Source organism: Galactobacter caseinivorans (assembly GCF_003640665.1).
In the GTDB taxonomy this organism is placed as follows: domain Bacteria; phylum Actinomycetota; class Actinomycetes; order Actinomycetales; family Micrococcaceae; genus Galactobacter; species Galactobacter caseinivorans.
The window spans coordinates 57,672-114,010 of sequence record NZ_QQXL01000007.1; the positions used below are offsets into that span (position 1 = coordinate 57,672).

The 56,339-nt window shown below is 66.7% G+C and carries 54 protein-coding genes, 4 tRNA genes, 1 other RNA gene and 1 pseudogene (1 of these 60 only partly in view); 32 read left to right on the plus strand and 28 right to left on the minus strand.

The window, feature by feature from the left end:
* Positions 1-90 precede the first annotated feature (90 nt).
* The 12 genes from rplS to DWQ67_RS11510 all read left to right on the plus strand — a co-directional run bounded on the left by rplS (position 91) and on the right by DWQ67_RS11510 (position 10,762).
* Positions 91-465, plus strand: coding sequence for a 50S ribosomal protein L19 (rplS, locus tag DWQ67_RS11455; protein WP_121485848.1), 375 nt, complete (start codon positions 91-93; stop codon positions 463-465).
* A gap of 125 nt (positions 466-590) precedes the next feature.
* Entirely contained in the window at positions 591-1,163 is a 573-nt protein-coding gene (lepB, locus tag DWQ67_RS11460) for a signal peptidase I (protein ID WP_158595447.1), read from the plus strand.
* Positions 1,160-1,930 carry a signal peptidase I gene (gene lepB / locus DWQ67_RS11465; RefSeq protein ID WP_121485758.1) on the plus strand — a complete coding sequence of 257 codons (771 nt, stop codon included), beginning with the start codon at positions 1,160-1,162 and terminating at the stop codon, positions 1,928-1,930. Before lepB (DWQ67_RS11460) ends, lepB (DWQ67_RS11465) begins: the two co-directional genes overlap by 4 nt.
* On the plus strand, positions 1,927-2,619 hold the full coding sequence (locus tag DWQ67_RS11470; protein WP_121485759.1) for a ribonuclease HII: 693 nt from the start codon (positions 1,927-1,929) through the stop codon (positions 2,617-2,619). The genes lepB (DWQ67_RS11465) and DWQ67_RS11470 overlap by 4 nt, the downstream gene beginning before the upstream one ends.
* Before the next feature lie 78 nt (positions 2,620-2,697).
* Positions 2,698-3,015 carry a DUF2469 domain-containing protein gene (locus tag DWQ67_RS11475; RefSeq protein WP_121485760.1) on the plus strand — a complete coding sequence of 106 codons (318 nt, stop codon included), beginning with the start codon at positions 2,698-2,700 and terminating at the stop codon, positions 3,013-3,015.
* 100 nt (positions 3,016-3,115) lie between these two features.
* A complete protein-coding gene (locus DWQ67_RS11480; RefSeq protein ID WP_199712695.1) occupies positions 3,116-3,886 on the plus strand; it encodes an ABC transporter ATP-binding protein in 771 nt (256 codons plus the stop codon).
* Entirely contained in the window at positions 3,883-5,838 is a 1,956-nt protein-coding gene (locus tag DWQ67_RS11485; protein WP_121485762.1) for an ABC transporter permease, read from the plus strand. Before DWQ67_RS11480 ends, DWQ67_RS11485 begins: the two co-directional genes overlap by 4 nt.
* A 60-nt stretch (positions 5,839-5,898) precedes the next feature.
* Positions 5,899-6,351 (plus strand): YraN family protein, encoded by a 453-nt coding sequence (locus DWQ67_RS11490; protein ID WP_233556069.1) that lies wholly within the window; start codon positions 5,899-5,901, stop codon positions 6,349-6,351.
* Positions 6,348-7,901, plus strand: a complete 1,554-nt coding sequence (locus DWQ67_RS11495; protein ID WP_121485764.1) for a YifB family Mg chelatase-like AAA ATPase — start codon at positions 6,348-6,350, stop codon at positions 7,899-7,901. Before DWQ67_RS11490 ends, DWQ67_RS11495 begins: the two co-directional genes overlap by 4 nt.
* On the plus strand, positions 7,898-9,163 hold the full coding sequence (gene dprA, locus DWQ67_RS11500; RefSeq protein WP_121485765.1) for a DNA-processing protein DprA: 1,266 nt from the start codon (positions 7,898-7,900) through the stop codon (positions 9,161-9,163). Before DWQ67_RS11495 ends, dprA begins: the two co-directional genes overlap by 4 nt.
* Positions 9,164-9,172: 9 nt before the next feature.
* Positions 9,173-10,105: a tyrosine recombinase XerC gene (locus DWQ67_RS11505; RefSeq protein ID WP_121485766.1), complete on the plus strand. Its 933-nt coding sequence runs from the start codon at positions 9,173-9,175 to the stop codon at positions 10,103-10,105.
* A 153-nt stretch (positions 10,106-10,258) separates the two neighbouring features.
* Complete coding sequence (locus DWQ67_RS11510; RefSeq protein WP_121485767.1) at positions 10,259-10,762, plus strand: DUF3145 domain-containing protein; 504 nt, start codon at positions 10,259-10,261, stop codon at positions 10,760-10,762.
* A 90-nt stretch (positions 10,763-10,852) separates the two neighbouring features.
* Here the strand turns inward: DWQ67_RS11510 and fabF are convergent, their stop codons facing one another.
* The 6 genes from fabF to aceE form a co-directional block, all read right to left on the minus strand.
* A complete protein-coding gene (gene fabF, locus DWQ67_RS11515; protein WP_121485768.1) occupies positions 10,853-12,091 on the minus strand; it encodes a beta-ketoacyl-ACP synthase II in 1,239 nt (412 codons plus the stop codon).
* Positions 12,092-12,227: 136 nt separating this feature from the next.
* Positions 12,228-12,476, minus strand: coding sequence for an acyl carrier protein (locus DWQ67_RS11520; protein ID WP_121485769.1), 249 nt, complete (start codon positions 12,474-12,476; stop codon positions 12,228-12,230).
* A 115-nt stretch (positions 12,477-12,591) separates the two neighbouring features.
* On the minus strand, positions 12,592-13,644 hold the full coding sequence (locus DWQ67_RS11525) for a beta-ketoacyl-ACP synthase III (RefSeq protein ID WP_121485770.1): 1,053 nt from the start codon (positions 13,642-13,644) through the stop codon (positions 12,592-12,594).
* A gap of 19 nt (positions 13,645-13,663) precedes the next feature.
* Positions 13,664-14,581, minus strand: a complete 918-nt coding sequence (locus DWQ67_RS11530; RefSeq protein WP_121485771.1) for an ACP S-malonyltransferase — start codon at positions 14,579-14,581, stop codon at positions 13,664-13,666.
* A gap of 130 nt (positions 14,582-14,711) precedes the next feature.
* Positions 14,712-15,935, minus strand: a complete 1,224-nt coding sequence (locus DWQ67_RS11535) for a PucR family transcriptional regulator (protein ID WP_407645814.1) — start codon at positions 15,933-15,935, stop codon at positions 14,712-14,714.
* Positions 15,936-16,062: 127 nt separating this feature from the next.
* Positions 16,063-18,882, minus strand: a complete 2,820-nt coding sequence (gene aceE / locus DWQ67_RS11540) for a pyruvate dehydrogenase (acetyl-transferring), homodimeric type (RefSeq protein WP_121485772.1) — start codon at positions 18,880-18,882, stop codon at positions 16,063-16,065.
* A 173-nt stretch (positions 18,883-19,055) separates the two neighbouring features.
* Here aceE and DWQ67_RS11545 point away from each other — a divergent pair, with 173 nt between their 5' ends.
* Both DWQ67_RS11545 and DWQ67_RS11550 read left to right on the plus strand, forming a co-directional pair.
* Complete coding sequence (locus DWQ67_RS11545) at positions 19,056-19,481, plus strand: DUF3052 domain-containing protein (protein WP_121485773.1); 426 nt, start codon at positions 19,056-19,058, stop codon at positions 19,479-19,481.
* Positions 19,482-19,486: 5 nt separating this feature from the next.
* Positions 19,487-19,942, plus strand: a complete 456-nt coding sequence (locus DWQ67_RS11550; RefSeq protein ID WP_233556077.1) for a redoxin domain-containing protein — start codon at positions 19,487-19,489, stop codon at positions 19,940-19,942.
* A 430-nt stretch (positions 19,943-20,372) separates the two neighbouring features.
* On the opposite strand, the gene DWQ67_RS11555 is transcribed toward DWQ67_RS11550, so the two are convergent.
* From DWQ67_RS11555 to DWQ67_RS14360, 4 genes and pseudogenes are all read right to left on the minus strand, one after another.
* Positions 20,373-21,104 (minus strand): hypothetical protein, encoded by a 732-nt coding sequence (locus DWQ67_RS11555; protein WP_121485775.1) that lies wholly within the window; start codon positions 21,102-21,104, stop codon positions 20,373-20,375.
* Positions 21,105-21,319: 215 nt separating this feature from the next.
* Positions 21,320-22,612, minus strand: a complete 1,293-nt coding sequence (locus DWQ67_RS11560; protein ID WP_121485776.1) for an ApeA N-terminal domain 1-containing protein — start codon at positions 22,610-22,612, stop codon at positions 21,320-21,322.
* 266 nt (positions 22,613-22,878) lie between these two features.
* On the minus strand, positions 22,879-23,343 hold the full coding sequence (locus DWQ67_RS14355) for a type 2 periplasmic-binding domain-containing protein (RefSeq protein WP_407645819.1): 465 nt from the start codon (positions 23,341-23,343) through the stop codon (positions 22,879-22,881).
* 133 nt (positions 23,344-23,476) lie between these two features.
* Positions 23,477-23,677 (minus strand): annotated as a pseudogene (locus DWQ67_RS14360) (LysR family transcriptional regulator); the annotation flags it as partial.
* Positions 23,678-23,800: 123 nt separating this feature from the next.
* Between DWQ67_RS14360 and DWQ67_RS11570 the strand changes: the two are divergent.
* Positions 23,801-24,430 (plus strand): SDR family NAD(P)-dependent oxidoreductase, encoded by a 630-nt coding sequence (locus tag DWQ67_RS11570; RefSeq protein ID WP_267899656.1) that lies wholly within the window; start codon positions 23,801-23,803, stop codon positions 24,428-24,430.
* 424 nt (positions 24,431-24,854) lie between these two features.
* Positions 24,855-25,241, plus strand: a complete 387-nt coding sequence (locus DWQ67_RS11575; protein ID WP_121485777.1) for a hypothetical protein — start codon at positions 24,855-24,857, stop codon at positions 25,239-25,241.
* Between the two features lie 61 nt (positions 25,242-25,302).
* Here the strand turns inward: DWQ67_RS11575 and DWQ67_RS11580 are convergent.
* The 4 genes from DWQ67_RS11580 to msrA form a co-directional block, all read right to left on the minus strand.
* A tRNA-Val gene (locus DWQ67_RS11580) sits at positions 25,303-25,375 on the minus strand.
* A gap of 82 nt (positions 25,376-25,457) precedes the next feature.
* Complete coding sequence (gene epsC / locus DWQ67_RS11585; RefSeq protein WP_121485778.1) at positions 25,458-26,045, minus strand: serine O-acetyltransferase EpsC; 588 nt, start codon at positions 26,043-26,045, stop codon at positions 25,458-25,460.
* 32 nt (positions 26,046-26,077) lie between these two features.
* A complete protein-coding gene (cysK, locus tag DWQ67_RS11590) occupies positions 26,078-27,010 on the minus strand; it encodes a cysteine synthase A (RefSeq protein WP_121485779.1) in 933 nt (310 codons plus the stop codon).
* 90 nt (positions 27,011-27,100) lie between these two features.
* Positions 27,101-27,760: a peptide-methionine (S)-S-oxide reductase MsrA gene (gene msrA, locus DWQ67_RS11595; RefSeq protein WP_233556071.1), complete on the minus strand. Its 660-nt coding sequence runs from the start codon at positions 27,758-27,760 to the stop codon at positions 27,101-27,103.
* On the opposite strand from msrA, the gene DWQ67_RS11600 reads away from it, so the two are divergent.
* The 3 genes from DWQ67_RS11600 to DWQ67_RS11610 are packed head-to-tail and all read left to right on the plus strand — an operon-like array spanning position 27,759 to position 29,783.
* A complete protein-coding gene (locus tag DWQ67_RS11600; RefSeq protein WP_121485780.1) occupies positions 27,759-28,613 on the plus strand; it encodes a Nif3-like dinuclear metal center hexameric protein in 855 nt (284 codons plus the stop codon). The genes msrA and DWQ67_RS11600 overlap by 2 nt on opposite strands.
* 43 nt (positions 28,614-28,656) lie before the next feature.
* Positions 28,657-29,394, plus strand: coding sequence for a zinc ribbon domain-containing protein (locus DWQ67_RS11605; RefSeq protein ID WP_121485781.1), 738 nt, complete (start codon positions 28,657-28,659; stop codon positions 29,392-29,394).
* Positions 29,385-29,783, plus strand: coding sequence for a VOC family protein (locus tag DWQ67_RS11610; protein ID WP_121485782.1), 399 nt, complete (start codon positions 29,385-29,387; stop codon positions 29,781-29,783). The genes DWQ67_RS11605 and DWQ67_RS11610 overlap by 10 nt, the downstream gene beginning before the upstream one ends.
* Here the strand turns inward: DWQ67_RS11610 and DWQ67_RS11615 are convergent.
* Positions 29,753-30,550 (minus strand): YaaA family protein, encoded by a 798-nt coding sequence (locus tag DWQ67_RS11615; protein WP_121485783.1) that lies wholly within the window; start codon positions 30,548-30,550, stop codon positions 29,753-29,755. The genes DWQ67_RS11610 and DWQ67_RS11615 overlap by 31 nt on opposite strands.
* A gap of 117 nt (positions 30,551-30,667) precedes the next feature.
* Here DWQ67_RS11615 and DWQ67_RS11620 point away from each other — a divergent pair, with 117 nt between their 5' ends.
* From DWQ67_RS11620 to DWQ67_RS11630, 3 genes are all read left to right on the plus strand, one after another.
* Positions 30,668-31,516: an SGNH/GDSL hydrolase family protein gene (locus DWQ67_RS11620; RefSeq protein ID WP_121485784.1), complete on the plus strand. Its 849-nt coding sequence runs from the start codon at positions 30,668-30,670 to the stop codon at positions 31,514-31,516.
* An 8-nt stretch (positions 31,517-31,524) separates the two neighbouring features.
* Positions 31,525-31,894, plus strand: an RNA gene (gene rnpB / locus DWQ67_RS11625) — RNase P RNA component class A.
* A 241-nt stretch (positions 31,895-32,135) separates the two neighbouring features.
* The gene (locus DWQ67_RS11630; protein WP_121485785.1) at positions 32,136-33,578 is read left to right on the plus strand and encodes a glyceraldehyde-3-phosphate dehydrogenase; all 1,443 of its coding nucleotides are present in this window, start codon (positions 32,136-32,138) and stop codon (positions 33,576-33,578) included.
* Positions 33,579-33,669: 91 nt separating this feature from the next.
* Here the strand turns inward: DWQ67_RS11630 and def are convergent, their stop codons facing one another.
* On the minus strand, positions 33,670-34,245 hold the full coding sequence (gene def / locus DWQ67_RS11635) for a peptide deformylase (RefSeq protein WP_121485786.1): 576 nt from the start codon (positions 34,243-34,245) through the stop codon (positions 33,670-33,672).
* Between the two features lie 209 nt (positions 34,246-34,454).
* On the opposite strand from def, the gene DWQ67_RS11640 reads away from it, so the two are divergent.
* Positions 34,455-34,910: a DUF1801 domain-containing protein gene (locus DWQ67_RS11640; protein ID WP_121485787.1), complete on the plus strand. Its 456-nt coding sequence runs from the start codon at positions 34,455-34,457 to the stop codon at positions 34,908-34,910.
* Between the two features lie 52 nt (positions 34,911-34,962).
* On the opposite strand, the gene DWQ67_RS11645 is transcribed toward DWQ67_RS11640, so the two are convergent.
* Together DWQ67_RS11645 and orn are read right to left on the minus strand one after the other, a co-directional pair.
* Positions 34,963-35,038 (minus strand) — tRNA-His (locus DWQ67_RS11645).
* Positions 35,039-35,159: 121 nt separating this feature from the next.
* Positions 35,160-35,765, minus strand: coding sequence for an oligoribonuclease (gene orn / locus DWQ67_RS11650; protein WP_121485788.1), 606 nt, complete (start codon positions 35,763-35,765; stop codon positions 35,160-35,162).
* Between the two features lie 165 nt (positions 35,766-35,930).
* On the opposite strand from orn, the gene mptB (DWQ67_RS11655) reads away from it, so the two are divergent.
* The 3 genes from mptB (DWQ67_RS11655) to DWQ67_RS11665 all read left to right on the plus strand — a co-directional run bounded on the left by mptB (DWQ67_RS11655) (position 35,931) and on the right by DWQ67_RS11665 (position 40,294).
* Positions 35,931-37,460 (plus strand): polyprenol phosphomannose-dependent alpha 1,6 mannosyltransferase MptB, encoded by a 1,530-nt coding sequence (gene mptB, locus DWQ67_RS11655; RefSeq protein ID WP_121485789.1) that lies wholly within the window; start codon positions 35,931-35,933, stop codon positions 37,458-37,460.
* A complete protein-coding gene (gene mptB, locus DWQ67_RS11660) occupies positions 37,457-39,094 on the plus strand; it encodes a polyprenol phosphomannose-dependent alpha 1,6 mannosyltransferase MptB (RefSeq protein WP_121485790.1) in 1,638 nt (545 codons plus the stop codon). The genes mptB (DWQ67_RS11655) and mptB (DWQ67_RS11660) overlap by 4 nt, the downstream gene beginning before the upstream one ends.
* A gap of 93 nt (positions 39,095-39,187) precedes the next feature.
* Complete coding sequence (locus DWQ67_RS11665; RefSeq protein ID WP_121485791.1) at positions 39,188-40,294, plus strand: GTP pyrophosphokinase; 1,107 nt, start codon at positions 39,188-39,190, stop codon at positions 40,292-40,294.
* Positions 40,295-40,398: 104 nt separating this feature from the next.
* Here the strand turns inward: DWQ67_RS11665 and DWQ67_RS11670 are convergent, their stop codons facing one another.
* Complete coding sequence (locus DWQ67_RS11670) at positions 40,399-41,010, minus strand: acyltransferase (RefSeq protein WP_147433689.1); 612 nt, start codon at positions 41,008-41,010, stop codon at positions 40,399-40,401.
* A 183-nt stretch (positions 41,011-41,193) separates the two neighbouring features.
* On the opposite strand from DWQ67_RS11670, the gene DWQ67_RS11675 reads away from it, so the two are divergent.
* A complete protein-coding gene (locus tag DWQ67_RS11675; protein ID WP_325049631.1) occupies positions 41,194-41,604 on the plus strand; it encodes a dihydrodipicolinate synthase family protein in 411 nt (136 codons plus the stop codon).
* 60 nt (positions 41,605-41,664) lie between these two features.
* On the opposite strand, the gene DWQ67_RS11680 is transcribed toward DWQ67_RS11675, so the two are convergent.
* The 3 genes from DWQ67_RS11680 to DWQ67_RS11690 all read right to left on the minus strand — a co-directional run bounded on the left by DWQ67_RS11680 (position 41,665) and on the right by DWQ67_RS11690 (position 45,977).
* Positions 41,665-43,464: an HSP90 family protein gene (locus tag DWQ67_RS11680; protein WP_121485794.1), complete on the minus strand. Its 1,800-nt coding sequence runs from the start codon at positions 43,462-43,464 to the stop codon at positions 41,665-41,667.
* The gene (locus tag DWQ67_RS11685; RefSeq protein WP_121485795.1) at positions 43,461-45,692 is read right to left on the minus strand and encodes a hypothetical protein; all 2,232 of its coding nucleotides are present in this window, start codon (positions 45,690-45,692) and stop codon (positions 43,461-43,463) included. Before DWQ67_RS11685 ends, DWQ67_RS11680 begins: the two co-directional genes overlap by 4 nt.
* Positions 45,693-45,903: 211 nt before the next feature.
* Positions 45,904-45,977 (minus strand) — tRNA-Arg (locus tag DWQ67_RS11690).
* Between the two features lie 237 nt (positions 45,978-46,214).
* On the opposite strand from DWQ67_RS11690, the gene DWQ67_RS11695 reads away from it, so the two are divergent.
* Both DWQ67_RS11695 and ettA read left to right on the plus strand, forming a co-directional pair.
* Positions 46,215-46,808: a single-stranded DNA-binding protein gene (locus tag DWQ67_RS11695; RefSeq protein WP_158595449.1), complete on the plus strand. Its 594-nt coding sequence runs from the start codon at positions 46,215-46,217 to the stop codon at positions 46,806-46,808.
* A gap of 182 nt (positions 46,809-46,990) precedes the next feature.
* Positions 46,991-48,673 (plus strand): energy-dependent translational throttle protein EttA, encoded by a 1,683-nt coding sequence (gene ettA / locus DWQ67_RS11700; RefSeq protein WP_121485797.1) that lies wholly within the window; start codon positions 46,991-46,993, stop codon positions 48,671-48,673.
* A gap of 69 nt (positions 48,674-48,742) precedes the next feature.
* Here ettA and DWQ67_RS11705 read toward each other — a convergent pair whose 3' ends face one another.
* Positions 48,743-49,612: an acyl-CoA thioesterase gene (locus DWQ67_RS11705; RefSeq protein ID WP_121485798.1), complete on the minus strand. Its 870-nt coding sequence runs from the start codon at positions 49,610-49,612 to the stop codon at positions 48,743-48,745.
* Between the two features lie 100 nt (positions 49,613-49,712).
* On the opposite strand from DWQ67_RS11705, the gene DWQ67_RS11710 reads away from it, so the two are divergent.
* The gene (locus tag DWQ67_RS11710; protein WP_147433690.1) at positions 49,713-50,429 is read left to right on the plus strand and encodes a hypothetical protein; all 717 of its coding nucleotides are present in this window, start codon (positions 49,713-49,715) and stop codon (positions 50,427-50,429) included.
* Here DWQ67_RS11710 and DWQ67_RS11715 read toward each other — a convergent pair.
* The 3 genes from DWQ67_RS11715 to pepN form a co-directional block, all read right to left on the minus strand.
* Complete coding sequence (locus DWQ67_RS11715; RefSeq protein ID WP_325049633.1) at positions 50,426-50,806, minus strand: globin; 381 nt, start codon at positions 50,804-50,806, stop codon at positions 50,426-50,428. The two genes, DWQ67_RS11710 and DWQ67_RS11715, sit on opposite strands and share 4 nt — an antisense overlap.
* A 169-nt stretch (positions 50,807-50,975) precedes the next feature.
* The gene (locus DWQ67_RS11720) at positions 50,976-51,479 is read right to left on the minus strand and encodes an OsmC family protein (RefSeq protein WP_121485801.1); all 504 of its coding nucleotides are present in this window, start codon (positions 51,477-51,479) and stop codon (positions 50,976-50,978) included.
* Positions 51,476-54,028 (minus strand): aminopeptidase N, encoded by a 2,553-nt coding sequence (pepN, locus tag DWQ67_RS11725; protein ID WP_121485802.1) that lies wholly within the window; start codon positions 54,026-54,028, stop codon positions 51,476-51,478. The genes DWQ67_RS11720 and pepN overlap by 4 nt, the downstream gene beginning before the upstream one ends.
* Positions 54,029-54,173: 145 nt before the next feature.
* Between pepN and DWQ67_RS11730 the strand changes: the two genes are divergently transcribed.
* Together DWQ67_RS11730 and DWQ67_RS11735 are read left to right on the plus strand one after the other, a co-directional pair.
* A complete protein-coding gene (locus tag DWQ67_RS11730; RefSeq protein ID WP_121485803.1) occupies positions 54,174-54,647 on the plus strand; it encodes a ribose-5-phosphate isomerase in 474 nt (157 codons plus the stop codon).
* Positions 54,648-54,767: 120 nt separating this feature from the next.
* Positions 54,768-54,838, plus strand: a tRNA-Gly gene (locus DWQ67_RS11735).
* Between the two features lie 80 nt (positions 54,839-54,918).
* Here the strand turns inward: DWQ67_RS11735 and DWQ67_RS11740 are convergent.
* Both DWQ67_RS11740 and DWQ67_RS11745 read right to left on the minus strand, forming a co-directional pair.
* Positions 54,919-55,617: a hypothetical protein gene (locus tag DWQ67_RS11740; protein ID WP_121485804.1), complete on the minus strand. Its 699-nt coding sequence runs from the start codon at positions 55,615-55,617 to the stop codon at positions 54,919-54,921.
* A protein-coding gene (locus tag DWQ67_RS11745) for an SH3 domain-containing protein (RefSeq protein ID WP_121485805.1) crosses the window boundary here: on the minus strand, positions 55,617-56,339 show its end. 1,029 nt of this gene lie beyond the right edge of the window; 723 of the gene's 1,752 nt are visible here — the last part of the coding sequence; the start codon falls outside the window, past its right edge — the gene reads right to left on this strand; it ends in the stop codon at positions 55,617-55,619. Before DWQ67_RS11745 ends, DWQ67_RS11740 begins: the two co-directional genes overlap by 1 nt.

Genomic DNA, 56,339 nt, shown 5'->3' on the forward strand with positions numbered 1-56,339 from the left:
CGACCGTGGCTCCGGGAAGAGTGAGGGGCTTGGCCCCGAGCAAGAAATTGATCTGTTGGACTTGCGGCCCGGATCATGTTGGAGAGCAAGATGCATATTCTCGACTCCGTCGACGCAGCCAGCCTGCGTAACGACATCCCCGACTTCCGCGCGGGCGACTCCGTCAAGGTTCACGTCAACATCATCGAAGGCAAGAACTCCCGTGTTCAGGTCTTCCAGGGCTTCGTTGTGCGTCGCCAGGGTGGCGGCGTGCGCGAGACCTTCACCGTTCGCAAGGTCTCCTTCGGCGTCGGCGTGGAGCGTACCTTCCCGGTGCACTCCCCGGTGCTGGACAAGATCGAGCTGGTTTCCCGCGGTGCAGTCCGTCGCGCCAAGCTCTACTACATGCGTGATCGCCACGGCAAGGCCGCCAAGATCCGCGAGAAGCGCGACTTCGCGGCGACCGCCAAGAAGAAGAAGGCCTGACCCACAACGTGACGGACCTCTTGGGCCGCTCTGCGGCCGGGGAGGTCGTCCCGGAAGGTGACAAGCCTTCGAGGCGCCGGTTCCGCATGACGCGGGGCCGGCGCCTCGTTCTTCTTCTCCTCGCGGTGCTTCTGCTCGCGACCGTCTTGATCCGCGCCTGCTGGCTGGATCTCTTTTACATCTCCTCCGGTTCCATGGAGCCCACCGTTGTTCCAGGCGAACGGATCCTGGTTGACCGCACCGTGAGCCCGGCGCAGCTTCAGCGAGGAGACGTGATCGTCTTTGACGGGCGCGGATCCTTTGCGCCGTATGAGCCGGCCTCGGTGCTGGATGACGTACTGCGGACCTTGCATGTGCGCGGCGGCGAGAGCACCTACGTGAAGCGCGTCCTGGCGCTACCGGGGGAGACGATCGCCTGCTGTTCGCCGGCGGGGAAGGTCACCGTCAACGACCAGGAAGTGTCAGAGCCGTATCTCTTCCCCGGAGACGTCCCCAGTCTGACGCGCTTTGAGGCCACCGTCCCCCGGGGCAAGCTGTGGCTCATGGGCGATCACCGATCGGCGTCCTCAGATTCGCGATCCCTGATCGGTGCCCCCGGCGGGGGTATGGTGTCAGAGGATCGAGTTCTAGGACGAGTCAACGCCGTGGTGTGGCCGCTTGGTTCCATCCGCTCCATCCCATCGACAGGAGAGCAGTGAGCTTTAACGCCGCCCCACCCCCCGAGTTCGCCGCCGAGCAAAGCCGGCCGCGCCGCCGAGGGGGCCTGCTCAAGGAGCTGGTGATTGTCGCGATCGCGGCACTCGTGCTCTCCGTGGTGGTGAAGACCTTCTTCTTCAAGGCCTTTGTCATCCCTTCTCCCTCCATGGAAAACACCCTTCAGATCAGGGACCGCGTCTTTGTGAACCTGCTGGTTCCTGGCCCGTTCGCTCTGGATCGCGGCGACGTGGTGGTCTTCCAGGACGAGCAGTCCTGGCTGCAGGACGCGCCGGCCAGCGCCCCGCCAGGCCCCGTCGCTGACGCCCTCACCTTCCTGGGCCTGCGCCCGGATGACTCCACGCAGCACCTGGTGAAGCGCATCATCGGCATGCCCGGCGACACGGTGGAATGCGACGGCAACGGCGCCAAGATCAAGGTCAACGGCGTGGAAATCACGGAGACCTACCTGTACCCGAACAACGAGCCAAGCGTGGATGCGTTTAAGGCCGTGGTGCCCGAGGGCAAGATTTGGGTGATGGGTGATCACCGCGCTGCCAGCGCCGATTCCCGTGCGCATTTTGAGAAGCAGGGCGGCTTTGTGGACCTGGACGCCGTGGAGGGCCGCGCTGACGTGATCGCGTGGCCGCTCAACCGCATCGGTGGGGTAGAGACGCCGGAGGGCGCCTTTGACTCCGTGCCGGACCGGCCGGCAGCGCCGTATGACCCCCTGGAGCAGGAGCCTGCCGACCCCGGAGCCGTCGCGGAATGACGTTGGCCACCCCCACGCTTGACCTTGAACGCTCCCTGGTGATGCCGGGCGAGCTCCTCATGTGCGTGGACGAGGTGGGCAGGGGCGCGCTGGCCGGGCCGGTCAGCGTGGGCATGGTCGCCGTTGATCCGTTTGCCGAAGGTGTGCCAGAGGGCATTCACGACTCAAAGGATCTGAGCCCCGCGGCCCGCGAACGGTTGGATCCGCAGGTCCGCGCCTGGGTGGCCGCTGGTGCGGTGGGCCATGCCAGCCCCGCAGAGATTGACGCCTTCGGCATCGTTGCGGCCCTGCGCCTGGCCGGGCGGCGCGCCTGGACCAGTTGCGTCAAGGAACTCAATGCTTCCTCGCGGACGGTGCCGCTCACGGTGCTGCTGGACGGAAACCTGGACTGGCTCTCCCCGGTGGAACCGGACCTCTTTGCCGGGCCACAACCGGGCGACGACGAGGGGCTGGCTCAGATGGTCGCGCGCGTGCGGACGCAGGTCAAGGGAGACCGCGACTGCATCGGTGTGGGCGCGGCCTCCATCCTGGCTAAGGTGGAGCGCGACCGGATCATGCTGGTCCTGGCACAAGACTTTCCCCACTTTGGGTGGGATCGCAATAAGGGTTATGGGTCCGCGGGCCACCGCGCGGCCATCGTTGAGCACGGGCCAGGTGACCACCACCGGCGCTCGTGGAAGTTGCTGTGATGAGCGTTGCTTGCGCGGCAGGGCGGACGGCGCAGCCTGCGTCGATTCGACGTAGGGTGAAGGACATGCGGAGGATTCATGGGTGCTGAGGATCTCGAGAACTACGAGACCGAGATGGAGCTGCAGCTCTACCGCGAGTACAAGGACGTCGTGAACCTGTTCTCCTATGTGGTGGAGACGGAGCGGCGCTTTTACCTGGCCAATCACGTTGACCTGCAGGCACGCAGCTCAGACGGAGAGGTCTACTTTGACCTCACCATGCAGGACGCCTGGGTGTGGGACGTGTACCGCACGCAACGCTTCGTCAAAACCGTCCGCGTGATCACGTTCAAGGACGTGAACGTGGAGGAACTGGCCAAATCCGATCTGCTCAAGGATTCGCCGCTGGGGGACTAACGCTTGGGGGACTTCACCCCCTGACGGCCCGTCACATCCCGTGCTCATGGGCCACAGCCCAACAAACGTTTCTTGAGTGCGAAGCATGAGGTGACTTGCGGTGAGTGGACGTAGTTCAACGATGACGGACGGGGCCGCCGGCCCCACTCCTCTGGCGGCGGAGGGTCTCTCCTACGCTTATCCCACGCGTGCCGGTGACGTCCCCGTGTTGCGTGACGTGAGCGTCAACGTCGCCGCTGGTGAGTGGGTCGCGGTGATGGGTCCATCCGGATCCGGGAAGTCCACGTTGTTGCTGTGCGCCGCGGGGCTGCTGCGGGCACAGACCGGGAGCGTGACGCTGGATGGTACGGACGTACTGACCGCGTCGGAGAAGGATCTGACCGCCCTGCGCCGGGACCGAGTCGGGTTCATCTTCCAGGAGTTCAACCTGGTACCGGCACTGAGTTCTGAACAGAACGTGGGCCTGCCCGCGCGCTTTGGCGGCGAGCGGCGGCCCAAGCAGGAGGTGGCCGCCGTCCTGGAACGCGTGGGGCTGGGGCAGAAGCTGGGCTCGCGACCCGAGCAGCTTTCCGGGGGCCAACGTCAGCGCGTGGCGATCGCCCGGGCCCTGGTGTCCTCACCCGCCGTGGTTTTTGCGGACGAGCCGACCGGCTCCCTTGACGCCCGCTCCGGGGAACAGGTGCTCGGGCTGGTGCAGGACTTGGTGGATCAGGGCACCGCGGTGTTGATGGTCACGCATGATCCCCGGGTGGCGGCGCGGGCCCATCGGGTGGTGTGGCTGCTGGATGGCCAGCTGGTGGATGAGATGGCCGGCGGCAGCGCGGAGAGCATCGCGGCCCGCCTTGCCTCCTTGGAAGACGCCGTTTCATGAGCCGCGGGCTGGCCTTGGACATGCTGCGCGAGCACCGATGGTCCTACGTGGGGCTAGCCGTGGTGCTCTTTGCCTCCTCCGTCTTGGTGGGCAGCTCACTCACCCTCGTCCAGTCCGCGCAGGCGGGCCGGGTGGACCTGACTGGGCTGAGCGCAAATCAGAGCGCGGAGCTGCTTGGTCTGGCTGGCAGCGGGCGTTTCATCAGTGGGTTGATGGCGGGGCTTGGCGTCTTTGTTGCGGTGCTCCTGGTCTCCCAAACCATGAGTTTTGTGGTGGAGGGCCGTCGCCGCGAGCTGGCGCTGCTGCGATTGACAGGCGCCTCGCCACGGCAGGTCACGGGCATGGTTCTGCGTGAAAGCGTGATCCTTGGCCTGGTGTGCTCTGCGGTGGGGGCGCTCGCGTCGCTGCCGTTGGCCGGCCCCTACGCGGAGCTGCTGACCAAGCAGGATAACTGGCCGCCGGGGGTCCCCGTCGGCGTTCACCTCAGCGCACTCGTGTGGTGTGTGGTCCTCATGACCCTGGTGAGCGTGGTGGGTGCGTTCACCGCCGCCCGGCGCATCGGGCGCACCCCACCCATCGAGGCCGTCCAGAGCGTGAGCGCCGTGCCGCGTCTGATGCCCCCGATCCGGTGGGTGGTGGCCGGTCTTGGTGCCATCGCCGTCGTCGTCTTTCTGCTTCTGCCCCCGCAGAGCGTCAACTTTCAGCTCTCGACGGCAGCGGTGGGTGGCGGGGCGGTCCTGCTGGTCTCCGCCTTGGCACCCCTTGTGGTCCCGAGCATTGCGCGCCTGCTCGGCGGTGCCCTGACCGTGGTGGCTCCCGGCGCAGCGCTCGTGGCGCGGGAGCGCACGGTTCATGACGCCCGCCGTTCCGCGGCGCTGGCGACCCCCATCATCCTGCTCCTTGGGCTCGGTGCCGTCTTCGGGACCATCGCCCAGACCGGCCGCGCGGAGAGCGCACAGGGGCTGCGCGAAATCACCCATGCTCACGCGGTGGCAGAGCGTGGCTCGGAGCAGGCGCAGCCCTCCCAGGCGCCTGAGCACGATGGCATGAGCGGGACCAAGGAGCTGGCAGAGATCGGCGCCATCACGCGGATTCAGCGTGCGGGAGACTGGTCCTGGAATGAGCCTGCCATGGCGCCAGAGAGCTGGCTGAGCATCATGGGCATTGATCCGGCGACCTTCACTCACTTTGTCCCCGCCCAGGTGAAGCAGGGCAGTTTGGCGGACGTTCGGGGCAGGAACGTCGCGGCCATCTCCGGCACCGCAAACATCGGTGACTCGCTGCACTTGACGACTCCAAGGGGCACCGACCTGACCGTGAAGGTGGTCGCCACGGTGGAGTCCACGAGTTTTATCTACGGGAGCTTGCTCTTGGATCAGCGCGAGCTCAACCGCGACCCAGGCGCCACCATGGACACGTGGCTGGCGGAGCCCGCGGCCGGGGTCACGGATGAGCAACTCGTCGCCGCGCTGCGCCAGGCGGCGCCGGCGGTCCAGGTCATGACGGGCGAAGAATGGATTGAGCACTCCGTGAGCCAGAGCGTGGCCAAGCAACAGGCCGCCATCTTCACGATCATCGGCGGGGCCGCGCTTCTCGCCGTCTTCAGCCTGGCCCAGTCCACCTTGGCCTCCGTTCGTGAGCGTCGCCGCGAGCTTGAACTGCTGACGAGGATCGGTGCCAGGCGCCGCTCCGCTATGGCATCCATCGTCATCGAATCCGCGATCACGGCGGCGACGGCTGCGATCCTGGCGATCGCGGTCACGGTGCTGGTCTATGCCCGGATGAATACCGCACTCTTGGGGATGGGTTCAGCGATCTCCCCGATTGTCCCCGTCGGGATCCTGGCAGCGGTCCTGCTCATCTGTGTGCTCACCAGCACGGGGTCCTCCGCGGTGGGCGCCGCCTTGGCGCTGCCGGGTCCCAGGCTGAAGGCGGGGGCACGCACGGCATAGTTTGGCCGTCGCCACACGCCGCCGTCCCTCACCGATGCCGCTTCGGAGGGGGACGGCGGCGTGTTGTCCACAGCTGGCCGTAATCCCAGCGCGGTGATGTTCCTCCCGCGTCACCCTGGTGTGTGGGAGGTGGTGGCGATGGACGCCAAGGAGTTGGGCAGGGCTGGGGAGGATTTTGCCGCGGCGTGGTTTCAGGAGCGCGAGGGGGTGATCCTGGAGCGCAATTGGCGCACCCGCCAGGGTGAGCTGGACCTTTTAGTGCTCGACGCCGATGGGTCACTGGTGGCGGTAGAGGTCAAGACGCGCTCTGGGGACGGTTTTGGCCACCCGGCCGAGTCGGTGAGCCGGGACAAACTGATGCGGCTGCACCGCCTGCTGCGCGCTTACGCGGACGGCGAGGGCGGGTGCGAGTGGAGCTTTACCCCACGGCGCGTGGACGTCTTGGCCTTGGTGTGGCCGTCCGGGGCCGGCGGGCCCATCAGCGTGGAGCACTACCGCGGGGTGTCGGCATGAGCTTGGGAAACACCTCCTGCGTGGCCCTGGTGGGACTGAACGGGCATCGAGTGGACGTGCAGGCGGATCTAGGGGGTGGGCTGCCAGGGATGACTCTGCTCGGCCTTCCGGATGCCTCGCTGCAAGAGGCCAGGGACCGGGTGCGCTCCGCCGCACGGAACGCCGGCGTGCCGTTGAGCCCGCGCCGTCTCATCATCAATCTGGTGCCGGCGGCGCTGCCCAAGCGGGGCCCGTCCTTTGACCTGGCCATCCTGATCGCCGCTCTCGCGGCGGATTCAGTGCTGCGGGTGCCGCCCGGAGTGGTGTTCCTGGGGGAGCTCTCGCTGGATGGATCGCTGCGGCCGCTGGCCGGGATCCTGCCGAGCGTTCTCGCCGCTCAACGCCAGGGCTTCAGGCGTTGCGTTGTGCCTGCCGCCAACCTCGAGGAGGCCGGGTTGGTCCCGGGAGTAGAGGTGCGCGGTTACGAGCACGTGAGTGACCTGCTGCTGGAGCTGGGGGTGCCGCGGGAGAAGCTGAGGTGGCCACCGGTGCAGCCGCGTCGTGAGCCGGACAACGCCACGGGGGTGGACGCGGCGCGGGGCGACGGTGACCGGCTGGATGGCAAGGACCTGAGTGAGGTGGTGGGCCAACCGGTGGGACGTTACGCGCTGGAGGTGGCGGCCGCGGGCGGGCACCATGTGCTCCTCACGGGGCCGCCAGGGGCGGGCAAGACCATGCTGGCCGAGCGCCTGCCCGGGCTGCTTCCGCTGCTGGGAGACGAGGACTCCGTGGAGGCCACCTGCGTGCGTTCGCTGGGAGGCATTCCCGTGACGGGACTGGTGCGCCGGGCGCCCTTTGAGTCTCCCCATCACACGGTGAGCACCGCCGCACTCGTGGGCGGTGGAAGCGGTGTTCCGCGACCAGGGGCGGCATCGCTGGCCCATGCCGGCGTGCTGTTCCTCGATGAGGCCCCCGAGTTTGCCTCCCGCACCCTGGACGCGCTGCGTGAGCCGCTGGAGTCCGGCATGCTCACGCTGCACCGGGCTGCAGGTACCGCCCGATACCCCGCCCGCTTTCAGCTGGTCATGGCCGCAAACCCCTGCCCGTGCGGGAAGAGGAGCAGGGAGTGCGAATGCCCGGCGATAGTGCGCCGGCGCTACTGGGCCCGGCTCTCCGGTCCGCTGATGGACCGAGTGGACCTGCGCATCAACGTTCCGGAGGTGGAGGTAGCCGCCATGGTGCGCATGCAGGGCGGCGAGTCCTCCGCCCAGGTGCGGGAACGGGTGCAGGCTGCCCGTGCCCGCCAGGCCAGGCGCTGGGCCAAGCATGGTGTGGCCCTGAACGCCAGGATCCCCGGCGCGGTGCTGCGATCCGCGGAACTGGGACTCAAAGGAGCGGCACGGAGTCACCTGGAGACGGTGGCCAAGGAGTTGGCGCTTACCGGTCGGGGGGTGGACAGGGTGCTACGCATCGCGTGGACCCTGGCGGATCTGGGCGGCAAGGAACGTCCGGACGCCACCCATGTGCAGGGCGCCGCAGACTTGCGTGGGACACCGGCGGCTGCGGCATGAGCGCCCAGGAAGCCGGGCGGGAGCCAGTGGGCGGTGGCTCCGAGGAGCGCGTGGCCAGGGCCGGGTTGAGTCGCTGCGTTGAGCCGGGGGATCAGGCAGCACGGTGGGCCCTGGAGGCGCTCGGCGCCCCGCGGCTGTGGGAGCTGCTGAAGGGTTCGGCACCCACGGAACAGGAGCACAGTAATTTTGCCTCCGTGGCAGAACGGGAAATGGGGGTGGAACCGGATGGCCAGCTCTCGGAACGGCAGCAGACGGGCCGTGCGCTGTTGGCGGGGCTGCAACGCTGGCTTCCCCGTGCGGTAGACGCCTGGCCGGAGCAGGACATGGCCAACGCCTACCAGGTCAACGGCGGCTTCCTGATTCCCGAGGATCCCCACTGGCCCCGAGCCTTGAACGTCCTGGGTGATGCCGAGCCGCTGGGGCTGTGGTGGAGGGGACCGGGGTTGCCCGCCTGGGGAGCGGAGCCAAGCCTGTCCATCGTGGGCACCCGGGATCCCTCGCCCTACGGTGTGCACATCACCCGCCAATTCACGGGTCAGCTTGCTTCCCGTGGCCTGTGCATCGTGTCCGGAGGCGCCATCGGTGTGGACGTCCTGGCGCACGCCGCAGCGCTTGAGGCCCGGGATGATGGTTCCACGGACTGCGCCACCTTGGCCACGGTCTGCGTGCTGGCCGGGGGAGTGGACCGCCTCTACCCGTCCTCCAACGGCCGCCTGCTCAAGCACCTGGCCACCAAGCAGCTCATCCTCAGCGAGTACCCGCCCGGATCTCAACCCACCAGGTGGCGCTTCCTGGCCAGGAATCGGCTCATCGCAGCCCTCTCCTCCGGGACGCTGGTGATTGAGGGCCGGTGGCGCTCTGGATCGCTCTCCACGGCCCACCATGCTGCCGAACTGGGGCGGTGGGTCGGGGCCGTTCCTGGGCCCATCACGGCCAGCACCAGCGAGGGCCCACACCGGTTGATCCGTGAGGGCTCCGCGGAATTGGTCACCCGCGGCGAGGACGTGCTCGCCGCACTCGGATGGAACGTGCAAGGCACCCTGGACCTGGGGGAGCCGGAGTCGGAGCGCCGCCCAACGGACGGCCTCGACGAGATAGAGGCGCGGCTGTGGGAGAGCCTGCCGCTGAGCCGGGCCGTTGAGGTGAATAAGCTCTTGGGTGTGGCCGGGGTCGGTGCCATGGAGGGGCTCTCCGCCTTGCAACGCCTGCGCCGCAAGGGCATGGCGGAGCAACGGGAGGACGGGTCGTGGCGGCGCGGCTAGGCTGGAGGAATGCACACCGGGCAGCCGCAAACCGTGGAACACGTAGTGGAGGCGTTTGTGCGCCACCTGCGCCACGAGCGCGGCCGCAGCGAGAACACGGTGCGGGCCTATCGCCGGGACGTGGAGTCCCTACTTGGCTCCTTAGGCGCGGACTCGGAGACCACCACACAAGACGCCATGGGTGCCCTGGACCTCGCTGCCTTGCGAGGCTGGCTGGCTGGGGCCTCCGCCGCCGGAGCCGCCCCGACCACTCTGTCCCGCCACGCGGCCGCTGCCCGCACCTTCTGCGCATGGGCGCGCCGCGAAGAGCTGCTTTCGGTGGACCCCTCGGCCCGGTTGCGAGCACCCAAGCGGGAGAAGCATCTTCCGCCGGTCCTACGGCCCAGCCAGATGACTCGGCTCCTGACCCAGGATGCAGAGGCGGGGCAGGAGACTCCGGTGGAACTGCGGGACCACGCCGCCATGGAGCTGCTGTACGCCACCGGGATTCGCATCGGGGAACTGGTGGGCCTGGACATGGACGACGTGGACCAGGGGGCCCGCACCCTGCGCGTGCTCGGCAAGGGCAACAAGCAGCGGGTGGTGCCCTTTGGGGGGCCGGCGGCGCAGGCACTGGAAGGCTGGTTGCGGCGCGGACGCCCGGCCCTGCTCACCGAGCGCAGTGGGCCCGCGCTCCTCTTGGGGGCCAGGGGCGGCCGCTGGGACCAGCGCCAGGCCCGCGCCACCGTGGACGCCGCACTGGGCGCCCTGGGAGACACATCGGCCAGCGGCCCCCACGCGTTGCGCCATACCGCAGCAACGCACTTGCTTGATGGCGGTGCGGATCTGCGCAGCGTCCAGGAGCTCCTAGGCCATAGTTCCCTGGCCACCACGCAGCTCTATACCCACGTGTCCGTGGAACGTTTACGCGAGGGCTACCGGCGCGCTCATCCACGCGCCTAAAGGTGACGGGCGGTGGAACTCTGTGCGGAAATCCCGTGAATGCGTTTGTCAATCCTTCAAGCACCGTGCACAATGTCAGGAGGACATGACAATCTGACAGTTTGATCAAGCCGGCCGTTGGGGAAGACGTACCGACTAGATCTGGAGGAGCGCATGTCGATTCCGATGACGCGCGGAGCCTTGTACATACACTCGGCTCCCTCCGCGCTGTGCCCTCACATCGAGTGGGCTCTGAGCTCCGTGATCGAGCGGCACACCGACTTCACGTGGACGGCGCAGCCCGCCGCACCAGGAATGATGCGCGCCGAATTGGCCTGGGCCGGGGAACAGGGCACAGGTGCTCTGCTCACCTCCACCCTGCGCGGCTGGGCACACCTGCGCTACGAGGTCACCGAGGAGGCCTCCCGCGGCGTTGATGCCTCGCGTTGGTCCCACACCCCTGAACTGGGCATCTTCCACGGCACCACGGACGTGGCCGGCAACATCCTGGTCTCAGAGGATCGCATCCGCTACGCCTACGAGCAGGGCCAGGGCAACCCCGCAGCGCTGTACCACGAGCTCTCCATTGCCCTGGGCGAGGCCTGGGATGAGGAGCTGGAGCCGTTCCGTGCCGCAGCGGACGGTGCGCCGGTGCGCTGGCTGCACCACGTCGGCTAACACGTCGGCTTACACGCCCCAGCACAGAGAAGGAGCCGGTCCCTTGGGGGGCCGGCTCCTTCTCTGTTCACCGTGAGGTCACGGCTGGGATCAGTACGTGCGGAACGCCGCGACGGCGTTGTGCCCACCAAAGCCGAAGGAGTTGGACACGGCCACGCCGTCCTTGATGACGCGCGGGGTTCCGGTCACCACGTCAAGGTTCACCGCCGGGTCCTGGCGGTCCAGGTTGATGGTCACGGGAGCCTTGTGGTCCACCAGGGCCAGCACGGAGAACACGGCCTCCACGGCGCCGGCTCCACCCAGCAGGTGGCCGGTCTGGGACTTGGTCGCTGAGACGGCCACGTTGTCCATGTGATCGCCAAAGGCGATGCGCAGGGCAACGCTCTCCGGGATGTCTCCCACGGGGGTGGAGGTGGCGTGCGCGTTCACGTGCACCACGTCCTCAGCCGTGAAGCCGCCGTCCACCATGGTGGCCCGCAGCGCGCGCGTGGCACCCAGCCCCTCGGCGTCGGGCGCTGTGATGTGGAAGGCGTCCGAGGTGATCGCGGTGCCGGCCAACTCGGCGTAGATGCGCGCGCCGCGCGCCTTGGCGTGCTCCTCAGACTCCAGGATCAGCGTGCCTGCGCCCTCTCCCATGACGAAACCGTCACGGTCAAGGTCATACGGGCGCGACGCGGAGGCCGGGTCGTCGTTGCGGCGTGAAAGCGCCTGCATTGACGCAAAAGAGGCAATCGTAATGGGGTGAATGGCGGCCTCGCAGCCGCCGGCAATCACCACGTCGGCCTGCCCGGAGCGGATCATCTCCTGGCCAATGGCCAGTGCCTCGGTGCCAGAGGCGCAGGCGGAGACGGGGGTGCGGGCCGCAGCGCGGGCCTTGAACTCCAGGGAGAGCACGCCGGCGGAGGCGTTGGGCATGAGCATGGGCACCGTCATGGGCAGCACGCGGCGCGGGCCCTTCTCGCGCAACACATCCCAGGCGTCCAGCAGGGTGTTCACGCCGCCAATGCCGGTGGCGTAAGAGACGCCGAGCCGGTCGTGGTCAATCTCCGCCTGATCCAGTCCCGCGTCCTTCCATGCCTCACGGGAGGCAACAAGGGCGAACTGGGCAGAGGGGTCGTTGCGCTTGATTTCCGAGCGGCTGAGCACGTCAGCGGCCGGGACCGCGGTGCGCGCGGCAAAGGTGACGGGCAGATCCCACTTCTGGACCCAGTCCTCCGTCAGGGAGCGGGCGCCTGACGTGCCGACCAGGGCGTTGGCCCAGCTGGTCGGGACGTCGCCGCCAATGGGGGTGGTAGCACCCAGTCCGGTGATGACGACTGTCTTGGCCATGCGAGGTGTCCTAACGTGCGGGCTGTACCCCGGCCCGGGGTGTCCGGTGAGGGGAGCGGGGTGGGAGTCCGCGGCCGGGCGGGAGCGTGTGGCTCACCGCCCGGCCAGGGGTGTGGGGTCCGTGACCCCGGGGTGCTTAGGCCTGAGCCTTGGCGATGAAGGTGACGGCGTCGCCGACGGTCTTGAGGTTCTTGACCTCTTCGTCCGGGATCTTCACGTCAAACTTGCCCTCGGCCTCAACCACGATGGTCATCATGGAGATGGAGTCGATGTCGAGATCCTCGGTGAAGGACTTGTCCATCTGGACGTCCTCCACGGGCAGGTCGGTCTCTTCGTTCACAATCTCTGCCAGACCGGCGAGGATTTCTTCGTTCGTGGAAGCCATGGGCTTTCTCCTTCGGTGATGTGCCGGAGTCTCCGGCGATGAATCGGGGCGGGTGCGAACCGATTCGCGTTCTTGGGGGTGTTTCGTCCCTAGCCTAAAGGGCCGGGCCCGGCCTTCAGGGCAGGACCACGACCTGCGCGCCAAAGACGAGGCCGGCGCCAAAGCCAATCTGCAGGGCCAGCCCACCAGAAAGCTCGGGGTGCTCCTCCAGCGCGCGGTGCATGGCCAGGGGGATGGAGGCGGCTGAGGTATTGCCGGACTCCTTGATGTCCCGCGCCACGTAGACGTGCTCCGGCAAGCCCAGCTCCTTGACCATCTGGTCAATGATGCGCAGGTTGGCCTGGTGGGGCAGGAAGGCCACGAGGTCGCTCGGCTCAATGCCGGCGTCCTCCACGGCCTTGCGGGCCACCTTCGCCATCTCCCACACGGCCCAGCGGAACACGGTCTGGCCGTCCTGGCGCAGCGTGGGCCAGAGCTTGGCTTCCGTCTGTGCCACGGCGAGCATGGACGGGTCATCCTGGGCGCCTACCGCGATGTCTCGCAGGTCAAGCAGGGAGTGTGTCATGCCGATGGCGTCCCACTTGGCGCCGTTGGAGCCCCACTGGCTCTTGGAGATGCCGGGGGTGTCAGAGGGGCCAATCACCACCGCGCCGGCGCCGTCGCCCAACAGGAAGCTGATGGTGCGCTCGTGGTTGTCGATGATGTCGGAGAGCTTCTCCGCGCCGACCACGAGCACGTACTCTGCCGCGCCGGAGCGCACCAGCGCGTCCGCTTGGGCCACGCCGTAGCAGTAGCCGGCGCAGGCCGCGGAGATGTCAAAGGCGGGTGCCGGGGTCGCTCCGATGCGCTCGGCCAGCAGCGCGGCGGCGGACGGGGTCACGTAGGGGAAGGTCACCGTGGAGACGATGACGGCGCCCAGCTGGGAGGCCTGGATTCCGGCGCGCTCCACCGCCTCCCGGGCAGCGGCCTCTGCCATGTCGATGAGTTGCGTCTGCGCGTCTGCGCGGCGGCGTGATTCGATTCCGGTGCGCTGGCGAATCCATTCATCGGAGGAATCAATCCACTGGCACACGTCCTCGTTCGTGACGATCACGTCAGGACTGAAGTGGCCAACGGAGAGGATGCGCGAGTGCTCGCGCAGCGGGTTCTCATTCAGGGTGGGGCTCATGCAACGTTCTCCCTAGTGCTCAGGCGTGTTCTGCCACGAAGGCGCGAGCGTCCTCGAGCTGGTCCGGCGTCTTCAAGGCAAAGGTCTTGACGCCCTTCATTCCTCGCTTGGCGAGGCCGGCAAGGGTGCCCGACGGCGCGAGCTCCAGTAGCCCGGTCACGCCCAGTTCCAGCATGGTTTCCTCGCACAGGTCCCAGCGCACCGGTCGCGTCACCTGGGCCACCAGCGAGGTCAGGTTCGCCGCGCCGCTGGGCACCTGCGCCCCGTCGAAGTTACTCAGCAGGGTCGTGGACGGGTCCTGCGTGGGCAGGGCGCCCGCCAGTTGTGAAAGGGCGTCAACGGCCGGGCTCATGTATTCGGTGTGGAAGGCCCCGGCGACCTTGAGCGCAATGACGCGCGTCTTGGCCGGGGGATTCTCTGCGAAGGCCGCCAGCTGTTCCAGCGATCCCGCGGCCACAATCTGCCCGCCGCCGTTCTCATTGGCAGGGGTCAGTCCGGCCGCCACGATGGCCGCGCGGACCTCGTCCGGGTCCCCGCCGAGGACGGCGGACATGCCGGTCGGGACGGCCTGCGCTGCCTGTGCCATGCCGTTGGCGCGCACGGTCACGAAGTTCATGGCGTCTGCCTCAGAGAGGGCGCCGGTCAGCGCGGAGGCGGTGATCTCTCCCACGGAGTGCCCGGCCACCACGGCGCCGGCGGGGAGATTGTCGCCAAAGAGCGCGCGTGCGGTGAGCACGCCGGCGGCGACGATCAGTGGCTGGGCCACCGCGGTGTCCTTGATGGTGTCCTCATCCGCCGTGGTGCCGAGCTGCGTCAGGTCGCGACCCACAGCATCCGAGAGGCGCACCAGGTGGGCGGCGGTGGTGGGATCCTCAATCCAAGCGGAGAGGAAACCGGGAGTCTGGGAGCCCTGACCGGGGCAAACAATGGCAAGCACGTTCTCTACCTTCTCACCTTGGACGCTGTGGATGCGGTCACGACGGGAGCAATGTTCCCGTTCAGCTTTGTATGAATCCTACAACCGCCGTTCGCCGCCCTCGGGGCACCCGATCGACGGTTGGCTCGAATCAGTCGATGCCACGCGGCAGCGAGGCATCCGCCAGGCGCCCCGCGATCAGTGCGGATTGCAGCACCTGGGCGTCCCTGGGACTGAAGGGATCCCAGCCCGTGGCATCGGTGATCCGGCGCAGGCGGTAGCGCACAGTATTGGCGTGAACGTACAGACCACGCGCCGTTGCCTCCAGCGAATGCCCCTCGCTGAGGTAGCGGGAGAGCGTCTCCGTGAGTGAGGGGCCGGCGGCGAGCAGTGGCCGGTAGACCCGTTTGACCAGCGCGTCGATGGCCTCCGTGTCCCCGCCCATGGCCCGTTCCGGCCACAGGTCATCCGCGGCGACCGGCCGCGGAGCCTCCGGCCAGGCGGGAGCTGCGGCCAGGCCGGCCAACGCCGCGCGGGCGGATCCGGCCAGTTCCTTCAGTGTGGGGACCACGGGCCCCACCACCACGGGTCCGTCCCCAAAGTGCTCCGCGAGGCGGTCGAATTGGTCGGTGCGCGAATCCACGCCACCCAACAGCAGGATCAGGCGGTCGCCCTGGATGCCCACCACGGATTCCCTGGCGCTGCGGACGGAGGAGCGGCGCAGATCCTGCACAAAGGTGCCCGTCACCACGCTGGGGGCAAAGCCGACCACCACACACAGTTCCGTCTGCCTGCGCCAGCCGACGGCGGACAGGCGGGAGCGCAGCGCGTCAGGGGCCTCCCCGCGCAGGACTGCGTCCACCACCAGGGCCTCCAGGCGGGAGTCCCACGCGCCGCGCTTCTCCGCAGCCCGGGCGTAGACCTCCGCTGCGGCGAAGGCCACCTCACGCGAGTACAGCAGCACGGCCTCTCGCAGGGGCACCTGTTCGTCCGGATCGGCGAGCTCCGGCACGCGTTCCTCCACCACACCCACCATGACGCGGATGAGCTGGAGGGCCTTTTGCAAGGAGATGGTCCTGGACAGCTCGGTGGGCGCGTCCCCAAAGACGCCGTCCAGCACCCAGGCGGGGGCGGAGGGGTCCTCATACCAGTCCACGAAGTGCGCTATCCCGTGCTGGGCCACCAGTCCAAGCGCGGAGCGCTGCTCCGGCATCAGGGAGCGGTACCAGGGCAGCGAGGTCTCGAGCTCTCGCAGGGCCAGGGTGGAGAGCGAACCCAGGCCGGCGCGCAGCCGAGCCAGGGTCTTGGGGGTGGAACGCAGGGTCGCTGCGATGCCAACACTCGGGGCGGGGGGAACGGCATCCTGGGGGCTCACGTGCCGAGCCTAGGCGCGGGGCCGGGGCGCTGTCATGTTGGTGCCAGCGCCGCGAAAAGTTTGCCGTCAACGAAGCGAGCCCCGGGACCAGGTGGTCCAGGGGCTCGCGTCCGTGCTCTGGCGTAGCTTAGGCGTCGCCGCCAGCGTTGCCGGTGGTGCCGGCGTTCACGTTGAGCAGGTCATACTTCTTGGCAGCCGCGAGCGGGACCGAGGGGTCCACCTCGCCGCGCTTGGCCAGCATCTGCAGGGCCCGCACCACCACCGACGCGGAGTCGATGTGGAAGTAGCGACGGGCCGCCGCGCGGGTGTCCGCGAAGCCAAAGTCATCCGCACCGAGGGTGGCGAACTCGTTGGGCACAAACTGACGAATCTGGTCCGGGATGGCCTTCATGTAATCCGTCACGGCCACGATCGGCCCGGTGGCGCCGGCCAAAGCCTGCGTCACGAACGGGACCCGCTCGGGGAGCTCGGGGTGCAAGAAGGACTGCTCCTCGGCGTCCAGGCCGTCGCGGCGCAGCTCCGACCAGGAGGTCACGGACCACACATCGGCGGCCACGCCCCACTCCTGTGCAAGCATCTCCTGGGCCTCCATGGCCCACGGCACGGCCACACCGGAGGCCAGGAGCTGCGTGCGCGGCCCGTGATCCAGCGTGGAGGCCTTGGCCTGGTAAATGCCCTTGACGATGCCCTCGACGTCCACCTCGTCCGGCTCCGCCGGCTGGCGGATCGGCTCGTTGTACACGTTGATGTAGTACATGACGTCCGGGCTGGGGTGGGATCCGCCGTACATGCGCTCCAAAGCGTTGCGCATGATGTGGCCCATCTCGTAACCAAACGCCGGGTCGTAGGAGATCACGGCCGGGTTGGTGGAGGCCAACAGCGGGGAGTGCCCATCTGCGTGCTGCAGGCCCTCGCCGGTGAGCGTGGTGCGCCCGGCGGTGGCCCCAATGATGAAGCCGCGCGCCATCTGATCCGCCGCCGCCCAGAAGGCGTCCGCGGTGCGCTGGAACCCGAACATCGAGTAGAAGATGTACACCGGGATCATGGGCTCGCCGTGCGTGGCGTAAGAGGTGGCAACCGCGGTGAACGCCGCCGTCGAGCCGCCCTCATTGATGCCGGTGTGCAAAATCTGGCCCTGCGGGGATTCCTTGTACGCCAGGACCAGCTCGCGGTCCACGGAGAGGTAGTTCTGCCCGTTGGGGTTGTAGATCTTGGCGGTCGGGAAGAGCGAGTCCATGCCAAAGGTGCGCGCCTCATCGGGAATGATCGGCACAATTCGCTTGCCGAATTCCTTGTCACGCATCAGGTCCTTGAGCAGGCGGACAAAGGCCATGGTCGTGGCCGCCTCCTGCTTGCCGGAGCCGCGCTTGGTGCCCGTGTACGCCTTGTCATCTGGCAACTTCACCGGGGTGTGACGGTTGCGGCGCTCGGGGACAAAGCCGCCAAGGGAGTGCCGGCGCGTCATCATGTACTGGATCTCCGGAGCGTCCATTCCCGGGTGGTAGTACGGGGGACGGTAGGGATCCTTCTCCAGCTCCTCATCGGAGATGGGGATGCGCAGGTGATCGCGGAAGGCCTTGAGGTCATCCAGGGTCAGCTTCTTCATCTGGTGGGTCGCGTTGCGGCCCTCGAAGTGGGTGCCAAGGCCGTAGCCCTTCACTGTCTGCGCCAGGATGACCGTGGGCTGGCCCTGGTGCTCGGTCGCTGCCTTGTAGGCGGAGTAGACCTTGCGGTAGTCGTGGCCGCCGCGCTTCAGGTTCCAGATCTCCTGGTCCGTCATGTCCGCGACCATGTCCTTGGTCTCCGGTGACTTCCCGAAGAAGTGCTCACGCACAAAGGCGCCGGACTCGGCCTTGTAGGTCTGGTAGTCACCATCCGGGGTGGAGTTCATGATGTCCACGAGCGCCCCATCGGCGTCCTTGTCCAGCAAGTTGTCCCACTCGCGGCCCCAGACCACCTTGATGACGTTCCATCCGGCTCCGCGGAAGAACGCCTCCAGCTCCTGCATGATCTTGCCGTTGCCGCGCACCGGGCCATCCAGGCGCTGCAGGTTGCAGTTGATCACAAAGTTGAGGTTGTCCAGCTTTTCGTTGGCGGCCAGCTGCAGGAATCCGCGGGACTCCGGCTCGTCCATCTCGCCGTCGCCAAGGAACGCCCAGACCTGCTGCTCGGAGGTGTCCTTGACGCCGCGGTTGTGCACGTAGCGGTTCAGCTGCGCCTGATAGATCGCGTTGGCCGGGCCAAGGCCCATGGACACGGTCGGGAACTGCCAGAACTCCGGCATGAGGCGAGGGTGCGGGTAGGAGGAGAGCGCGTGGCCCTCCTTGGACTTCTCCTGACGGAAGCCGTCCATGTCCTCTTCGGAGAGGCGTCCTTCCATGAAGGCGCGGGCGTACATGCCGGGGGAGGCGTGGCCCTGGAAGAAGATCTGATCGCCGCCGCCGGGGTGATCCTGGCCGCGGAAGAAGTGGTTGAAGCCCACCTCGTAGAGCGTGGAGGCACCGGCGTAGGTGGAGATGTGACCGCCCACCCCAATGCCGGGGGCCTGGGCGCGGTGCACCATGATGGCTGCGTTCCAACGCATCCACTTGCGGTAGGCGCGCTCCACTTCCTCGTTGCCTGGGAACACGGGCTCCTGGTCAACGGGAATGGTGTTCACGTAATCCGTGGTGGTCACCATCGGGACCTGGACGGACTTGGCGCCGGCGCGCTGCAAGAGGGAGCGCATGATGTACTGCGCCCGCTCAGTTCCTTCGCTCTCGATCAGCCCGTCGAAGGATTCGATCCACTCGGCGGTCTCCTCGGGATCCCGATCCGACAGATGGTTGGTCAAACCACTGCGGATGTCGGTGATGTGGGGCTCTTCGTTCGCCACGTCCACTACTCCTCGATCGGCATTCACTGGGGCCCTGGCGCCCCACGGACATCCGTGTGAGCGTTGGGGCATGAGTCACCGCCACTCTATCGCCCCCACTCCAGAGCGCAGATTTGCAGATCATGTGGTCTGACACATCGGCGTGTCGCACCCCTCGGTGTTGAGACGAGGCCGGAAACGGTGTTGTCTGGTGGTAGACATCGCGGCCCACCGTTGGGCCGCGGCTACCGTCTCGAGGAAAGAGGATGACCACCGTGAGCGATGCGATCGCACCGCAGCAGGGCGCAGCCGGCCGTATGGGCCTGAAGGCTGGCGACCTGGTTCAGGAACTCGGCTACGACGAGGACGTGGACTTTGACCTGCGTGACGAGCTCGAAACCGTCACGGGGGAGCCCCTGCTTGATGAGGAGGATCACGAGGTCGCGGACGCGGTGCTGCTGTGGTGGCGTCACGAAGACGGCGACCTGGTGGATGCTCTGGTTGACGCACTCAAGGATCTTGATGAGGGCGGCGTGGTGTGGTTGATGACCCCCAAGCGCGGCGAGGACGGTCACGTCTCCGCGGTGGAGATCCAGGAGGCCGCACCGACGGCCGGCCTGCACTCCACCACCTCTGAGGGCGTCTCTGCCAACTGGCAGGCCGCCCGGCTGGTTCCCCGCAAGAAGAATTGAGCCTGGTGCGCGCCGGTGGCCAGGCCCCGGCGTTTGCGCTGAGCAACCAACACGCCGAGATCGTCCGCAGGGACGATCTCCTTGGCGCGCCCGCGCTCTTGGTCTTTTTCCCGTTGGTGCTCACCCCGGTGTGTGAGGGGGAACTGGAGGCGCTCGTGGCGCGCCAGCCGGCCTGGGACGCCTGGGGGGCGCGCGTCGTCGGGCTCTCGGTTGATCACCGCTACTCGCTGCGGGACGCGGCGGACCGGCTTGGCGTGGGCTTTGACCTGCTGAGCGACTTTTGGCCGCACGGGGACGTGGCGCGGGCCTTTGGTTGCTTTGATCACGAGCGCGGGCACGCCACGCGCCAGAGCTTTGTGCTCGACGCCGCGGGGAGGGTTGCGCGCGTCATCTCCAGTTCGCGGGAGCAACCGCGGGACGCCGAGGACTACGAGGCGGCGCTGCGCGCCTTGACCGAGTAAGGCGCGGGGGGGCCTCCACCGCGCGGGCGGGGACCAGGGCGGCGAACACTGCAACAGAAAAGGTGGACCTGACTGGACCCAAACCGAACGAAGTACGTCGTCTTGAACTGCTGAGTTCCGCGTGGGAGCAGGCGAAGCGGGGTGTCGTGACCGAGTCATCCGAGGCGACCGAGCTCGATCCTCGGGTGGTGTCGAACCCAATGAGACGTACCCGAACACCACTGACGGACCCGGAAGTGGACGCTATCCGAACCGCACGTGCGGAAGGCGAGAGCGTCATGTCGATCGTCAAGCGATTCAAGGTGCAGCGGATGACCGCGTGGGAGAAGACCGCGCCGGTCCCGAGGCGGCCCGGCTCGGATGCTCGTCGTAGATCGTTAGCGAGGCTGCCAGTACTCGTGGCCGGAGGGTGGAGTTACGTTTGGTGAGATCAGCCCTCGCTGGCGTCCCCTTCCTCTTGCAAGTCCGTCGCTAAGTCGACCATCACATCTAATTCGGAGTCCTCCTGCTTGTACCTGTGAATCTCTTCTTCCTCTCGCGCCAGACGATCGCGTTCGCGTTGCGCGCGTTGCCGCTCCAGGTACTCGTCCCAGTGCTTTAGCGTCTGCCTCAAGACATCGAAACGCTGGGCTTGCACCGCCTCCGGCTGCTGCTCTCGTGACACTGCAAAGGCAAGCTCCGCACCGAGCAGCATCGACTGCTCCACAAAACGTCCGGTGCTGTCCGAACCGCTACGCGGTGCCAGCGGCTGGTAATCCAACAGCGCATCCATGACGGCAACGAGGCGGCTTCGCGCCTCGTCATCTCGCACGCGCCACGCTGTCATGCGAAGCTGCTCTTCTAGCTCGTTGTCCCACTTGCGGTCGAAGTAGCCGTCGAAATCCGTGTCGCCATCCTCGCCGAACCTCTCTACATAGCGCCGTCCCTGGAGGAACAGCTCGGCGATTTCAGTGCCGATTGCGGCGTCCGCCTCGCGCGCCTGTGTTTCTTCGCGTGCCTTCGCAGCTTCATCCTCGCGAAGAATGCGCTTCTCCTCCCGCTCGTCATCAGCTTTACGCCGAAGCCGCTCCGATCCCGCGGTGAGGATTCCGGTAAGCAGTACACCGAGAAGAGCCGCACTGGTCGTCATACCTGCGGTGATGATCGTCGTCCACTGATCCACGCTGGGATCGTGGCGGGACCGCAGTGGTCCACTGCGCTCTCGCGCCTGCACCGATTCTGTCGAGCTTCGACAAGTTCATCCCCGACGAAACGGGCCTACGCACTCGGTCGCGTGTCTGGGGCTCAGAGACAGTGCCTGTTTCGATCTTCTGAGCCGCCACGCCTCTTGCAAGTCGAGGAAAATGCATCTTCTGACTGACGACGCCAGACTGAGCATCAGGCTCCGAATCGGCCCTCACGAAGCCGCTGCGTGACGATTTCATCTGGAACTCCAAGCGCGGCAGCGAACCAGCAGCGGATCAGGATCAGGCCCTCCCGTGCCCGCGTCCAAGCCTCGCGTCCTTCCGTCAGATCGTTGTCGGCATGTTTCACTCCCTTGTAGGCAGTGTTGAAGGCACTGCACCAGGAGTCAGGGTCGCCGCCCTTGCCGACAACCGCGTTTGGCGCATATCCCAGAAAGTCAAAAACGTGCTGGAGGAGGGTCTCATACGTTCCCGATACTTTTTTTCCGGGATTGGCTTTTTCGGCGACGGCGTAGCCCAAGGCTTCAAGCGCCACCGCAACTTGGAGAAGCCGGGATTCCACCGGAAGGGTGCGATGGAAGAGGGCGCTCATTGCGATCCAGGTGGGTCGGGACCAGTACGAATACTCAGATAACCAGTTCGAAACAAGATCCGCATCGGCTTCATCAAGGAAGAAGAGAGGCGCGTCATTATCGTTCAACTGATATTCAGGTTCGACAGCCCGCCCGAAAGATGGCTGGTACGCATCTCGCCAGAAGCGACGATCATCTGTCGGAAGCTGTTCCTGGTCATCTTCCCGCATTACTGAGATCAGGCGCGATTCGCAAGGCTTGCCATACACCAGGCACATGAGGTCCTGCATCATTCGGTGCGTCTGCTGGTGCGTCTGCCAGCTTTCAAGCTCCGAGCTACGGGTGCGCACCAACAGAGCCGTTGAGATCGTGAAGACGCCACCCTTCGGAGTGGGGTTGTGACTGTACGAAGTTTCCAGTTGCAGGTCGAGCGGACCCCCTAGTGGCAACGATTTCAAGTTCTTCGCCACAATCGAGACGCCCTCGATGCGCTTACCCTTCTCCCCGAGCATCAACTCCGTTGACACCGGAACCCGCTTCGCCCACTTAGCCAATCCGTCGATCTCCGAGGTCATCCCGTTTACCCCGTCGTAGTCAACCTCGTGCGCGCCAGTGTGGATCGCACGACTGTAGCGAAGGCGCTCCAAAGAGTGCCCAAGAGACGAAACGGATGCGCCGGAGGTGTAGCCCTCGGAAAGAGTGAGCCATCCATCACCATCCCGCATGATGAGTGGATCTGGGATTTCTCGACCGTCGTCGTTGAGCCGGAAGGCATCAACGAAACCCAGGGCTCGTGGCCAGCTCACAAGGATGCCCCTGGCGTCGAGCTCGGCAACAACTACTTCGTCGGAATCCTCGCCGCCTGAGCGTGTGTGCGCGATCCTAACGACGCCGGATTCCAGCTTCGTCGCCATCTACCCCACCGCCGATCTCCCATTGGACGCCATATTCTAACCGCCGTGCGGTTACGAGAGCAATTCTCTCTGATGTTGGGAGCGCAGCACCATCGCGACCGCCGTGGACTGTTGTCAGATCGCGCTAAACCTCGTCTGCAAGAGGCGTGGTGAATCTTGGAGGTCTCCGGAAGATGCCAGATGCGTGGGTCTGACCTGAACGGGCACTTTGGCGGGGCTTGGTCGCATCGAGCCGCGCAACCAGGGGCATTTGCAGACGGTATTGCCTAGAGGTGTGCCGCCGTACGGGCAAGGCAGGCGACGGATGGGGATCTGCTCTGTGGTGGCCAGGCGATGACGGTCGTGACGACTAGTGCGTCCGGCACGCGCACGACGGCATGATCCCCGCGTAGCTGTGCTGGGAGCGACTCATGAGTGCGCAGGCCCGTCCGAGCGCGATCAGCTGGGTCAGCTGGGCATGGTCGCGAACCTTCGGGCCGGGGCCGTCGGGGTAGCTTCCATCCGGACGGGGAGCGCGGTAAGGGCAGGTCTGTCAGGGCATTGACGTCGGCAATCGACAAATGGGGCCGGTCGGCGAGAAGGTGCCCGAGAGGCTGGACCCAGAACTGCTGTTCCGCGTGTAGGTCCTCGGTGTCGAATCCGGCCGTCGTGTCGTAGGGCCGATGGAGCAGAGCAACGTCCGCACTCCCGTTGCGCAGCAAACTCTCCGGCTGGCCTGGCCCGCAAAGCATCACCTCGACGGCCACGGCGCTCGGCGGCGTCGACCGCTTCGAGGGCGAGCAGGGCCCCCCGCAGAAGCACTAATCCGGCCGCGGTTAGGGAGATCGCGCGGCTGGTGCGGTGTAGCAGGGCGACTCCGAGCCGCCGTTCGAGTCGCTGGATGGCTCGAGATAGTGGACGTTGCGCCATGGTGAGCCGTTGCGCCGCCCGTCCGAAGTGCAACTCTTCTGCAACGGCGACGAAGTAGCGCAGCACCCGAGTCTCCACAAACTCGTCGTATCCGGTGTTGACCACGATCAATACCCGTGCGGTATCGCCGCTGACCCGATCAGTCTTGGACGCCACACCCGAAATTGCAGCAAGATCGACATTGTGAATGAACAGAAGATTGCGCTGGTGACCGGCGCGAACAAGGGAATCGGATACGAGATAGCCGCTGGCCTGGACGCGCTTGGCTGGTGAATCGGTGTGGGCGCGCGAGATCAACGGCGCCGCGACACCGCGGTGGAGAAGCTGCGCGCGGCCGGAATCGATGCGTTCGGGATGCCGCTCGACGTGACCGACGACGCAAGTGTGGTCGCGCCCGCTGAATTGATAGCCGACCAGGCCGGAGGCCTCGATGTTCTGGTCAACAACGCCGCGATCACCGGCTGCATGCCGCAGACACCGACCACGCTCGACCCCACGACCGTGCGAGCCGTCGTGGAAACCAACGTGAATGGCGTCATCGGGGTCACCAACGCCATGCTGCCGATGCTGCGAGCCTCGGCCTCGCCACGAATCCTGAATATGTCCAGCAGCGTCGGCTCGCTCGCACTGCACACCACACCCGGCATCGAGATGGGTCCGGTTCCCGCCGGCTACTTGGCCTCGAAGACCTTCCACAACGCGATCACTATCCAATGTGCCAAGGAACTGGGCGATCCCAACATCCTGATCAACCGCGGCTGTCCCGGTCTCACCGAGACCGACCTCAGCGGCTTCAGTGGCCCCCGCACGCCGCGACAGGGTGCGGCCATCGCGATTCACCTCGCGACCCTGTTCGACGACGGTCCGACCGGCGGATTCTTCAACGACGCCGGAACGGTGCTCTGGTGACGGACACGCCGATGACCAAGGCAGTCAGATACGACCAGTTCGGAGGAATCGAGGTCCTGCGGAATCCTTACTACATCGGCCAAGTCCTCTACAAGGGAGCCGTGCATCCCGGTGCGCATGAGCCGCTGGCCGACATCGAGACCTGGCAACAGGTGCAGGCGCTTTTGGATTCGCGGGGTACCGCGTCGGAGCAGCGCCGCAAGCACGACCACCACCTCAAAGGCTCGCTGTTCTGCGGAAGCTGCGGGTCACGGAGGCAACTGGACTTCCCGAACAACAAGCAAGGCGTCCGCTACGCCTACTCCGGCAGAGCCAGCCGCCGCATCAACTGCACTGCCGCGCCGTCCCGGTCGGCGTCGCCGAACAGCTCGTCACCGACTGCTACCAGCAGATCGGCATCACTGAAGCGAACTTCACCGCCCTCGTGGCGCAGGTCGAGGCCGCATTCGACGAACGCCTGGCGTCCCAGTCGAGCGAGTTGGCCGAGCCGAGCGCCAACAGGAAACGCCTCGAACCCGAGAGCGACAAGCTCCTCGCCGCGCACTTCGCCGACGCCATCGACCTCGACACCCTCAAACGCCACCAAGACCGCATCGGCCTCGCCGACATCGACCGCCGCCTCACCAACGAGCACGGCCAGTACGAAGGCTCACGCGCGTACCTGGGCACAGCCCTCAGCCTGCTCGTGGACTGCGCGGCTATGTATCAGTGGGTCGACGACCACGGCAAATGCCTCGCCAACCAGACCTTCACCAAAGGCATCGAGATTACCGAGGACTACGAGGCGGCGCTGCGCGCCTTGACCGAGTAAGGCGCGGGGGCCTCCACCGCGCGGGCGGGGACCAGTGCGGCGAACACCGCAACAGAAAGGGTGGGTCCTAGCGGGCTCGAACCGCTGACCACTTCGGTGTAAACGAAGTGCTCTACCAACTGAGCTAAAGACCCCCGGCACCGTCAGGCGCCGAGGGTCAATGCTACCCGGGATTCCGGGGCGGCGCGGACAGCCGCGGCTCGTTGCGCGTCGCGTTTAGATCCACATCGCGGGGTCGATGTACTCTGCGGGGTCCACGGCCGGCTTGCGTTCCGCCTCGCCGCGGGGGCGGTTCTTGGCGGGCATGCCGGTGATGATGGAGTTGGCCGGTGCGTCCTTGACCACCACGGCGTTGGCACCCACGGCGGAGTCATCGCCAATGAAGATGGGCCCAAGCACCTTGGCGCCGGCGCCGACCGTGACCCGGTTGCCCAGGGTGGGGTGGCGCTTGACCTTGGCCAGCGAACGCCCGCCAAGGGTCACCCCGTGGTACAGCATCACGTCGTCGCCAATCTCCGCCGTCTCACCGATGACCACGCCCATGCCGTGGTCAATGAAGAAGCGGCGTCCAATCGTGGCACCAGGATGGATCTCGATGCCGGTCATGAAGCGCGCGAATTGGGACACCAAACGGGCCGGGAAACGCAACAGGGGAGAGGCATTCCAGAGCCGGTTGGCCACCCGGTGCGCCCAGATGGCATGCAGGCCGGCGTAGGCCAAGCCAATCTCGAGGTCACTGCGGGCCGCCGGATCATGTTCCCGGGCGGCCCGCAGGTCCTCCTTGAGACGTGAGGTGAAGCTCACGGAACTCCTTTGGAAGGGGTGCAGCTGAGGTCTCAGCCGCGAATGTCCTCGTACAGGACCGTGGAGATGTAGCGCTCACCAAAGTCGGGAACCACGGCCACAATGAGCTTACCCTCGGCCTCGGGGCGGGCCGCGATCTCCAACGCTGCCCAGACGGCCGCACCGGAGGAGATGCCGCCCAGGATGCCCTCCTCGGTGCCCAGCGCGCGGGCCACGCGCACAGAGTCGCCAATGCTCGCGTCCAGGACCTCGTCGTACACCGTGCGGTCCAGCACCTCGGGAACAAAGTTGGCGCCCAGGCCCTGAATCTTGTGCGGGCCGGCCTTGCCGCCGTTGAGCAGCGGGGAATCCGCCGGCTCCACGGCCACGATCTGAATGTCCGGGTTCTTTTCCTTCAGGTACCCGCCGGCGCCCGTGATGGTGCCGCCGGTGCCCACTCCGGCCACGAAGTAGTCCACCTTGCCCTCGGTGTCCTCCCAGACCTCGGGGCCCGTGGTAGCGCGGTGCACGGCCGGGTTGGCTTCATTGGCAAACTGGCGCGCCCAAATGGCGTTCTCAGACTCGGCCACAATCTGCTGCGCCCGCTCCACCGCGCCGCGCATCCCGTCCGCGCCCGGCGTCAGCACAATCTGTGCGCCATAGGCGCGCAGCATGACACGGCGCTCGGAGGACATGGTCTCTGGCATGGTCAGGATCACCTTGTAGCCGCGAGCCGCTCCCACCATGGCCAGGGCGATGCCGGTGTTGCCGGAGGTGCCCTCCACGATGGTGCCGCCCGGACGCAGCTGCCCGGAAGCCTCTGCGGCGTCAACGATGGCCACGCCGATGCGGTCCTTCACAGAGTTGGCCGGGTTGTAAAACTCCAGCTTCACGGCGACGTTGCCCGGCAGGTCCTGATCAAGACGGCTGAGGCGCACCAGCGGAGTGCGGCCCACGACCTGAGTGACGTTGTCGTAAAGGGGCATGACGATCCTTCCAAGAGGGGCAGGGACGCATCGGGGCGGCGTGCACCGCGATACTGCTGTGATCTCAGGTTAGTGGGGCGTGCTTCGAGATCAGGCCGGGACCTGCCACGAAGCGAAATATTTGCGGGCCTTGGCCATCTTGGGGTTGATGATCACCTGGCAGTAGCCGGCATCCGGGTGCTTGGCGTAAAAGTCCTGGTGCTCCGGCTCCGCCACGGTCCAGTCGGCCAGGGGCTCAATCGTGGTCACGATGGGCGCGTCCCAGTTGGCCTGGTTGCGCTCAATGGCGGCCTTCATGCTGTCCACCTGCTCCTCGGAGCGGGGGAATAACGCCGAACGGTACTGGGAGCCGACGTCGTACCCCTGGCGGTTCAGCGTGGTGGGGTCATGCATCACAAAGAACATGTCAAGCAAGATGTCCTCGCTGATGACGGCCGGGTCAAACACCAACGCGACTGCCTCGGCGTGACCGGTGCCTCCCGCGGAGACCGAGTCGTAGTTGGGGTGCTCCACGTGCCCGCCGGTGTATCCGGACTCGACGTGCAACACACCGCGCACGGTGCGGTACCAGGCATCGAGACACCAGAAGCATCCGCCCGCAACTACCAGGATCTGAGGGTCGGTGGGCGTCTCAGGCTGCTCCTGGACGCCGGGGAAAGTGGTGGGGATCTGTGCATTCACAGTGTCAATAACGCCGGCCAGGCTCATCCTGTTCCCGGCGCGCACCACACCTGGGTACGGTGAGGACATGCAGAAGCCTCCCCAGGATCAGGTGCCAACGCTCCAACAGGTGTGGGACAGCGTGGAAGAGCTCTGGCCCGCCGCCCTCGCGGAGTCGTGGGACGCCGTCGGGCCCGTCACCGGGCGCCCCGAACGCGAGGTGCGCCGCATCCTTTTTGCCGTGGATCCCACGGAGGCGGTGGTGGAGGACGCGGTGGAGCAGGGCACGGACCTCTTGATCACCCACCATCCCCTGCTCCTGCGCGGCGTCAATGCGGTGGCGGCGGATGGCTTCAAGGGCCGGGTGGTTCACCGCCTCATCGAGTCCGGCTGCGCCCTGCTGACCGCCCACACCAACGGCGATTCGGCGATCGGGGGCGTCTCAGACGTGCTGATCCGCTCCCTGGGTGTGGAGGACGCTGAGCCCTTGACGGCCGCGGCAGATGGCCTGCCTGGCGAGGGCCTTGGCCGTGTGGGAGACCTGCCTAGGTCCATGTCCCTGGCCGAGTTTTCCGAGCGGGTGTTTACCCTGCTGCCCTCGGTAGCCGGGGGAGTGCGCGTGGCGGGGGATCCGGATGGTTTGGTCCGCCGCATTGCGGTGTGCGGCGGCGCAGGGGATTCGCTCTTCGACGAGGTGCGGGCCTCTGGCGCTGACGTTTACGTCACGGCAGATCTGCGCCACCACCCCGCCAGTGAGGCCCGCGAGGCGGCCCAGGGCGGGCACCCGTACCTGGTGGACGTGTCCCACTTCGCGTCCGAATGGCTGTGGCTGGGGGATGCGGCAGGGGCGTTGCACCGCTCGCTCGCGGACCAGGGCTTCTCGCCGGAGGTCGCCGTGAGCGGTGTCAATACCGACCCGTGGGACTTTATCCTCGTACCGTAATTCCGGTTCTACCTACCTCGGTAACACCTTTCTTGGAGGCATCATGACTACAGCAGCACCCGCCGATCAGCGCCGCCTCTTGGATGTGCAGGCGCAAGAATCGCGTTTGCGCGCGCTGAGTCGGCACAAGCTCGAGGCACAAAAGGACCCGGAACTCGCTGCCTCGGCTGCGGTCGTGGCGCAGCGCACCAGCGAAGAGCACGACGCCGCGGCGTTGCGTGCCGAGGCGGACGCGGCTGTCGCGGCGCTCACGGCCCAGTCCGTGCAGGTGCAGGCGCGCATGAAAAAGGACGAGGCCCAACTCATCAGCGGCCAGTCAGGCGCCAACACCCTGCAAGGCTTGCAGCGCGAGATCGAGGCGCTCACCCTGAAGCAGACAGAGCTGGATGACCTGGAGATGGAGGCCATGGAGACGGCGGAATCCGCGGCTGCGGCCCACGCTGCAGCCAGCGCGGCCACAGCGGCCGCCACGGAGGCACAGGAAGCGGTGCAGGCCAGGGTGCTGGCCAAGGTCGCGGAACTCGACGCCGAGCTGGAGCAGGTCCGCGGCCAGCGAGCGGCCGCCGCGGACGGCATTCCCGCGGATCTCCTGGCCCTCTTCGAGACCACATTGGCCAAGCGCGGCGCAGGGGTGGCCCGGCTCTTCCACGGCACCTCTGAGGGCTCCGGCCTGGCCCTGGCCGCGGGAGACCTGGCGGAGATCAAGCGGGCTCCGGCGGACCTGGTGGTGTTCTGCCCGGATTCCGGCGTGATTCTGGTGCGGGACCCGGAGTGGAACTAGGGCCCAGCCTGCACCACCTGGAGATCTGGGTTCCCCGACCGCCGCAAACGGGCGACACGTGGGACCGGCTCCTGGCGGCCCTTGGCTGCGCCATGACGCAGGAGTGGCAGGGCGGGCGCCGCTACGAGCTTGGCGCCGGATACCTGGTGCTTGAGTCCGGACCCGATGTGCGCGGTGCGCGCCATGAGCGGCAGGCGCCGGGGGTGAACCATGTGGCGCTGGAACTGAGCACACGCGCTCACGTGGATCGCGTCGTCGAGCAACTACCGGAGCTGGGCTGGGAGCTGCTCTTCAGCGATGCCCACCCCTGGGCCGGCGGCCCAAACTACTACGCGGCGTATCTGGAGAACGCGGACGGCTACGAGGTGGAGCTGGTCGCGAAGGAGTGATCCTCCGGGAGCACGATGATCAGCCGGGCGGGCTTGTTCTTGCTGGCCGGGACCAATTCCGTGGTGGGCCACACCGTTTGCGCGCTCGAGAGCAGCTCGGTTGCCGAGCGCGGTCCGGGCCCGCGCAGACCCAGGAGATGGCGCACCAGCTGGCCGCGGGTGTGCTTGGCGAAGTGGGACACCACCTTGCGGGTGCCTCCACGTTCCTGCACCACGTCCACGGCAACCGTGGACTCGGCCGGTGCCTTATAGGCGGCCGCATACGTGGAGGAGCGGCAGTCGATCACCAACTGGCCAGCCGCGCGCTGATCCAGTGCTTCCTTGAGCCGGGGCCGCCACCAGCCGGCCAACTTGCCCACGCCTGGCAGGTCAACGCCCATGGACAGGCGATACGCGGGGATGGGATCGCCGAAGCCCACCGCGCCCCACAGACCGGACATCACCACCACGCTCTGGGCGGCCTTGCGCCGCTGGGTGGGGGTGAGGCTGCCAAAGCCCAGCGCGTCGTAAAGCACCCCGGAGTAAATGGAGTGGGCTGGGGCCACAGCCGCCTGATGCAGATCAACGTTGGCGCGGACCTCCGGTTCAAGGGACGCGCCGACGGCGAGGCTCGTCATGGCGTCCGGCTGGGCGGAGACCTCGGAGAGCGCGCGCATGATGTGTTCGCGGTGCTGGGCCAACTCAGGGAAAGTCAGGGACTCGAGGTCCACAGGGGAGCCCGCCTGGGGACGCGTTTTGCCCTCAGAGGGCGGCAAAAGGATCAGCACGCCCCCAGCCTAAGTGGGGCGGCGCAGGCGTCACGAATCGGAACATTCCGGGCCAACCTTTCCCCAGATTATCGCTATATCTGGTCAAGTGCGCGCGAAATCTGGTGAAATACCCCTGTGACTCCCACTCCTTCCCTTTCTACTCCGGGCTCCTCGCTGTCCCGACGCGGCCTCCTGCTCGGCGCGGGGGGAGGCGCGGCGCTGGCCCTGAGCGGGTGCGTCGCAACCCCTGGCCCCGGCACCAAGGACGCCCCAGGCACCCAGCCCGCGTCCACGCCGTCCAGCGCAGCGGACGTTGTCCCGCCGCCGGATCCCAACAAGGCGCCCCTGCGCCTGCTCGTGTACGGCGACTCCATCACCCGCGGCGGGCAGAGCGACCTGGTGGTGGGCAAGGCGCCCACCACGTCATGGCTTGGACACCTGGGCTCCGGCATGCGCTGGGTGGGCGGGGCCGCCCGAAACGGTGCCACCGCGGCGGAACTCACGGCCATGCGGGTTGGCACTCCGACCTCTGACCTCTCGGTGTACTTCTTTGGCACCAATGATCTGCTCAAGAAAAGCTCCGTCCCCACCATGCTCAAGCAGATTCGCACCTTCCAATACTCGCTCCCGGCAGAGACTCGGCCGCGCGCCGCGACCCTGGTGGCGGTGGGGCCCATGAACGGCATCCTGACCGGTGCCCGCCTGCTGGCATGGAACCAAGAGCTGTTCCAGGCGGCATCGGATGTGGGGTGGGGCTGGATTGATCCGTGGCCCACTCTGCGACTGGCGACCAGCGGGGACAACTACGGCAAGTGGGCCCGCACCGATCAGCGCGTGGACAATCTGCACCCCAGTGCCGCCGGGGCAGCGGACCTTGGCGCCGGGATGACCGCGGCGATCCTCCGCCTGGCCCAGACGCGCAAGCTGCCCCTCCCCGCGATGGCGGCGATGGCACAGCCCGACGACGCGGCGGCGGTAGGATAGAGCGCGGATGGGTCGACTGGACGATCGCGTGCCGCGCAAGCGGCCCGAGGAAAGTCCGGGCTCCACAGAACAGGGTGGTGGGTAACGCCCACTCGGGGTAACCCGCAGGCTAGTGCCACAGAAATGAGACCGCCTGCCTCAGGGCAGGTCAGGGTGAAACGGTGGTGTAAGAGACCACCAGCGTCCCGGGTGACCGGGACGGCTAGGTAAACCCCACCTGGAGCAAGGCCAGACAGGCGCTGATTGAGGGCTGTTCGCCCGAGGCGCTGGGTAGGCCGCTTGAGGCCATCGGCAACGGTGGCCCTAGATAGATGATCGTCTCTCGCGCCGGGTGACCGCGCGCGAAGCCAGAACCCGGCTCACAGGTCGGCCCATCCCTTTTTCTCCCCGTGGTGCCCCGCGCCGCCGGCACGGACCCCCACACACGCCGTCGGGCACTCCGCTCGGTGACAGACCTCACCACCGCCTGCACGTCCGTGCGGGCCGCGGCACGTAAGATGGTCAGCGGTGCGTCGCGAAGGAGCCTCGCCTCCCAAACCGACGTGCACCCGCGGTGTGCAATGGGGCCACCGTGGATCATGCGGCCGTAACCGGCCCACGGATTTTCCAGGGAGACGTAGTGACCCAGCAGACCGAAGAAGCCCTCGCTGAGTGGAGCGCCCGCGAGGGCATGGCCGAGACCATGATCCCGCTGATCGGCCGTCTGTACCGCAACAACAATGTGGTGACCTCGATCTACGGTCGCAAGCTCATTAACAAGTCCGCCGTGGACATCCTGAAGGCCCACCGCGTGGTCCGCCACATCGATGGCGTGGAGATGGAACCCGCAGACTCGCTTGCCCTCATCGAGGCACTGAACACCCTTGATCTTGGCGCGGTCTCTGTGGACCTGGCCCGGCTGAACAAGAAGGCCAAGGCCGCCGGTGGCGACCTGACCGAGTTCCTGAAGACCGAGCTGGGGGAGGCCGTGGGCCAGAGCGGCGCCACCGCAGCAGAGCCTCGCGACATTGTCCTTTACGGCTTTGGTCGCATCGGCCGCCTGCTGGCCCGCATCCTCATTGAGCGCGGTGGCTACGGCCTGCGCCTGCGCGCCATCGTGGTCCGCAAGGGCTCCGAGGATGACCTGCTCAAGCGCGCCTCGCTGCTGCGCCGCGACTCCGTGCACGGCCCCTTCGACGGCTCCATCGTCGTGGATGAGAAGTACAACACCATCCAGGCCAACGGAACCCTGATCCAGGTCATCTACTCCAATGACCCCACCACCGTGGACTACACCTCCTACGGCATCAACGACGCCATTGTGGTGGATAACACGGGCCGCTGGCGCGATGCCGATGGCCTGGGCCAGCACCTCACCGCCAAGGGTGTCTCCCGCGTGCTGCTCACGGCGCCGGGCAAGGGCGAGCTCAAGAACATTGTGCACGGCGTGAACCACTCCGACATTGCGGAGGCGGACCGCATCGTGACCGCAGCCTCTTGCACCACCAACGCCATCACCCCCGTGCTCAAGGCGCTCAACGATGAGTACGGCGTGCAGGTGGGCCACGTGGAGACCGTGCACTCCTTCACTAATGATCAGAACCTGATCGATAACTTCCACAAGGGTGAGCGCCGAGGCCGCTCCGCCGTGCTGAACATGGTGCTCACGGAGACCGGCGCGGCCAAGGCCGTGGCCAAGGCCCTCCCGGAGCTGCAGGGCAAGCTCACGGGCAACGCCATCCGCGTCCCCACCCCGGACGTCTCCATGGCCATCCTGAACCTGACCCTGGACAAGGCCACGTCTGTGGAGGAGCTGAACACCTTCCTGCGCAACGTGTCCCTGACGAGCGAGCTGCACCGCCAGGTGGACTACATCGATTCCCCCGAGGTGGTCTCCACCGACTTCGTGGGATCCCGCCGGGCAGGCATCGTTGACGGCCGCGCCACGATCGTCTCCGCGGACGGCCACCACGTGGTCGTGTACGTCTGGTACGACAACGAGTTTGGTTACTCCTGCCAGGTGGTGCGCGTCATGGAGACCATGGCGGGGACCCACCCGGTTGCGGTTCCTGCCGTGCGCTGAGCTTCACTGATCTAACAAAGATCCCCTCGACGCCCGGTGGCGTCGAGGGGATCTTTGTTTGTTGCGTGGGTGTGGGCCACGCTCCTGGGGCTCAGTGGCCGAACGGATCGGCGTCCACGCCAGGCATCCAGGTATGACCGGGCCGGTTCAGGCCCTCCTTCTTCTGCGTCTTCTTCCAGCGCTTGGTCCACTTGGGATCCAGCATGTCCACGTAGAGCTTGCCGTCCAAGTGGCTGTACTCGTGCTGCATGATGCGTGCGAACCAATCGTGGGCTTCAAAGTCCACCTCGTTGCCGTCCAGATCCAGGCCCTGCACACGCGCGTAGTCGGCGCGTTGCAGCGGGAAATCAAGGGACGGGACGGAGAGGCAGCCCTCGGAATGTTCGTCCGGATCCGGAGCCGCCCCGGAGATCTTGGAGAGCGTGAGACGCGGGTTGATCAGGACGCCGCTGGTAGGGGCCTCATCCTCGTGGTCCTCGTAGCGGAACGTGAAGATGCGCAGGCCCACGCCCACCTGCGGGGCGGCGAGGCCCACGCCGTTGGCGACGTCCATGGTCTCCATCATGTCCGCCACGAGCGTGCGCACCTCGTCGTCGATGGTGGTGACCTCCGCGGCACGCTGGTGCAGCACGGGTTCGCCGTAGGTGACGATGGGGCGGACGGTCACGATCACTCCTGGGGGTTCGGTGGTGCTGATCAGCGCCCGCTGTGGCCGGGCTCGGCCGGGCTGGCGCCGATCTGCTCAGGCGCCAGAGGCACCGCACTAGCTTAGCGGTAGGTCCACGTGGGGGAGGGCAACGGAGTCCGGATCCGCCGGTAGGTTGGGAAGCGTAGTGACGCCGACCACCACCCACCCCATCCCACAAGGAGATCCGCATGGCAAGCAAAAGTGAGAAGGACACGGACGGGTTCTCCGCTCAGGAGCGTGAGGCCATGAAGGAGAGGGCCGCAGAGCTCAAGGCACAGGCCCGCCGATCCCGCGAAGCCGACAAAGCGGCGGCGGACGCGGCGGATGTGAAGGCCAAGCTGGAGCAGATGCCGGACGAGGACAGGCGGCTGGCAGAACGGGTCCATGCGCTGGTGCTGGAGGCGGCGCCGGCGCTTGCTCCGAAGCTTTACTACGGCCAGCCCGGCTACGCGCTGGAGGGCAAGGTGGTGTGCTTCTTCCGCAGCGGGCAGATGGACAAGGAGCGCTATTCCACCTTCGGTTTCAGCGCCAAGGCCGCGCTGGATGACTCAAGTGGCCTGTGGGGCACGTCCTACGCGCTGTTGGAGCCAAGCGACGCCGCGCTGGCCGCACTGGCGGAGCTAGTGAAGCAAGCGGTGGGTTGATTCATCGGTGACACGAAGAAGGCCGGCTCCCGAGGGAACCGGCCTTCTTGCTTGGGGTGAGTAACGGGGCTTGAACCCGCGACCTTCTGGACCACAACCAGACGCTCTACCAGCTGAGCTATACCCACCATCGTCAGGACAAAGCCCTGAAGATGTTGCCCGGCTTGCGCCCCGGCAACAGGAATAAGCTTACACGATCTTTGCCGTGGTCCTGACCATGGGGTGCCCCCGTGAGGCCCCCGTCACAGCTCAGTCGCGCGGAATCTGAGCGGCGATGCTCTCCGCCTCCGTGGCGTCGGGGCCGGGCCCCGCCACCATGACCGCGCTGCGGTAGTAGCGCAGCTCCACGATGGAGTCCTGGATGTCGCCAAGGGCACGGTGGTTCCCGGTCTTGGCGGGTGCGTTGCGATAGGCCTTGGGGTACCAGCGCCGGGAGAGCTCCTTGATGGAGGACACGTCGATGATGCGGTAATGCAGGTGCTCAATCACGGCGGGCATGTCCCGCTCCAAGAAGTTCTTGTCGTTGCCCACCGAGTTACCGGCCAGCAGCGCCTTGCCCTTCTGGGGTACGTAGCCCTTGATGTACTCCAGCACCTGCGCCGTGGCCGCCTCCATGGTGAGGCCATGAGGAAGCTCCTCCAGCAGCCCGGAGGTGACGTGCATGTTCCGCACAAAGTCATTCATCTGCTCCAGGGACGCCGGCTCCGGCTTGATCACCACGTCCAGGCCGGGGCCAAGGGTGTTGAGTTCGGCGTCCGTGATGATCACGGCCACCTCAATCAGGGCGTCCTTGGACAGGTCAAGACCCGTCATCTCGCAGTCAATCCAGACCAGGGCATCGTTAGTAGAAGTCACCTCGTCAGGTTACCGCCACGGGCGCGAACCTGGGCGGAGCCGCTCTCCCCAGCATGGCTTTCCCCCCAACACTCAGGCATGCCCGCAGGCACCTCCAAGGCTCCACAAGGCCCCGATGCTAGGCTGTCGCGAGTTCTGTGCGGCCGTGTGAAAGGGACGCTAACCATGAGTGACGCGGCACCCGCGACTCAGGCCGTTGGATCGGCCCTCCGGCCCCACCTTGGCACCCTCCTGTTTGGTTTTGTTGGGTCCATTTTGGTGCTCTGCGGATCCTTTGGCGTGGGTTGGCTTGCCCCCAGCTCACCCGTGAACCGCTGGAAGTGGCTCATCCCCTGGCGCACGGAGCTGCCCGGCCTCATCACCGTCACGGTCCTGTTAACGCTGGGTTGTTGGATGCTGGTCGCGGCCTGGTTGCGGTTGGGTCGCGAGCTGAAGCCGTGGACCGGCTCCATCAAGCCAACGGTCACGGCCATGGTGCTCTGGACCCTGCCCATGATGATTGCCCTTCCCATCTTTAGCCGGGATGTCTTTGCCTACATAGGCCAGGGACGCATTGTCTTGGCCGGCGGGAACCCCTACGAGCAGTCCATTTCCTCCATCAACAACTGGCTGCAGCTCGGCGCAGATGCGTATTGGGCGGATTCACAAACGGCTTACGGCCCGCTTTTCTATTGGATGGCTGCCGCCATCGTTCACTTCACCGGCACCAATACGGAGGCGGGGGTCTTTGCCTTCCGCCTGCTGGCGTGGGCCGGCATGGCGCTGGTGCTGGTCTTTCTGCCCAAGCTCGCCGCGCTTCACGGGGTCAACCCGCAGCGCGCCGTGTGGATCACCGCGGCAAGCCCCCTCTTCCTGCTCTCTTTCATCGCCAGCGCGCACAACGACGCGCTCATGGTCGGACTGGCCGTCGCTGCCACCTACTTCGCTGCTCGGCGCTGGGGCGTGCTCGCGGTCTTCCTCTTGGTGCTCTCCATCGGCATCAAACCCATCACCATCGTGATGCTCCCCTTCCTTGGCCTGCTCTGGGCCGGGCAGGGCTCCTCGTGGCCGCGGCGCATCCGCTACTGGGTGTATTCGGCAGCCTTGGCATTGGGCATGCTCGCGATCATGGGTCTGCCGGGCGGCTTCGGCTTTGGCTGGGTCAAGGCCACGCTGACCTCCGGCGGCGGGTACATGGTCAATTACGCACCACTTGGCCTGCTCGTCCTCTTCTTTGCCGGCGTCCTGACCGTGCTGCAGCTTGACTCGGCCTGGGTGTTGCCCGCCGTCCAAATGCTGGGCCGCTTGGTCGCTGTCGTGGTGATTGTGTACCTGCTCTTCCGCGGTAGCTACAGCCGCCTGGTCCAACGCATGCTGATCGGTTTCACAGCGTTGGTGGTGCTCTCACCCGTGATTCACCCGTGGTACCTGTTGTGGCTCCTGCCCTTCTTCGCCGCGACCGGGATTCGCGATGACTGGCAAAGCCTCTGGGTGGTCGTCACCGTCGGTTTCTTTGTTGCGCTTGGATGTTCTGACCAGCTCTTCGTGTGGCAGTTCGTGGCCGACTACAAGGCGATTCTTCAGGTCATCTCCGTCTGCGTCTCCATCGGCTGCGCGGCCCTCCTGGTCCTGGCGGCCAAGCCAACCAAGGCCTCTATCCAGGCGCTCTTGCCCCGCAAGCGGCCCTTTGCCAGGCGCCGCGAGGCCAAGCGGTGACCCGCGCCAGCGCGCATCCGCCCGCCAACGCCGTCGAGCGGTTGCGCAGGGCGCTGATGCGCCTGCCGCGCCCGCTGGTGTACGGCACGACGCCGCGCGGTGCCCTGATCTGTGGCGTGCTGGCCTCGGTGCTTGGCACCATCGCCTCGTGGGGCGTGGGGTTCATGCCAAGCGCGCAGGGTTCCATCTTCGCCACGGCCGGTGTGTTGCGCCCGCTGCGCGTCAATGACATCGGCCTGTTCGTGTGCGCCGTTGTCCTGGTGCTCAGCGCCATCGCGCTCATGTGGGCCTGGACTCAAATGGGCCGCTACATCAGGGGCGCCGGCGGCCTGAAACTTGCCACCCGCGCGGTGCTGATCTGGTCTGCCCCGTGGCTTGTCTCCTTCCCGGTGATGAGCCGCGACGTCTTCTCCTACGCCGCGCAGGGCAGGCTCCTGATGCTGGGTCAGGACCCGTACCACGACGTGGTGGGGCAGATGCCCGGCTGGTTGGCGCAGGGCTCGGACGGGCTGTGGGCGCAGTCCTCCTCGCCATACGGCCCTCTCTTCTTGCTGATCGCAGAGGGCGTCACGGCCATCTCGGCGTGGCGGCCAGAGATCTACGTGGTCCTCTTCCGGCTCCTGGCATGCGCCGGAGTCCTGCTCTGCCTTGTCACCCTTCCGCGCCTGGCCCGCTCCCACGGCACGGACGCCGGCTGGGCCGTGTGGATTGTGTTGGCGAACCCGCTCTTCATCTATTCCATGGTCGCCAGCGCCCACAACGACTCCATCATGGTGGGCCTGATGCTCGCCGGATTCACTGCGGCGCTGCACAAAAAACGCGCCTCAGCCATCCTGTTAGTCGCGGCCGCCATCGCCATTAAACCCATCATGGTGATTGCCCTTCCCGCCGTGGGTCTTGCCCTGGTGGGGACCAACGCCACCTGGCGCGCCCGCTTTCTAGCGTGGGGCGTGACCGGGGTGGTGGTCGGCGGCGTGCTGGCCGTGCTCGGCGGGATGACCGGGCTCTGGTTTGGGTGGATTGGCGCCATGATGGACCAGGGCGGAGCGGCGTTCCCGTTTGCCCCTTACGGACTGTTGGGCCTTGGCTTGGGCGCCCTGGTTGCGCTCGTGGCCGGACCCGCCGCCGGGTCAGCCGTGCAGTCCGTGGTCTATTCACTTGGCAAGGTGGTGGCCATTGGCGCCGCTTTCTGGCTTGCGCTGCGCCATCCACGCACCTCCCCGGTGTGGCAGACGGGCTGCGTGCTCCTGCTCGCCGTGATCATGAACCCGGTGATCCAGCCGTGGTACCTGTTCTGGGTGCTGCCCTTCTTTGCCGCCTGGCGCGCTTGGCACGGGCCGTGGGAGCAGATCCTGCTGGCCGGCTCGGCCTTCCTGGCCTTCTACTGCCTGGTGGATCAGCTCTCCCTGCCGGAATGGGTCAACGTCACCGTCATCAAGCTCACCGCCCTGGCGATCGGCGGGCTGGCCTGGGTCTTCCTCTTCATCCTTGCCCCCTCGCAACGGGCCATGTTCCACCGCTTTAGCCTGAAGGCGCTGTGGCGGGGCCCCACGGAGTCGGAGAGCATCGCCCTGCGCCCGCTGGTGGCCCAACCCGCCGACGCGCGGAGCACGCCCCGCAGCCCGGCGTCCTGAATCCGGCGGCGCCATGACATCGCGTCCGCTGCCGTCACGCTGATAACCTGACAAGCGGCCAAGAGGGCGCCAACGCGGCAGAAGGGGGGCCTCATGGCTCAGGCATGGAAGCAGTTAGACGAGGCACTCAAGAGTCGAGTGGCGTCCTCGGTGGATGACTACCGAGCACTGCGCCCCGAGCTGGAAGAGGTCACCGAGCACCTGCGCCGCGAGGTGGCGGACTTGTTTGAGGGCTCCGATGTGGTCCCCTTGTTCGTCACGGCCCGCAGCAAGTCCGTGGAGTCCTTTCGCCAAAAGGCCTCCCGCACCGTCTTTTCCCAGGACGACGCTCAAGAGCTGGAACTGGAGTTCCCCGATCCGGTCTCCCACCTGCATGACCTGGTGGGCGTCCGCGTGATTGTGAAGCTGCCCCGGGATGTCCGCGAGGCGGCCGCGGTCATTAAGCGCCGCCGCGGGCCCTTCTACTGCCGCTCGGATCGTGAGAAGGACATTGGCTCGCTGGAGTCCGGGACCTACGGCTACTCCAGCCGTCACCTGGTGCTGCGCCCGCGCCACGATGAGGTGGTTGACGCCTTCCTGGCCCGCCACCCCCGCTCGGAGCTGCCCTTCGTTTTTGAGGTCCAGATCCGCACCATCCTGGCCCACGCCTGGAGCGAGATTGAGCACGACATCCGTTTTAAGCGCAAGGACCCGCGCGCCTGGAGCCCCGCGCTTGATCGCCAGTTCACGGCCTCCGCTGCCATGCTTGAGTCGGTGGAGGGCGTGTTCACCGACATTGACGAGCGCCACGCCCTGATCCGCTCCTACTGGGACGCCCAGGGCGTTGGCGGCGAGGAACTCTCGCCGGAGCGCGTGGGGGAGGTGTGGCGCACCTTGTGGCCACACCTTGATCGCAAGACGGACAACGACTGGGATTGGGCGCTTGAGCTGCTTCACGCTCACGGCATCTTCACGGCGCGTGAGCTGGTGGAATTGCTGGACGCCCAAACCATTACGAACGTGCGCGCCGCCCTTGATCACCGCTACTCTCCGGGCCCCGACCGGCTGCTGGATGACCTGCTGTTGTGGACCTTTGGCCGCGATCACATCGAGAAGACGGCGGGGGAGGACCAGCACCGCCGGGCCTCACTGGGCCGGCGCCTGCAACAGATGCGCACCTACGGGCGCGGCAGCCTGGGCGGGGACGCGGACTACTCCTAGCGGAGTCTGCTTCGTCACCACCAAAAAAACTGTGCCCGACGGCGCGACGTGAGCGTCGCCGTCGGGCACAGTTTTTCTTGGGTCGGGACCGCGGTCCGCCGCGTTCAGCGGGAGGCGGTGAGGGACTCGGGGTCCCAGGTCACCGGACGCACGGCGGTCGCGGGGAGCCCGCGAACCAGCATCCCGGCGGGGAGCTCATCATCCACGAGCGGCACCATTTCCAAGACGGCACCGTCGCCAATGTTGGCGCCAGCACGGACCTCGGTGGCCCGCATGATCCAGACGTTGGCGCCGATCGTGACGTCGTTTCTGCGCTCGTCCTGGCGGGGGCCAAGGCGGCGGGAGTCATCTGCCACGATGCTCACGTTGTTGCCCAGGTGGGAGCCGGCGCCGATGCGCACGTGCGCACCGTCCGTCGTGGCGACCGTGAGAACCTTCTCCGTGGTCACGTTCGCGCCGATCTCGATCTTGGCGCCGTCCGCCACGGAGAGGTCCAGGCTGAGCCGTTCACCCGGGGCAAGGGCGCCAATGGTGACCTGCGCGTTGTCTCCCCGAAAGCGGATGGTGACCTTGTCCAGGCGCACCTGACCGTCAATCACTAGGCGGTTGTTGCGCCCCGCGAAGGCGACATGCGCGCGCTGGTCAAGCGTGCCGTCTTGGGCCACGATGTTGCCGCGTTCGTCGAGCGGGCGGGTGCGAAAATCACTGGAGGTCACGCGCATGAAACTACCATCACCGCCTGAGAGGAAGGAGATCAGCGCGCCGCAAAGGCCAGAGATTCCTTTCCGAAAGCATGTTTGCGCCCCTATCGTGGGCTGAGTCTTAGATGAAAGGACCCCGTCACCGCGCTGGGCTCCACGGGCTCCTACGCCTATCTACGCCCGGATGAGCGGGCCGCGGTGCCCGCCGATCCGGAGGCGGCGCGGGCGCGTGTGCAAGAGATTCGTGCCATAATTCCCCGGCACGTGAGCCTGGGGGTCTCCGGTGACTCGGTCGCCGCCGCGGGCCTGGTGGCCGGTTGCGACGCCTGGTACTCCGTCATCGCCGGGACGCTACCCCAGCCCGCGCTGCGCATCACACGGGCCGTCCAGGAGGGGCGCCACCAGGAGGGCCTGGACCTCTCTGAGGAGTTGGGGCCCTTGTGGGAGCTCTTCGCCCGCGAGGGCGGGAGCCTGCGGGTGACGGCGGCTATCGCCGAGGAGTTGGGCCTGGCGCCGCGCCGGAGCCTGCCGCTGCCCATCCAGGGGCTGGATGCACACCAGCGCGCCAGAGTGTCCCAGGTGTTGCGCGAACTTCACCTGCTCGCGTAGTTCCCGCAGCGGGACGAAACGCCCGCATCGCAGGGGCAGCGGTTTGAGGCGGCCCGTCCTTCACTCACCGCCGCCGGCGCCCGCCGCCGTCAACAGCGCCTGCAAGGCCCGGTTGAGGAGCACCGCATCTTCCGGCTGGAGTCGCTCACCCGCGGTGAGCCGGCCGATGACGTAGAGGCCGGCGATGGCCTCCTCGCGGAGCGCGCGATCCGTGATCCTCCCCAGTGCGCGCACCGATGTACTGCCGACGTTGACGATCAGGCGTGGCCCCGACGTGGCGACTGGCCCAGCTGGGGTGACCAGCTCTCCGAGGAGCTCGCCCCAGGCGTCATCGCCGTCAGTGTGGCCGTCACCGAGGTAGTCGAAGTCCGGGTTCCCGCTCGCACCGACGTACAGCACGGGCACGGTGACGGGCGCGAATTCACGTAGGTCTAGCGCGACGCCGAGGTGGCGCAGCACCGGTCCCGCCTGCTCCTGGAGCAACTGTGCGGCGGTGTCACCGGCGAGGGGCCGCGACAGCTCATCGACGAATCGGCCTGTATCGAAGGCGCGCAAGCGAGCCCCTCGGAGTGGGCGTTCCACCAGACGTCGCATGATCTCGTGTCCATACACATAGGAGGCGTTCACCAGGAGAGTCCCGCGCGCGGCGAGAAGCGGAGCAAAGGCCGTGTAGTCGGTCATCGAGGTGGTGTACTGCACCGACTCCGCACTTCGCCGCATCTGCACCAGCGTCTGGTCGCCCTGGTTGGTCTCCCACTGCACGCTCTGCGACACCAGCTCCAGCATGTCGTCGTCGCTGACGGCCATCGCCATCAGTCCCTTGGCATGCACGTCTAGGAACCTCGCGAAACCGGCCGGATCGGTTGCGGCGAACCGCTCGATGCCCTCGCGGATCTGCATCCCTATCTGTTCCTTGACAGCGTCGACCGTGGCCGAATCTTGAAGGGCCTCACGGGACGCTGTGAGGGGCAAATCGCCGGCGTCGATGACGAGGCGCACAAAGTACGCCCACGTGGGCACCAATTGCACGCTGCTGTCGGTGACGAACATTCCCCTGGAATAGACGGTGTCGCCCCGAAGCGAACCGACCTGACCCGGGCTACCTGCGACGAACGCGAGCCCTTGCACCCCCGCCGCTGGCACAGCGATCGGCAGGATGGCGAGTGGGCGGAAACCCAACTCGCGCTGCGACCAAGCCTCCATCTCCCGGGCACTGCCCTGCCACGGCAGAGTCCGCTGGCTGATCACTTCAGTGGGCAACTCCGGTCCGCGGTGCAGCACCACGGGCAGATCGAGGAGCCCCGCGAAGCGTTCGGCCAGCAGCCGCACCCGATGCGGGTGCGTCCATTCCCGGTCATCCGGCCGGGCCTGCACGCGCACCTCCGTCCCCGGCTCGGCCAGGGGTTCGGTGGCGGCGCGGATGGTGAACGTGCCGTCCGCGCTCCCCACCCAGCTGATCGTGGGCGCGTCTGCGGTACGCGCGCTGCGGGACCGCACCTCGATACGGTCCGCGATCAGGAAGCAAGACAAGAGCCCGATGCCAAACTGCCCCAGGTATTTGCGCCGGGTCTGAGCGAAGTCTTCGCGTTTGCTCGAGGCGCCGATCGTCGCCAACACGTCACGCATCTCCTCTTCGGTGAGGCCGATGCCCTGGTCGCGGACGACCACTGCGCCCGAGCCCTCATCGACGGCGATGGTGATCTCCTCCGGTGAGTCCAGGGCGAGCTCGTGCCGAGCGATCACCGCATCCCTCGCGTTCTGTATGAGCTCGCGCAGATAGACCCGTGGGCTGGAGTACAGGTGGTGGGACAGGATGTCGACCAGCCCTCGCAGGTCCACCAGGAAACGCTCGTCTGTCATGCCTGTGCCCCAAAGATTCGGTCCTCGCCAAGCCAACGGTCTCGTAGATGCGAGCTCCACCTGTGATTGCCGTTGCGCTCGTCCAGACCACGCGCCAGATCCTCCACGAAGTCTTGCAGTTGCGGTCCGCGCGGATCCTCCGGTGCGTGGTCCCGCAACACGCGGCTCGCGGCGGCGAAGAGTTCGATTTCGGTGAAGTCGTCCGTTGTGGCCTCCTCGAGCAGCGCATCGACGACCGATACCAGATCGATCCCCGCCTCTGCCAGGCCCTCGAGCAGCGCCCAGCCGGGCAGATGTTCGATCTCCGAGACGGCGCCGCCGATGGACTCGAGGAGCGCAGCAAGGTCGGTCGCGCCGGAACGGTCGCCGTCGCGAACCCGCATCCAGCACAGCCAGCCGGCAGCGCCGCGACGCTGTTGCTCGTTGCCCGCTTCTGCGACCCGGAGGGCCGCCGACTCTGCGATATCCGGGAGAGTCAGCGCCGTTCGCTGGATCGCGACGATGTCAAGGATGTTCCGATCAAAAGGTTCTTCGTCGGCGGCTAGGCGGGCGAACATCCGCTCGCTGTGTTCGCGAAGCCCCTCCAGATCGCCCAGGTGGGCGGCGATCTCCGCTTGAGCGAAGTGAATCCTGGCATCAGAGCCACCAGTCCACTGACGCAAATCATCCTCATCTGCGATGACCTCGTTGATCTGCGACCACGCCACGCTTGGCGTGGCGACGGCATCGAGAGTGGCGACCAGGAACGCTGCTGGCGAGAACCCCCGGTACATGGCGTTCACCGCCGTCGGGTCGCTCAGCAGGGCGCGCTGCGCGCGCTGGTAGAGCTCAAGGACGCGCCCGTTGGCACCGAGCGTCGACGCCTGCAGCGAGTGAAAGAGCGGCACACAGAAGCGTGTGGTGGCGCAGTGAAGTATCTTCCCCTCAGCCTCCAGCTCGGCAGCGAGGGCATCGGTTTCGTCCAGAGTCTGCGTGGACATGAGCTCAGGCAAGCGGGCGAACTGAGCCGTGTATGTGTCCCACAGGGACGTGGGGATGCGGTCCTCACGCACCACGCCTTCTCTGTCCAGCCAGCCGGCCGAGAGGATCCTCAGTGCGCGCTCACCCGGGTCTGCCCAGATGCCTGCGTCCTTCACCACAGCTGGCGCGGGGCGGGAGGCAATGCCTGCCCACCAGAAGTCTTCAAGCTCACGGCGCCGCACATCGGTTGCCCCGCGCCGGTCATAGGCGCCTGCGGCCTGCTCCGCGAGAGCTCTGAGCAGCCCACCCTCCTCCCCGTCAGGCGCGGCGAGGAGGCGGTTGCGCGCCACGGCCGCCAGAGTCTCTGCGTCACTCTCATCCAATGGCAGGTTGCGAAGCACGTCGTCAACCACGACGAGGGCCGCCTCGGGGCGATGCTCAAGAAGAGGAATGAGGTAGATGGCCACTGCCGTGCGCACGAGCACCTCCATCTCGACGCCTTGGAGCAGCTGCTCGGCAATGGCCCTGGCCTCATCGACGTTGCCGGAGCGGAGGTAGAAGAAGCCGAGCATGGCGAGCAGGGGAATTGCCTCGGTGCGCTGCTGAAGGTCGATTCGGTGGCGGTCAATGCCCACCATCCGTAGCCGCTGCTCTAGCGTCTCGGCGGCGTGCTTCACGTCAAAGCAAGCGATGAGCGGCAGCTCGATCTGGATCACACCGAGATCATCTGCTCGCCATTCCTCACTGGCCTCGGATCGCCACCGCTCAATCCACTCGGCGGTCTCGGCGCCATCGCCACGGGCTGCGGCGACTGCCGCCCTGGCGACCATCACGCCGACCGGGTCGGTGCCGCGGGTGCGCACCTGAGCCTCGACTAGATCGATGACTCGAGTGAGCTGCTCCAGCGGGATGGTCGGGTCCTCCAGCACGGTGAGAGTACTCGTGGCCACCGCGTTGAGCATGCGCGTGACGTTGCTGGGATGAACCAGGTCCCCGAAGCGGTCCAGATGACGCATGAGCCGGGCGAAGGTAGAGAGCGCTTCACGGGTCAATCCGCCGCTGCCGTACGTCATGTGCAGATTGAAGAGCGCACTCGCCATGAGGGGTGGCAACTGCGCACGCTCGCAGTCACCGATGAACTCCTCAATAGCGTCGATCTTGCCCATGTCCTCCGGCAGATCCCAGAGTTGGTGACTGCGATCGTAGAGCGCCTGGATGCGCTCACGCTGCTCGCCCTGAAGGTCCTGCAGGTCCGCGTAACCGATCATGTGGTCCTCCGAGTCTCCGAGTGTGTCTTCGGCGCGGCCCGCTGGGGCCCCAAGAGATGCTTCGGCCAACATAGTCGCTTTTGACGAACTCGCTCGCGTGTCGTTCGTCCGTGTGCATCGCCCGCACATGGTCAGTAGCGCTCCGCTGAACGCAAAAGGCCGAAGTCCCGACGACACCATGTGGCTGTACGTCGGAACTTCGGACCAGAGGTGCCCCCAGCGCGACTCGAACGCGCGACCGGCAGATTAGAAGGCTGCTGCTCTATCCAGCTGAGCTATGGAGGCGTGGCGACCCTAGAAACCGCCGAGAACAAGCATAGCGGGAGCCTGTCACGACCTTGACCCTGGTGTGGGGCTGCGGGAATGCCCCGGCGCGCTCGTCCCTCACAAAACCGCCCACACGGCGGATTCTCGGCGCGTTGTCCACGGATGCGGAAACTCGCCCCCAGCGGCCCCGCGGGGTGCAGCACGCTAAAGATCCGGGCGGCGCTCGTCCGGGGACGACGGATGAGAGGCAAGACCATGACTGAGATGGTGACGGTACGCGGGTTCGTGGCAACGGACCCCAGCTTGACGACCTATGACAGCGGGACGCGGGTCACCACGTTCCGCCTGGCCGCTACGCCGCGCTACTTTGACCGCGCCAGCGGGCAGTGGGTCAACGGGGAGACGAATTGGTTTGGCGTGTCCTGCTTCCGCGAGCTGGCCATGAACGTGCAGTGCTCCGTGAAGAAGGGGGAGCCGGTGCTGGTCACCGGGCGGCTGCGTATTCGGCAGTTTGATCGCAAGGAGGGCGGGACGGGCACCTCCGTCGGCATTGAGGCGGAGTCGGTGGGCCACGACCTGGTGTTGGGGACCGCCACGTACGCACGGCGCATGTTCTCCGGCGCAAAGCCGGCCGACGCCGCTCAGTCGGCTGACGGCGCTCAGTCGGCAAACACGCAGGGCGCAGGCGAGGACCGTCCCAGCAACGTGGATGCGGATGGGGTGATGCTGGAGGCGGAGCACCAGGACTCCGAGCGCCACGCCTGGGATCTGGACGGTCATGGGGCAGGGGATGCCCAGGATGCGGAGTCAGCGGATCAGCAGGAGAAGGAAGAGGTGAGCGTCGCGTAGCGCGGGCGGCGGCGGGCCGCGGGGGGAGAAACGGGCCGGGGATGGACTCACCGGCGCAGCGGCTTAGACTGGTGAGGAGTGGATGCGCGCGTCCTGCCGTGCTTGTTGCGGCGACCGCATCCCGCACCGAACTTCCGGGCCCTCCCTTCTGCGGCCCAATCGACGAACTAAGAGTGGAGAGCATGGCCGAGTTTATTTACACCATGACCAAGGCCCGCAAGGCGGTGGGCGACAAGGTCATCTTGGATGACGTGAGCATGTCGTTCTACCCGGGCGCCAAGATCGGCGTGGTGGGACCCAACGGCGCCGGTAAGTCCACGATTCTGAAGATCATGGCCGGCCTGGACACCCCGTCCAATGGCGAGGCTCGCCTCAGCCCCGGTTACTCCGTCGGCATCCTGTTGCAGGAGCCCCCTCTGAACGAGGAAAAGACGGTCCTGGGCAATGTCCAGGAGGGCGTGGGAGAGATCTACGAGAAGATCACTCGCTACAACGAGATCTCCGAGGAGATGACCAAGCCGGACGCCGACTTCGATTCTCTGCTGGAAGAGATGGGCACGCTCCAGGCGGATATCGACGCCGCGGACGCGTGGGACATTGACTCCCAGCTGGAGCAGGCCATGGATGCCCTGCAGTGCCCGCCGGGAGACTCCGCGGTCACCAACCTCTCCGGTGGTGAGCGCCGCCGTGTTGCCCTGTGCAAGCTGCTGCTCTCCAAGCCGGACCTGCTGCTCCTTGATGAGCCCACCAACCACCTGGACGCCGAGTCCGTCCTGTGGCTGGAGCAGCACCTGCAGTCTTACCCCGGCGCCGTGCTGGCCGTGACCCACGATCGTTACTTCCTGGATCACGTGGCGCAATGGATCGCAGAGGTAGACCGCGGTCGCCTGATTCCGTACGAGGGCAACTACTCCACCTACCTGGAGAAGAAGCGCGAGCGCCTCGAGGTGCAGGGCAAGAAGGATCAGAAGCTGGCCAAGCGCCTGGCGGATGAGCTGGACTGGGTGCGTTCTAGCGCCAAGGGTCGCCAGACCAAGTCCAAGGCTCGTCTGGCCCGCTACGAGGAGATGGCCGCTGAGGCGGAGAAGACTCGTAAGTTGGATTTCGAGGAGATCCAGATTCCGCCGGGCCCGCGCCTGGGTTCGCTGGTCCTGGAGGCCCAGGATCTGAACAAGGGATTCGATGGCCGCACCCTGATCGACGGCCTGTCTTTTTCGCTGCCGCGCAACGGCATCGTCGGCGTGATTGGTCCCAACGGTGTGGGTAAGTCCACGCTGTTCAAGACCATCGTTGGCCTGGAGACGCTGGACGATGGCGCGCTCAAGATCGGCGATACGGTCAAGATCTCCTACGTGGATCAGAACCGTGGCGGCATTGATCCGGAGAAGAACGTCTGGGAGGTTGTCTCCGACGGCCTGGATTACATCAACGTCGGCAACGTCGAGATGCCCTCACGCGCCTACGTCTCCGCCTTTGGCTTTAAGGGCCCGGATCAGCAGAAGAAGGCGGGCGTGCTCTCCGGTGGTGAGCGCAACCGCCTCAACCTGGCGCTGACGCTGAAGATCGGCGGCAACGTGCTGATGCTAGATGAGCCCACCAACGACCTGGACGTGGAGACGCTCTCCAGCCTGGAGAACGCTCTGCTGGAGTTCCCCGGCTGCGCCGTGGTCATCTCCCACGATCGTTGGTTCCTGGATCGCATCGCGACCCACATCCTGTCCTACGAGGGCACGGATGAGGACCCGGCCAGCTGGTACTGGTTTGAGGGCAACTTTGAGTCCTACGAGAAGAACAAGGTGGAGCGCCTGGGCGCGGAGGCGGCCAAGCCTCATCGCGTCACGCACCGCCGCCTGACCCGCGACTAATCCACGGGTGCAACGCCACAGGGCCCCGCCGATCCTCGGATCGGCGGGGCCCTGTGGCGTGTGGGTAGATCAGTCGCGACCAGCGGGGCGGACCATGCCCTCTTGCATCACCGTCGCCACGAGCTCACCCTGGCGGTTGTAGACGGACGCGCGGATGAGGGCTCGGGCCCCCTGGGCGCTCGGCGCCTCCTGGACGTAGAGCAGCCACTCGTCCACGCGGGCCGGGCGGTGCCACCACATTGCGTGATCAAGGCTGGCGATGTTGGCGCCGGCTGAGATCCAGTTCATCCCCGCGCGGCGCAGGGCCGTCTCAATCAGGGTGTAGTCGCTGCCGTAGGCCAGGGCCGCGCGGTGCAGCGCCGGGTCATCCCCGAAGGGCTCCTTAGTCCGCATCCACACCATGTTGCGCTCGGTCACGGACGGCGTCGTGAGGTACACGGAACCCTCTGGGTAGCGCATATCAAACGGCCGGTGCTCCGCCCACAGCCTGGCCATCGGGTGATCGATCCCGGCCAGCTCCTCCGCCGCCGTGGGCAGCGACTCCGGATCCGCCACCCCCTGGGGCATGGTGTCCTGGAAGTCCAGCCCCTCTCCGGGGGTCTCAAAGGAGGCAATCATGGAGAGGATGGGGACGCCGTTTTGGTAGGCGTGCACCCGCCGCGCGGAGAACGAGCGGCCATCGCGCAGCCGGTCCACGCCGTAGGTGATCGGCGTGCCGGTGTCACCGGGGCGCAGGAAGTAGCCATGCAGGGAGTGGATGGGCCGCTCATCATCCACCGTGTATGTCGCGGCCATGGCAGCTTGCGCTAGGACCTGCCCGCCAAAGACCCTGGGCGGGCCAAGCGCGGGGGTGTGGCCCACGTAAATGTCCTCGTGGGTGCGCGCACCCACGTCGTCCAACTCCAGCAAGCCAAGCAGCAACTGCGTGGTGGATGTCATGATCCTCCGTCCGGTGCTCCGGGCCTTCCCCGGCAGCCTGTCCATCGTATCCAGCCTGGAGCCCCGAGAAGTGCGTTCCGGGACGTGAAAGACTAGGACTGTGCCCCCCGATTCTTTGCCTTTGGCCCCTCAGGACACCCCAGCCGGGTCCTCCCCGCTCATGCTGCTTGACCTGCAGGACGCCCGGGACCTTGACCAATTCCTCACCAGGGCGGTGGGCGTGCGCGACGGCGTGGCTCGCCTGATTGCGCGCGGGCCGGTCGCGGCGCTGCACGTGGCGGCGGCCTTCCCGCTCATGCTGGGTGCCCCCGCGCCCGTGTTCATTGCCCAGCGCGGCGTGCGCTTGGCTACTCCCGCCGAGCTGGACGTGGTGGTTCCGGTCGCGGAGCTGCGCGACCGCCTGGCTCGGCTCGCACGCACCGAGGTGAGCGGGCCCGCCCAACTCGACGTACCGCCGTCGCGCCCCAGCGCCCCGTGGACGTCCCTGGTGCCCCTTGGGGTGGCCTGGGAGGAGCGGGGCACGGTGCCCGACGACGCGTGGGTGGCCGCCGCGCGCGGCGTCGCCTCACGGGTCCAAGAGGCCTTGCCGCAGGATCCTGGGCAGCCCCTGGTCTTCGCGGCGCGGGACGCGGTGTGGAACTCGCCGGAGGAATCGCTGGGCGAGGGCGTGATCTCCGGGGCTCCGTTCCTGGCCCACGCCTACGGCTTCCTGGCCCCCGGGCAGAGCTCACGACGGTTTGCGGCCGGTGCATGGCAGCGGCTCTCCGCCCACGGCGGCACGCTCCTGTGGCGCGCAGGCGCCTCACCGGGCGCCTAGCCGGCGGTGTTAACCATCGCGGTGGCCGCGCGCTCAAAGTAGTCCCACATCATGGCCTCGTACATGGGGGGCAGCTGGACCTCATCCAGGGCCAGGCGCATGTGCCGCAGCCACGCGTCCCTGGCCGCGGAGTCGATCGCAAACGGGATGTGACGCATCCGCAGGCGGGGGTGTCCGCGCTCCTGCGAGTAGGTGGTGGGCCCGCCAAAGTATTGGATCAGGAAGAGGCGCAGGCGGTCCTCGGCCGGGCCAAGGTCCTGCTCCGGGTACATGGGGCGCATGATCGGGTCCTCCGCGACCTGCGCGTAGAACGCCGCCACGAGCCTGCGGAAGGTGGGTTCCCCGCCCACTTGGGCGTAGATGGATCCAGGATCCACGCCCGCTTCGGCGTCAGTCGGGGCGGGCCCGGCCACTGTGGCCGCCTTGCCCACGCTGCGCAACCCACCCAATTCAATGGGGCCGCCGTCGCTCGGTGCGGCCGCCTCGGGAAGGGTGGCGTGGGGTGCGTCTGGGCGCTGCTGGGGACGTTCGGGGGAGACCATGCCTCTAGTGTCCCTGTTCCTGTTCCAGAACGCTCACCGGGAACGCCACCGAGTTGGCGATGAAGCACTGGCGGTGGGCCTCCTCATGCAGGCCCCGCAGCTGCTCCTGAGTCGGGTCTGACTCAAAGCGCGTGTGCGGGGTCAGCGCTGCGCGGACCAGCCGCCCGGCTCCGTCAGCGTCCACCGTGAGTTCCCCGTGGGCCCGCACCGTGGCGGAGGTCACGCGGAAGCCGTGCAACCCGGCTTGGCGCAGGAAGGCAGAGAGATGGCACTGCGCCAGGGCAGTGAGCAGCAGCGTCTCCGGGTTCCAGGCGTCGCGGTCGCCAAAGAAGGTGCGGGCAGCGGAGACCCGCAGCGCTGGCACCCCGGCGGCCGCCGGTTCCGCGGCCGCCGTTGCCCCGCGGGGGAAGCGGCGGACGTTGTCCGTGGGGTGCTCGCCCGGCCCGTCCCACGCCACCTGAACGTCAAAGCCGTGGCTGGGCTGGGGGCCGGGCGAGTCGGTGCTCATCGGGCCGCGTCGGCCTTCTGGGCGGTGACCGCGCGGGCCATGTCATCCCGAGCCTCGGAGAGCAGGCGCTTGAGCGCTGGCAGCTCGGAACCGAGCCCCTCCAAGGCCACATCCGTGCGGGCCAGGGTGGCCTCGGAGGTGGGCTTGGCCGGGTACAGGCCGGTCACGATCGCCTGGGCAATCTCGTAGGACCGGGTCTCCCACACGTTCTTCAACGCCCCGAAGTACGGCTCAACGTACGGCTGGAGCAACTCCGCGTTGGGCACGCGGGTGAAGCCCATGATGACCCTGCGCTGGATGGCGTTGGAGAGCGCGTCGGAGTCCACCACGGAGGCCCAGGCCGCGGCCTTTGCCTCCGCCGTGGGGACGGCGGCACGGGCCAGCGCCGCCGCAAGCTCGCCGCCGGAGGAGCGGTCCGATTCCAAGGCGGCAGCAATCTCCGCCTCGCCGGCCTCCCCACCGACCACCAGGCTGGTGAGCAGCTCCCAGCTGAGGTCGGTGTCGATGTCCAGGCCATCAAGGCGCACGGTTCCCGCACGCAGCCCGGCCACGGTCTGAAGCTGTTCCGGGCTGGAGGCCAGGAGGGAGAAGCTGGTCACGAACTGGAACTGCGAGTCGGAGCCGGCCTGAGCGTCCTGAGACAGCGACCACAGGCGATCCGCCGCCTCCGTTCGGGTGGCCCCAGCGGCGTCGGCCGCAACGTAACGGCCCACGGCGGAGCGCAACTGCGCCAAGGCCAACTTGACCACCGTGGAGTCAGACTCGGGGCCCACGTTGTCTAGCACCAGGTTGATGAAGTCGCGGGCGGGGATCTCGCCATCGCGCGTGGCATCCCAAGCGGCGCCCCATACCAGGGCACGGGCCAGGGGATCCTGGATGTGGCGCAGGTGGCCCATCGCGGTCGTGAGGGAGGTGGGATCCAGGCGCAGCTTGGCGTATCCCAGGTCGCCGTCGTTGACGAGGAGCAGCGCGGGGCGGGCCAGGCCCACCAGTTCCGGCACGTCCGTGCTGGCACCGGAGATGTCCAGGTCAACGCGCTGGGTGCGCACCAACGCGCCGGACTCGTCCAGGTCGTAGAAGCCGATGCCGATGCGCTGCGCGCGCAAGTGCTGGTGATCCGCCGGGGCCTCCTGGGAGATGCTCAGCGAGGTCAGCTTGCCGTCCGGGTCGGTGGTGAGCACCGGGCGCAGGATGTTCACGCCGGCCGTCTCCAGCCACTCGGAGCTCCACTGAGACAGGTCGCGGCCGCTGGCCGCCTCCAGCTCCACCAAGAGGTCCTTGAGCTCGGTGTTCTTGAAGGAGTGCTTGGCGAAGTAGCTGCGCACGCCCGCCATGAAGGACTCCTGGCCCACCCAGGCCACCAGCTGGCGCAATACCGAGGCGCCCTTGGCGTAGGTGATGCCATCGAAGTTGACCTGCACGTCCTCCAGGTCCCTAATCTCCGCCTTGATGGGGTGGGTGGAGGGGAGCTGATCCTGCGCGTACGCCCAGGACTTCTCCATGGCGGAGAAGGTGGTCCAGGCGTTGTCAAAGGGCGTGTTCTCCGCCGCGGCAAGCGTGGACATGAACTCCGCGAAGGACTCGTTGAGCCACAGGTCGTTCCACCACTTCATGGTGACCAGGTCGCCAAACCACATGTGTGCCAACTCGTGCAGCACGGTGATGGCGCGGCGCTCCACCGTGGCCTGGGGCACCTTGGACCGGAAGACGTAGTCCTCAATGATGGTCACGCAGCCGGCGTTCTCCATGGCGCCCGCGTTGAACTCCGGCACAAAGAGCTGGTCGTACTTCTCAAAGGGGTATGGCGTGCCGAACTGGGCCTCAAAGAACTCAAAGCCCTGCGCGGTGGTCTCAAAGATGTTGTGCGCGTCCATGTCCTGGGTCAAGGAGCGGCGGGTGAAGACACCGAGGGGAATCTCGCGGCCGTCGGAGCTCGTGACAGAGGAGCGGCTGGCCTCGTAGGGACCGGCCACGATGGCGGTCACGTAGGAGGAGAGCAGCGGCGTGGGGGAGAAGGCGAAGCGGCGCGTGCCGTTCGGGAGGGCCTCCGGCTCCGGGGTGGGCTGGTTGGAGATGACGTCCCAGTGGCCGGGGGCATCCACGGTGAAGGCGAAGGTGGCCTTCAGATCCGGCTGCTCAAACACGGCAAACACGCGACGCGAGTCCGGCACCTCAAACTGCGTGTAGAGGTACACCTCGTCATCGGCCGGGTCCACATAGCGGTGCAGCCCCTCGCCGGTGGTGGAGTAATCAAGCGTCGCGTCCACGACCAGCTCGTTACTCGCCGCCAGCTCCGGGAGCTGGATGCGAACGCCGTCGGCCACCACCTGCGGATCAAGGCTTGTGCCATTGAGGGTGATCGAGTGCACCTCCCGCGTCACGGCGTCGATGAAGGTGGAGGCGCCGGCCGTGCCGGCGAACCGCACGGTGGTGCGTGAGCGGAAGGTGGTGCCAGGACTGGTCAGGTCCAGGTGGACCTCGTAGGACTCGGTGCTGACAAGGCCGGCGCGCTCCTGCGCCTCGGCCCGGGTGAGGTTGAGACCCGGCACGGGACTTCCCTTCGTCGGTGAAAACTACGTCTGAAACGAGTGTTGAAGACTTCCGCACCATCCTTGCACCCCGCGTGACGCTTTACACCCCATAAACTGGTCCTAAGCAAAAAATCGCCCATGCGGGCCAGAGGGAAAGAGCTTCATGCGCATCCACATCGCGACCGACCACGCCGGCCTTGAGCTAAGCCACCACCTCATCGAGGTGCTGGGTCAGGACGGCCATGACGTGATCGATCACGGGCCCACGGCCTATGACGCCCAGGATGACTACCCAAGTTTCTGCATCAACGCCGCGCTGGCAGTCGTCGCGGACCAGGGCGCCGGGGTCCAGGCGCTGGGCATTGTGCTTGGCGGCTCTGGCAACGGCGAGCAGATCGCGGCCAACAAGGTGGAGGGCGTGCGCGCGGCGCTCGTGTGGAATCAGGACACAGCCAAGCTGGCCCGCGAGCACAACAACGCCAACGTGGTGGCCGTCGGTGGGCGCCAGCACAGCCTCGAGGAGGCCACGGAACTGATCCGGACCTTCATCGCGGAGCCCTTCTCCGATGCGGAGCGCCACGTGCGCCGCATCAACAAGATCGGTGTCTACGAGCGCACCGGGGTGGTGGAGGCCTAAGCGGGCCTCACCGGTGCCGGGCGGCGACTACCGTGGCGGCGGCTGCCATCGCGGCTACCGCCGATTTGCGGCTGACTGGGCCCCGCCGGTACTCTCAATCCGTACGGGCGCAAGCCCTGCGGGGTAGTAGCTCAATGGTAGAGCTTCAGTCTTCCAAACTGACTACGCGGGTTCGATTCCCGTCTACCCCTCCGCTAGAAGCTCGGCCCTGACCGAGCAACAGTTGTGGCCCCCATCGTTGATGGGGGCCACAACTTTTTTGCGCCGGGTGCTACTTGCTCAGCGGCCAGGTCCAGCCCTTGGCGCCCTCCGGATCAAACGCGATGGAGACCGTGCCCTTGGGCACATCCAGCATCAGCTCGCCCTGAGACGTGCCTCCGGCCTCCACCAGGATGTCCAAGGGGTTCTTGATCTCGCAGCCCTCGGCGGATTGGCTCCAGGCGGACTCGGCGAGCGGCTTGCCCTTGGCGTCAAGGGGAACAAAGGACTCGGCGGTGAGGCCCACCTGCTCCTCGGGGGAGGCCTTGGAGAGAGTCGCGGAGACCTTCACCTCCACAAAGCCTCCGCGCTCGGGTGTGAGTTTGTCCCCAAAGCCACGCATGACGCAGCCGTTGAGCCGGCGACTGGAGGCCACGGTGATGGTGAACGCAGCCTTGTTGTTGTTGGGCTCGGTGAGCGTCCCGGCCTGTCCAGGGGCACGTGAGACCCGGCCCTGCGCGTCGACCTCCACCTTGCTTCCGGTGTTGGGATCCGTCGCCAGCGCGGACGCGCTCGCTGGGGGAGTGCTGCTCGCGGGTGGCCCGGACGCCTGGGTGCTGGCACCGGAACCGCTGGAGTCACTCGCCGATCCGGTGGCGCTTGGGCCTGCCTGCTGTGAGGCGCCGGAGTCAGGAGCGGCGGTGCAGGCCGCCAGCGCAAACGCAAGAGCCGCCAGGCCCAGGCCAACGCCACATGACGCCCCTTTCGCCATCAGTAGCGCCGCCGATGGTTAAAGTCGCCGTCGCGGACCAGGGTGGACTGGCGCTTGAGCTTGGTTTCCAGCTTGGGATTGGCGTAGAACGTCCACGAGCTGGTGCCGTCCGTCAGCCGCTTCACCTGCGCGGTATACACGCGGGCCCCACCGATGCGGTAGTACGACTCGAAACCATCCAGTTTCTTGAACATCTTCTTGCCCCGCGAGGCGGAGTATATGTACTGCTCCTGCACCACACTGCCCTTGCCGCGCGCAATCACCGTGACGTCGTTCTTGGACTTCGCCATGCGCTTCCAGAAGTACAGGTTGGTGGAGTCGATGCGTGGCCGACCGTCGCGCTGCGTGGATCCAGCCATGTGGTGGTTGGAGACACCCTTGCTGCGCAGCGTGCCGTAGACGGAGAAGGAATTCTTGTTGGTGCGGACCAGATCCGATTTTTCTACCACGTAGCCGGTCGTGGATCCGTACTTCACCCGCGCCCAGCCGCCCACGCGCCCGGTGACCTGCACCTTGGTCCCCGCCGAAATCCGCTTCAGGGACTTGGCGTAGGGGGAGCGGCGCGGATCCGCGCGGAGGGCAATCGACTTGCTCGCGAAGCGGGCCGTGTTGGAGGCCTTATTCACCGTGAGGCGGGAGGAAAGGTGCTTGGACTTGGGAAGGAATCCGGTCCGCCCGGCGACCTTCACCTGCACCCAGTCCCCGCTTGAGCGCAGCGCTGT

Coding starts and splice junctions, on each gene's coding strand:
- aceE (WP_121485772.1), bottom strand. CDS start 18,882: ATGCCCCAACGCTCACACGGATGTCCGTGGGGCGCCAGGGCCCCAGTG.
- dprA (WP_121485765.1), top strand. CDS start 7,898: ATGAGCGCCCAGGAAGCCGGGCGGGAGCCAGTGGGCGGTGGCTCCGAG.
- DWQ67_RS11505 (WP_121485766.1), top strand. CDS start 9,173: ATGCACACCGGGCAGCCGCAAACCGTGGAACACGTAGTGGAGGCGTTT.
- DWQ67_RS11640 (WP_121485787.1), top strand. CDS start 34,455: ATGGCAAGCAAAAGTGAGAAGGACACGGACGGGTTCTCCGCTCAGGAG.
- DWQ67_RS11520 (WP_121485769.1), bottom strand. CDS start 12,476: ATGGCTTCCACGAACGAAGAAATCCTCGCCGGTCTGGCAGAGATTGTG.
- DWQ67_RS11600 (WP_121485780.1), top strand. CDS start 27,759: ATGCAGAAGCCTCCCCAGGATCAGGTGCCAACGCTCCAACAGGTGTGG.
- DWQ67_RS11495 (WP_121485764.1), top strand. CDS start 6,348: ATGAGCTTGGGAAACACCTCCTGCGTGGCCCTGGTGGGACTGAACGGG.
- DWQ67_RS14355 (WP_407645819.1), bottom strand. CDS start 23,343: ATGCTTTGCGGGCCAGGCCAGCCGGAGAGTTTGCTGCGCAACGGGAGT.
- DWQ67_RS11545 (WP_121485773.1), top strand. CDS start 19,056: ATGACCACCGTGAGCGATGCGATCGCACCGCAGCAGGGCGCAGCCGGC.
- msrA (WP_233556071.1), bottom strand. CDS start 27,760: ATGTCCTCACCGTACCCAGGTGTGGTGCGCGCCGGGAACAGGATGAGC.
- DWQ67_RS11680 (WP_121485794.1), bottom strand. CDS start 43,464: ATGACAGACGAGCGTTTCCTGGTGGACCTGCGAGGGCTGGTCGACATC.
- DWQ67_RS11730 (WP_121485803.1), top strand. CDS start 54,174: ATGCGCATCCACATCGCGACCGACCACGCCGGCCTTGAGCTAAGCCAC.
- DWQ67_RS11605 (WP_121485781.1), top strand. CDS start 28,657: ATGACTACAGCAGCACCCGCCGATCAGCGCCGCCTCTTGGATGTGCAG.
- DWQ67_RS11560 (WP_121485776.1), bottom strand. CDS start 22,612: ATGGCGACGAAGCTGGAATCCGGCGTCGTTAGGATCGCGCACACACGC.
- DWQ67_RS11695 (WP_158595449.1), top strand. CDS start 46,215: ATGACTGAGATGGTGACGGTACGCGGGTTCGTGGCAACGGACCCCAGC.
- DWQ67_RS11510 (WP_121485767.1), top strand. CDS start 10,259: ATGTCGATTCCGATGACGCGCGGAGCCTTGTACATACACTCGGCTCCC.
- DWQ67_RS11470 (WP_121485759.1), top strand. CDS start 1,927: ATGACGTTGGCCACCCCCACGCTTGACCTTGAACGCTCCCTGGTGATG.
- DWQ67_RS11525 (WP_121485770.1), bottom strand. CDS start 13,644: ATGAGCCCCACCCTGAATGAGAACCCGCTGCGCGAGCACTCGCGCATC.
- mptB (WP_121485789.1), top strand. CDS start 35,931: ATGAGTGACGCGGCACCCGCGACTCAGGCCGTTGGATCGGCCCTCCGG.
- fabF (WP_121485768.1), bottom strand. CDS start 12,091: ATGGCCAAGACAGTCGTCATCACCGGACTGGGTGCTACCACCCCCATT.
- rplS (WP_121485848.1), top strand. CDS start 91: ATGCATATTCTCGACTCCGTCGACGCAGCCAGCCTGCGTAACGACATC.
- DWQ67_RS11475 (WP_121485760.1), top strand. CDS start 2,698: ATGGGTGCTGAGGATCTCGAGAACTACGAGACCGAGATGGAGCTGCAG.
- cysK (WP_121485779.1), bottom strand. CDS start 27,010: ATGCCCCTTTACGACAACGTCACTCAGGTCGTGGGCCGCACTCCGCTG.
- DWQ67_RS11705 (WP_121485798.1), bottom strand. CDS start 49,612: ATGACATCCACCACGCAGTTGCTGCTTGGCTTGCTGGAGTTGGACGAC.
- ettA (WP_121485797.1), top strand. CDS start 46,991: ATGGCCGAGTTTATTTACACCATGACCAAGGCCCGCAAGGCGGTGGGC.
- DWQ67_RS11485 (WP_121485762.1), top strand. CDS start 3,883: ATGAGCCGCGGGCTGGCCTTGGACATGCTGCGCGAGCACCGATGGTCC.
- DWQ67_RS11685 (WP_121485795.1), bottom strand. CDS start 45,692: ATGATCGGTTACGCGGACCTGCAGGACCTTCAGGGCGAGCAGCGTGAG.
- DWQ67_RS11740 (WP_121485804.1), bottom strand. CDS start 55,617: ATGGCGAAAGGGGCGTCATGTGGCGTTGGCCTGGGCCTGGCGGCTCTT.
- DWQ67_RS11665 (WP_121485791.1), top strand. CDS start 39,188: ATGGCTCAGGCATGGAAGCAGTTAGACGAGGCACTCAAGAGTCGAGTG.
- DWQ67_RS11720 (WP_121485801.1), bottom strand. CDS start 51,479: ATGAGCACCGACTCGCCCGGCCCCCAGCCCAGCCACGGCTTTGACGTT.